The sequence below is a fragment of the Microcoleus sp. Pol17C6 genome (genome assembly GCF_036701145.1).
Classification (GTDB): Bacteria; Cyanobacteriota; Cyanobacteriia; order Cyanobacteriales; family Microcoleaceae; genus Microcoleus.
The window spans coordinates 33,591-88,637 of sequence record NZ_JAUBQH010000014.1; the positions used below are offsets into that span (position 1 = coordinate 33,591).

Annotated in this window: 42 protein-coding genes and 1 pseudogene; 17 read left to right on the forward strand and 26 right to left on the reverse strand. The window is 46.0% G+C overall.

Features of this window, described 5'->3' with window-relative positions:
* A pseudogene (locus tag QUA25_RS09575) lies at window positions 1-352 on the reverse strand (23S rRNA (guanosine(2251)-2'-O)-methyltransferase RlmB); the annotation flags it as partial.
* A gap of 263 nt (window positions 353-615) precedes the next feature.
* A complete protein-coding gene (locus QUA25_RS09580; protein WP_333037228.1) occupies window positions 616-1,062 on the reverse strand; it encodes a ribonuclease III domain-containing protein in 447 nt (148 codons plus the stop codon).
* A gap of 136 nt (window positions 1,063-1,198) precedes the next feature.
* Here QUA25_RS09580 and QUA25_RS09585 point away from each other — a divergent pair, with 136 nt between their 5' ends.
* Window positions 1,199-1,459, forward strand: a complete 261-nt coding sequence (locus tag QUA25_RS09585; protein WP_333037229.1) for a hypothetical protein — start codon at window positions 1,199-1,201, stop codon at window positions 1,457-1,459.
* Here the strand turns inward: QUA25_RS09585 and QUA25_RS09590 are convergent.
* Both QUA25_RS09590 and carA read right to left on the reverse strand, forming a co-directional pair.
* Window positions 1,446-1,802: an STAS domain-containing protein gene (locus QUA25_RS09590; protein ID WP_333037230.1), complete on the reverse strand. Its 357-nt coding sequence runs from the start codon at window positions 1,800-1,802 to the stop codon at window positions 1,446-1,448. The two genes, QUA25_RS09585 and QUA25_RS09590, sit on opposite strands and share 14 nt — an antisense overlap.
* Before the next feature lie 181 nt (window positions 1,803-1,983).
* Complete coding sequence (carA, locus tag QUA25_RS09595) at window positions 1,984-3,141, reverse strand: glutamine-hydrolyzing carbamoyl-phosphate synthase small subunit (protein ID WP_333037231.1); 1,158 nt, start codon at window positions 3,139-3,141, stop codon at window positions 1,984-1,986.
* 387 nt (window positions 3,142-3,528) lie between these two features.
* Between carA and QUA25_RS09600 the strand changes: the two genes are divergently transcribed.
* The gene (locus QUA25_RS09600) at window positions 3,529-4,089 is read left to right on the forward strand and encodes a retropepsin-like aspartic protease (RefSeq protein WP_333037232.1); all 561 of its coding nucleotides are present in this window, start codon (window positions 3,529-3,531) and stop codon (window positions 4,087-4,089) included.
* 214 nt (window positions 4,090-4,303) lie between these two features.
* Here the strand turns inward: QUA25_RS09600 and trpD are convergent, their stop codons facing one another.
* The gene (trpD, locus tag QUA25_RS09605) at window positions 4,304-5,422 is read right to left on the reverse strand and encodes an anthranilate phosphoribosyltransferase (protein WP_333037233.1); all 1,119 of its coding nucleotides are present in this window, start codon (window positions 5,420-5,422) and stop codon (window positions 4,304-4,306) included.
* Between the two features lie 10 nt (window positions 5,423-5,432).
* Complete coding sequence (locus QUA25_RS09610; RefSeq protein WP_333037234.1) at window positions 5,433-5,603, reverse strand: hypothetical protein; 171 nt, start codon at window positions 5,601-5,603, stop codon at window positions 5,433-5,435.
* Window positions 5,604-6,286: 683 nt separating this feature from the next.
* On the opposite strand from QUA25_RS09610, the gene QUA25_RS09615 reads away from it, so the two are divergent.
* On the forward strand, window positions 6,287-9,280 hold the full coding sequence (locus tag QUA25_RS09615; protein ID WP_333037235.1) for a PAS domain S-box protein: 2,994 nt from the start codon (window positions 6,287-6,289) through the stop codon (window positions 9,278-9,280).
* Window positions 9,281-9,538: 258 nt separating this feature from the next.
* Here the strand turns inward: QUA25_RS09615 and QUA25_RS09620 are convergent, their stop codons facing one another.
* From QUA25_RS09620 to QUA25_RS09655, 8 genes are all read right to left on the reverse strand, one after another.
* A complete protein-coding gene (locus QUA25_RS09620; RefSeq protein ID WP_333037236.1) occupies window positions 9,539-11,308 on the reverse strand; it encodes an adenylate/guanylate cyclase domain-containing protein in 1,770 nt (589 codons plus the stop codon).
* Window positions 11,305-11,700 (reverse strand): response regulator, encoded by a 396-nt coding sequence (locus QUA25_RS09625; protein WP_333037237.1) that lies wholly within the window; start codon window positions 11,698-11,700, stop codon window positions 11,305-11,307. Before QUA25_RS09625 ends, QUA25_RS09620 begins: the two co-directional genes overlap by 4 nt.
* Window positions 11,701-12,063: 363 nt before the next feature.
* Entirely contained in the window at window positions 12,064-17,541 is a 5,478-nt protein-coding gene (locus QUA25_RS09630) for an AAA family ATPase (RefSeq protein ID WP_333037238.1), read from the reverse strand.
* A gap of 256 nt (window positions 17,542-17,797) precedes the next feature.
* On the reverse strand, window positions 17,798-18,481 hold the full coding sequence (locus QUA25_RS09635; protein WP_333037239.1) for a ribonuclease HII: 684 nt from the start codon (window positions 18,479-18,481) through the stop codon (window positions 17,798-17,800).
* A gap of 1 nt (window position 18,482) precedes the next feature.
* A complete protein-coding gene (locus tag QUA25_RS09640) occupies window positions 18,483-20,837 on the reverse strand; it encodes an Rne/Rng family ribonuclease (RefSeq protein ID WP_333037240.1) in 2,355 nt (784 codons plus the stop codon).
* A 400-nt stretch (window positions 20,838-21,237) separates the two neighbouring features.
* The gene (locus tag QUA25_RS09645) at window positions 21,238-21,366 is read right to left on the reverse strand and encodes a hypothetical protein (RefSeq protein WP_333037241.1); all 129 of its coding nucleotides are present in this window, start codon (window positions 21,364-21,366) and stop codon (window positions 21,238-21,240) included.
* 814 nt (window positions 21,367-22,180) lie between these two features.
* A complete protein-coding gene (locus QUA25_RS09650; protein ID WP_333037242.1) occupies window positions 22,181-25,129 on the reverse strand; it encodes a TIGR03960 family B12-binding radical SAM protein in 2,949 nt (982 codons plus the stop codon).
* 159 nt (window positions 25,130-25,288) lie between these two features.
* Window positions 25,289-25,639, reverse strand: a complete 351-nt coding sequence (locus tag QUA25_RS09655; protein ID WP_333037243.1) for an STAS domain-containing protein — start codon at window positions 25,637-25,639, stop codon at window positions 25,289-25,291.
* Window positions 25,640-26,022: 383 nt separating this feature from the next.
* Between QUA25_RS09655 and QUA25_RS09660 the strand changes: the two genes are divergently transcribed.
* Entirely contained in the window at window positions 26,023-26,220 is a 198-nt protein-coding gene (locus tag QUA25_RS09660) for a hypothetical protein (RefSeq protein ID WP_015176637.1), read from the forward strand.
* 773 nt (window positions 26,221-26,993) lie between these two features.
* On the opposite strand, the gene QUA25_RS09665 is transcribed toward QUA25_RS09660, so the two are convergent.
* Window positions 26,994-29,828, reverse strand: coding sequence for a PAS domain S-box protein (locus QUA25_RS09665; protein ID WP_333037244.1), 2,835 nt, complete (start codon window positions 29,826-29,828; stop codon window positions 26,994-26,996).
* A gap of 1,135 nt (window positions 29,829-30,963) precedes the next feature.
* On the opposite strand from QUA25_RS09665, the gene QUA25_RS09670 reads away from it, so the two are divergent.
* The 6 genes from QUA25_RS09670 to argH all read left to right on the forward strand — a co-directional run bounded on the left by QUA25_RS09670 (window position 30,964) and on the right by argH (window position 38,474).
* Window positions 30,964-31,689 (forward strand): DUF502 domain-containing protein, encoded by a 726-nt coding sequence (locus QUA25_RS09670; protein ID WP_333037245.1) that lies wholly within the window; start codon window positions 30,964-30,966, stop codon window positions 31,687-31,689.
* Between the two features lie 272 nt (window positions 31,690-31,961).
* Window positions 31,962-32,594, forward strand: a complete 633-nt coding sequence (gene nusB / locus QUA25_RS09675) for a transcription antitermination factor NusB (RefSeq protein WP_333037246.1) — start codon at window positions 31,962-31,964, stop codon at window positions 32,592-32,594.
* A 159-nt stretch (window positions 32,595-32,753) separates the two neighbouring features.
* A complete protein-coding gene (ftsY, locus tag QUA25_RS09680) occupies window positions 32,754-34,502 on the forward strand; it encodes a signal recognition particle-docking protein FtsY (RefSeq protein WP_333037247.1) in 1,749 nt (582 codons plus the stop codon).
* 574 nt (window positions 34,503-35,076) lie between these two features.
* Window positions 35,077-36,564 (forward strand): PP2C family protein-serine/threonine phosphatase, encoded by a 1,488-nt coding sequence (locus QUA25_RS09685; RefSeq protein WP_333037248.1) that lies wholly within the window; start codon window positions 35,077-35,079, stop codon window positions 36,562-36,564.
* Window positions 36,554-36,793: a hypothetical protein gene (locus QUA25_RS09690; protein ID WP_333037249.1), complete on the forward strand. Its 240-nt coding sequence runs from the start codon at window positions 36,554-36,556 to the stop codon at window positions 36,791-36,793. Before QUA25_RS09685 ends, QUA25_RS09690 begins: the two co-directional genes overlap by 11 nt.
* A gap of 295 nt (window positions 36,794-37,088) precedes the next feature.
* Window positions 37,089-38,474, forward strand: a complete 1,386-nt coding sequence (gene argH, locus QUA25_RS09695; RefSeq protein WP_333037250.1) for an argininosuccinate lyase — start codon at window positions 37,089-37,091, stop codon at window positions 38,472-38,474.
* 99 nt (window positions 38,475-38,573) lie between these two features.
* On the opposite strand, the gene QUA25_RS09700 is transcribed toward argH, so the two are convergent.
* Window positions 38,574-38,762 (reverse strand): hypothetical protein, encoded by a 189-nt coding sequence (locus QUA25_RS09700; protein WP_006632360.1) that lies wholly within the window; start codon window positions 38,760-38,762, stop codon window positions 38,574-38,576.
* A gap of 466 nt (window positions 38,763-39,228) precedes the next feature.
* Between QUA25_RS09700 and bcp the strand changes: the two genes are divergently transcribed.
* From bcp to QUA25_RS09715, 3 genes are all read left to right on the forward strand, one after another.
* Entirely contained in the window at window positions 39,229-39,693 is a 465-nt protein-coding gene (bcp, locus tag QUA25_RS09705; RefSeq protein WP_333037251.1) for a thioredoxin-dependent thiol peroxidase, read from the forward strand.
* Between the two features lie 86 nt (window positions 39,694-39,779).
* The gene (locus QUA25_RS09710; RefSeq protein ID WP_333037252.1) at window positions 39,780-40,235 is read left to right on the forward strand and encodes an NUDIX hydrolase; all 456 of its coding nucleotides are present in this window, start codon (window positions 39,780-39,782) and stop codon (window positions 40,233-40,235) included.
* 158 nt (window positions 40,236-40,393) lie between these two features.
* Window positions 40,394-41,200: an alpha/beta hydrolase gene (locus QUA25_RS09715; RefSeq protein ID WP_333037253.1), complete on the forward strand. Its 807-nt coding sequence runs from the start codon at window positions 40,394-40,396 to the stop codon at window positions 41,198-41,200.
* Between the two features lie 25 nt (window positions 41,201-41,225).
* On the opposite strand, the gene QUA25_RS09720 is transcribed toward QUA25_RS09715, so the two are convergent.
* Together QUA25_RS09720 and QUA25_RS09725 are read right to left on the reverse strand one after the other, a co-directional pair.
* Entirely contained in the window at window positions 41,226-42,137 is a 912-nt protein-coding gene (locus tag QUA25_RS09720; RefSeq protein WP_333037254.1) for a pantothenate kinase, read from the reverse strand.
* Window positions 42,138-42,188: 51 nt separating this feature from the next.
* Entirely contained in the window at window positions 42,189-42,332 is a 144-nt protein-coding gene (locus QUA25_RS09725; protein ID WP_333037255.1) for a hypothetical protein, read from the reverse strand.
* Window positions 42,333-42,451: 119 nt separating this feature from the next.
* Between QUA25_RS09725 and QUA25_RS09730 the strand changes: the two genes are divergently transcribed.
* The gene (locus tag QUA25_RS09730; RefSeq protein WP_333037256.1) at window positions 42,452-44,560 is read left to right on the forward strand and encodes a GAF domain-containing protein; all 2,109 of its coding nucleotides are present in this window, start codon (window positions 42,452-42,454) and stop codon (window positions 44,558-44,560) included.
* 72 nt (window positions 44,561-44,632) lie between these two features.
* Here the strand turns inward: QUA25_RS09730 and QUA25_RS09735 are convergent, their stop codons facing one another.
* Window positions 44,633-45,421 carry an RDD family protein gene (locus QUA25_RS09735; RefSeq protein ID WP_333037257.1) on the reverse strand — a complete coding sequence of 263 codons (789 nt, stop codon included), beginning with the start codon at window positions 45,419-45,421 and terminating at the stop codon, window positions 44,633-44,635.
* Between the two features lie 37 nt (window positions 45,422-45,458).
* The gene (locus tag QUA25_RS09740; RefSeq protein ID WP_333037258.1) at window positions 45,459-46,286 is read right to left on the reverse strand and encodes a DUF975 domain-containing protein; all 828 of its coding nucleotides are present in this window, start codon (window positions 46,284-46,286) and stop codon (window positions 45,459-45,461) included.
* Between the two features lie 80 nt (window positions 46,287-46,366).
* On the opposite strand from QUA25_RS09740, the gene QUA25_RS09745 reads away from it, so the two are divergent.
* Both QUA25_RS09745 and QUA25_RS09750 read left to right on the forward strand, forming a co-directional pair.
* Window positions 46,367-47,338 (forward strand): stage II sporulation protein M, encoded by a 972-nt coding sequence (locus tag QUA25_RS09745; RefSeq protein ID WP_333037259.1) that lies wholly within the window; start codon window positions 46,367-46,369, stop codon window positions 47,336-47,338.
* A 222-nt stretch (window positions 47,339-47,560) separates the two neighbouring features.
* Entirely contained in the window at window positions 47,561-48,511 is a 951-nt protein-coding gene (locus QUA25_RS09750) for a hypothetical protein (RefSeq protein WP_333037260.1), read from the forward strand.
* Here the strand turns inward: QUA25_RS09750 and QUA25_RS09755 are convergent.
* The 6 genes from QUA25_RS09755 to QUA25_RS09780 all read right to left on the reverse strand — a co-directional run bounded on the left by QUA25_RS09755 (window position 48,489) and on the right by QUA25_RS09780 (window position 53,198).
* Window positions 48,489-49,817 carry a DUF58 domain-containing protein gene (locus QUA25_RS09755; RefSeq protein WP_333037261.1) on the reverse strand — a complete coding sequence of 443 codons (1,329 nt, stop codon included), beginning with the start codon at window positions 49,815-49,817 and terminating at the stop codon, window positions 48,489-48,491. The genes QUA25_RS09750 and QUA25_RS09755 overlap by 23 nt on opposite strands.
* Window positions 49,817-50,218 (reverse strand): VOC family protein, encoded by a 402-nt coding sequence (locus tag QUA25_RS09760; RefSeq protein WP_333037262.1) that lies wholly within the window; start codon window positions 50,216-50,218, stop codon window positions 49,817-49,819. The genes QUA25_RS09755 and QUA25_RS09760 overlap by 1 nt, the downstream gene beginning before the upstream one ends.
* Entirely contained in the window at window positions 50,215-50,514 is a 300-nt protein-coding gene (locus QUA25_RS09765) for a helix-hairpin-helix domain-containing protein (protein ID WP_333037263.1), read from the reverse strand. Before QUA25_RS09765 ends, QUA25_RS09760 begins: the two co-directional genes overlap by 4 nt.
* 61 nt (window positions 50,515-50,575) lie before the next feature.
* Window positions 50,576-51,019: a GNAT family N-acetyltransferase gene (locus QUA25_RS09770; RefSeq protein ID WP_333037264.1), complete on the reverse strand. Its 444-nt coding sequence runs from the start codon at window positions 51,017-51,019 to the stop codon at window positions 50,576-50,578.
* 14 nt (window positions 51,020-51,033) lie between these two features.
* Complete coding sequence (locus tag QUA25_RS09775) at window positions 51,034-51,984, reverse strand: MoxR family ATPase (protein WP_333037265.1); 951 nt, start codon at window positions 51,982-51,984, stop codon at window positions 51,034-51,036.
* Window positions 51,981-53,198, reverse strand: coding sequence for a DUF4350 domain-containing protein (locus QUA25_RS09780; protein WP_333037266.1), 1,218 nt, complete (start codon window positions 53,196-53,198; stop codon window positions 51,981-51,983). Before QUA25_RS09780 ends, QUA25_RS09775 begins: the two co-directional genes overlap by 4 nt.
* Window positions 53,199-53,845: 647 nt before the next feature.
* Here QUA25_RS09780 and QUA25_RS09785 point away from each other — a divergent pair.
* A partial coding sequence (locus tag QUA25_RS09785) for a Calx-beta domain-containing protein (protein ID WP_333037267.1) occupies window positions 53,846-55,047 on the forward strand: 1,202 nt, incomplete at its 3' end.

The window sequence follows — 55,047 nt, forward strand, 5'->3', positions numbered from 1 at the left end:
GGAAATTGTTGCGGGCCGGCTGGGGGCTGCTGTCTCTGTCTCTGTCTTGGTAATAATTCCCGCGGGATTCCTGCGGGCTGCTGTCTCTGTCTTTAAAATAATTATTTCTGCGAATGTCCGGTTGGCCGTCGGAATCGACTCTCCGTTTGAAAATTGCTCTCACGGGCATTTCTCGCGATTGCGGGGCGAAGGTCGATCGCTTTTGAGGCGCATCTACTCCGCGAGTGTCGGGACGGGGCTTGCGTTCAAAGCGGGGAGAGGATGGTTGTGAGTCCTGACGGCGGCCTTCGCTTTTAAATGGCTTGCTGTCGGAATTCGATCGCGAAAAGTTGGGTTTGGTAAATTTTCTCATTGGTTTCTTGTGCTCAAAACGTTTTGGCTGAAGGCTAATCGGTTGTAGATTGTAGATGTGAGATTCTTGATTGAGGGAGCAATCTTGGGGCTTTGAGATTTTAGATAGTCTAGCGAGGGAGCAAGGATTTTGCTGTGTTCAAATTGCTAGTTAATAACTGATAAATCCTGTTTTGCCGATCGACCTTTTTGCGGTTTTATGTTAGCCGTGCAAGGATGGTTAATTAATCCCTCCCCATGCCCAACTCTTAACTGCTAAATCCTTTAAGTCTCAATATCTAAAAGTGCCAGAAGTTCGGTCAATCTTTCGGGATCGGTGAGATATAAATATCCGACCAAGGTTTCTAAGCTGCTGGCTTGTTGGTATATCTCTGGATCTGCTCGTTTAGAACGGCCCGCTGCAGCATTGCGGCCGCGCTTGACAATTGCTAATTCTGTACTGTTCAAGTAAGGAGAGAGCGATCGCAAATGACGCGCTTGAGTTTCGGCTCGTACTTGCCCCACCACTAATTCGTGATAAGCTTGCAATCTTTTGGGTGGGACTAAGTACGAACTCCGAACGTAGAGTTCGTACACTGCATCTCCCAAATATGCCCAGGCTGCGGGCGAAATTCTTTCTATTTCTGCTGGTGTAGCCCTCGCAGGATGCACTCGATTTAAACTGATATCCGTCAGACTCAGTTTGAGTCCGTCATCTGCGATCGGCGACATACTTTTTTAAATAAAACTTCCGCACAGCTTGGTTTTTCTAGTCACTTAATTCTTGCGTCTTTCGTTACTTCAGCAATTATAGCTTTCCCAGGAGTGTTCGCTGTCAGATCGCGAAACGAGATATATAGGCAAAGCTTTGCGTGACGATCGCACTCCTAAAAAAGGCTTTTTACCAAATCGGGATGCTCTAATTTTTATACCATTTTTCCGCGTGTTTGCCACACATATTTTACTGCCCTTCCACCGAAACTCTAAGCATCGGGGAAATATCGGCTGGCGCGTGTCGCAGCTTCTGGAAAAATCGGTATTGTTTTACCAGCAAAAAAATAAAAATTTGCTATCCAGCGTTGAGAACCGGATAGCTAATTTAACTCACTTTGGCGTCAAGCATCCTTGACGTTTTTTACCGCCTCATCAACCGAAGGCTGCAAAGACAAAAATTTCTCTAAGCGAACCAGTTTAACAGTCTGAGTTACGCGGGGATTTGAGACAATTTGCAATGTCCCCTCCAAGGTTTGGGCTTTTTTGACAAGTTGCACAAGTGCGCCCAAGCCTGAACTATCCACAAAGTCTATCTGAGACAAGTCCAAAATTACGTGTTTTGGGCCCTCGTCAATACATTTGCTTATTACCTTCCGAAAAGTTGCCTCAGAAAAAGCGTCCAGCAGGCCAGTCAGGCGAAATAACTGATAGTTATTCTTGACTTCGCGAGTGCCTCTGAGGCTAACGGTCAGGGTCAATGACTCAGGAATGACACCCTCCTAGCTAGATATGGCTTAAAGTCGAGGCTTCATTATAGGAGTTTTTTGGTCTTTTGTCTACAGGTTTTTAGTCATGAGTCATTAGTCATTAGTCATTAGTCAGAAGCGATCGACACAAACAGCCTCTGATGACTACTGACTAATTACTGCTGACTGCGGACTACTTTCTGCTGGCTACTTTCTGATTGTCTCGCATTGACTGCACGAATCGATCGAATAAATAGTCGGCGTCGTGCGGGCCCGGACTGGCTTCTGGGTGGTACTGCACTGAGAAAAGTGGCAGAGTTTTGTGCTTCAATCCGGCTACGGTACGATCGTTCAAATTGAGATGAGTAATTTCTACTTCGGGGGCTAGGGAATCGGGGTCGATCGCAAAACCGTGATTTTGGCTAGTAATTTCTACTTGCTCAGTTAAACCCGCTGGATGATTCAATCCCCGATGGCCGAACTTAAGTTTAAAAGTTTCTGCACCCAAGGAAAGTCCCAAAATTTGGTGTCCCATGCAGATGCCGAATACGGGTTTCTCCGACTTTAACAAAGCTTTCGCAGTCGCGATCCCTTCCGTTACCGCCGCCGGATCTCCGGGGCCGTTGGACAGAAAAATGCCGTCCGGGTTGTATTTGAGGATTTCCTCCGGCGACGTGTCAGCGGGGACAACGATGACCCGACATCCGTAACTCGCCAGACGCCGCAGGATGTTGCGCTTGATCCCAAAGTCTAGCGCTACCACCGTCCACATTTTGCCATTAGCAGGTTTGACTGTAGGACTGAACTCCCAAACCGAGTCCGTGGCTTCAGACCACTCGTAAACCTCGCGAGTGGTGACCTCCTGGACTAGATTTAGCCCGTCCATGCTGGGGGCGTCTTGTACTAGCTCCAAAAGCTCTGCCTGGTCGAGAATCGTGGTCGAAATGCCACCGTTGATCGCTCCCACCGTGCGAATTTTGCGAGTGAGGGCGCGGGTGTCGATCCCGTAAATGCCGGGGATATCGTACTGTTTTAGGTAGTCTTGCAGAGATTGCGAACAGCGCCAGTTGCTGGGGCGGCTGCATACGTTCCGGGCGATCGCACCTCGAATTTGCGGGCGCGAGGATTCTTCGTCTTCGAGATTTACCCCGGTATTGCCCAATTCTGGATAAGTAAAAGTTACAATTTGACCGCAATAGCTGGGATCGGTCAATACTTCTTGGTAGCCCGTCATTCCCGTATTAAATACTACCTCGCCAACGACGGTGGCGTCAGCGCCAAACGACCAGCCGCGGTAAGCAGTACCGTCAGCCAGGACTAGGAGAGCGGGTTGTGCAGTTGAAAGTGACATGGCATCCTTAATTACTTTCGTTTGGTTTAATTCTTACCACTGCCAGGGATTTGATGCTAGTCGGCAATGTACAGATATTATTTTAATTTGTGCAAGGGTTCGGAAAACCAAGGCACTTATGCCGGAGGCAGAAGCAAGAGGTAATCAAAAAGCTGCAACAAGTGCAAATTTTCCATCTCCCCCCGCGCCAGCAATTTATCTGCCAGCAGCTTAGGTGGCGGGCGGAAATTCTCTATCTATACCAAATCTATACCAAAAGGCAGTTGTCGCTGTTACGATCGAGCTACAGCGTTTAACGAAACTATGGCTAGTAAATCTCCCTTGCCTTTACTCTCAAACTTATACAAGCATCTACTGAACTCTCAAAAACGGTGCAAACCATTACTGGTGGTAACAACAGTTATTTCTCTGAGCAGTTCAATTTTAGTAGGGACTGTTGCCAACTCCTCGCGAGCAGTGGCTCAAGAAAGTGAGGGATGCTTCATGCGGAGCTCGTCAGGTCGAACCGTCAATCTCAGCCAATCAGTCTGCGGTTTTCTCCCCAAAGAATTGACTCCCAGCACTTCGGCGGCGGCAAAGTCGGGAGTGTTTCAGGCAAAAATCAAACGCCGAGAGGCTAATATCCCGGTCATAGAAGTCACGTTTAACGGCAAACAAAAGTTCGAGATGATGGTAGATTCTGGAGCTAGTGGCACAGTAATTACACCAGCAATGGCTAAAGCCTTGGGCGTTGTTCTCCAGGGAACAGTGCAAGCACAAACTCCCAACGGAGTTGCTACTTTTCCCCTCGGTCGCTTGACTTCTATGGAAGCAGGTGGTCTGGCAGTTAACAATGTAGTTGTCGCAGTCTCGCCATCCCTAGATATCGGACTGTTGGGTCACGACTTTTTTGGTAATAAAGATGTGACTATTAAGCAAGATGTCATTGAATTTCGATCGCGCTCTTAAAAAAAACGAAGAAGTCCGAGGGAAGAAGTAAAGAAAACTTGAAAATTCAATAATTTTTCTTGTTAGTTAGTTAAAACAAAAAATACCTTTTTCCTTCTTCCTTCTTCCTGACATCCGTGACATCCGTGACATCCGTTACAGAATCCGTTGCCGAACTTCCTTCATCCTTCTTCCATCCGTTACATCCGTTACAAAATCCGTTGCCGAACTTCCTTCATTTCAAAAACTCAATCAACTGCTGCAACTTCAACCAAGATTCGCCGCTCAATAAAATGTCCTTAGCCATAGAAACTCCTGCTGCGTGAGAACCCATAGGAATTGCACCTCCCACCTGAAAAGCCAAAGAGGCATTCAAAGCTACAACATCCATTTGTGCGGCCGTACCTTTGCCTTGCAAAACGTTCCGCAAAATCTCGGCGTTTTCCTCAACATTTCCGCCTTTTAACGAGCCGATCGCACTTGGTGTCAATCCTACCTTTTGGGGGTCTAAAGTAGTGAGTTCCACTTTGCCATCTGACAAAACCGCCAAATCAGTCACATCACCCAACCCCGCCTCGTCCAATTTTTCTCTGCCGTGAACGACTACAGCTAACTCAGTCCCCAACTCGCCCAAAGCTTGAGCAATAGTTGATACCAGACTAGGATCGAACACCCCGATTACCTGCCCTGTAGGGCGCATAGGATTGACAAGGGGCCCTAATAGGTTAAAAATAGTCCGCACCTTCAAAGTGCGCCGGAGCGACGCTACAGCCTTAAGTGCGGGATGCCACCCAGGCGCAAATAAAAAGGTGATGCCCACAGAGTCTACCGCAGATCTTACCTTCGCGGGATCGGCGTTGAGGTTGACTCCCAGTGCTTCCAACACGTCAGCAGAACCCACTTTGCTCGATGCGGAGCGATTTCCGTGTTTCGCGACTCGAACGTTGCCGGCGGCGGCCACAAAAGCTACAGCAGTGGAAATGTTAAACGTGGAAGCGCCGTCGCCGCCTGTGCCGCAAGTATCAATTAATTTGAGATTGGAGATTGAGGATTTTTTGGGATTGAAAACGCTCTCCGACTCACCTGCAAGCGACTGAGAATCCAATACCTGAGCCATTCCTACCAATTCTTGGGCAGAGATGCCTTTGGCTTGGATGGCCGCTAAAATGGCTCCTGAGAGGACGGGGGGAATAGCTTCGGCTAGCCATCCCTGCATCAAGTCGGCTGCTTGGCCGCGTGAGAGAGATTGTCTGTCTAATAGTTGTTGCAGGATGGCTTGCCACACAGGAGAATCCGGCGTCTGGGTTGAAGCAGGGGATAACTCTGGCGTTGCTAGTAGAGGAGAATCTGTCATTTATTAGTTTTTAGTCAAATTTAGCCCGATCGAGCTTTGCGGCCAAACCGAGAATCGATCGGGATTTTACCAGACTTGCCGACCACATTTTGCGCGATCGGGCCCATATTTTTGCCCAAATGCCAGCACCGCTACAGAATTTTTCCACCCGCAGTAGCAGAATATGAATTTTTTGATACAACAATTACCCTATTGTTGTGCCAACTTTACATAGAAACCCCAGATCGTACAACTGCCAGCAGTCTGCTGTATTATCTATCAGCAATAATACTTAACAGTCACTCAGGGCACCCAAAGACCGATAAAAGTTTCCGACAGGAGTTGTGGAGAGCAAAAAATTTTAGACATTAGGAGAACCCCAGATTCATCTGTGGAGTCAACTTTAATCTAAAATCTCAAATCGACTGACAGCAAGGACAGCGAGCATTTAGCTCTTGCAGGCGGGTTAGTTGCTTCGGGTAAGAGTCGATCGCACTCTCACCCACATCCTAAAAATAGGCTCTTGCGGTTGTAGAAGTCGCTGCCTTTTATTGTAACAACATCCTTGCTACTAACTTATTTCAGGGTATTCAACTGCTAATCTATTCAGGGAGATTTCAAGGAGCGGGTTTTGCTCGAATACCTGCACCGCAGGCAGATCGATGTGCCAATGCGATCGAGACAGCCAGCCAAGCATCAAATAAATACCGGATTAGCTAAACTTTCCGCAACAATCACTAATAACTAACAGTCCAGTAGGACAGATGAATAAACACACTCGTCTCCGGCTGCGACACACCATCTTTTAGCCTAAATAACGGCTCAAATTTAACAGGCGGTCGATCAAAAATATTAAACTGACACACAAGAGCAGGGTATTCACAAGTGGGAAATCAAAAACTAGGAAATAAAGCGATAGAATGCCTGAATGTCGCGGAGGCACTGCACCAAATGGAAGCAAAATATTATAGTATGTTTGAAAATGCTGTGTCGGGTATTTTTCAAACAACCCAATCCGGTCGCTACATCAGCGCTAACCCAGCTTTGGCTCGCATCTACGGATATAATTCCGCCGAAGAATTGATGGGTTCTCTGACTGATATCAGCGATCAGCTTTACGTCAACCCCGATCGCCGCGATCAGTTTGTTTCTGCTTTGCAAGCACAGGGCATCGTATCGGATTTTGAGTCGCAGATTTATCGGCGGGACGGAACAATAATTTGGATCGCTGAGAATGCGCGGGCTGTCTGCGATGAAGCAGGTAAATTGCTGTACTACGAAGGTTTTGTAGAAGATATCACCCAGCGCAAGCAAGCAGAATCTGCACTTCGAGAAAGCGAAGAACGCCTGCGCTTAATAATTGAAGGCGTTAAGGATTACGCTATATTCATGTTAGATACTGATGGGTATGTAGCTAGCTGGAATTCTGGTGCAGAACGCATTTTTGGATACAGAGCTCATGAAATAGTCGGCAATAATTCGGAGTGTTTTTTCACGAAAGAAGATCTTGAAATTGGCAAGCCCCAACAAAAATTAATCCAGGCGGTGGCAGAAGGTCGATACGAAAATCAAGGCTGGCGGCTTCGCAAAGACGGCTCGCGATTTTGGGCGAATATTATTGTTACTCCTTTGCGGGATGAAAGGGGAAAGTTGCAGGGCTTTTCTCAAGTAATGCAGGATATTACTGAGCAAAAGCGGGCTGCTGAGGAAAAGATGCAGTTGATTGCTTCTTTGCAGGCGTCGGAAAAAAAGTTTCGCACTTTGTACGAATCGACGACTGATGCGGTAATGCTGCTAGACGAAGAGGGTTTTTTGGATTGCAATTCGGCTACTTTAAAGTTATTTGGATGCAGCACTGAGTCGGAGTTTTGCGGCAAGCATCCTTCGGAGTTCAGCTCGCCGTTGCAACCGGACGGACAAGATTCTATGAGTCTTTATCAAGAGCGAATTAATACGGCTATGCGATCGGGAAATTGCCGTTTTGACTGGAGGCACTGCCGTTTGGATGGTTCTGAATTTCCAGCGGAAGTGCTGCTAACTTCTATGGATATCGGCGGCAAAATAGGGCTGCAAGGCGTGGTGCGCGATATCACTTATCGGGTGCAGGCTGAGGAAGCCCTGAAGCAGGCTAATGAGGTATTGGAATGCCGGGTTAAAGAGCGGACAAGTCAGTTGGAAGAGGCTATTAAAAAGTTGAGGTTATCGGAAGAAAAGTTTTCTAAGGCTTTTCGGTCGAGTCCAGATCCGATGATTATTACTACTTTTGCTGAGGGTCGTTTTATTGAAGTTAATGATAGTTTTCTGTCGATGACTGGTTACGATTTAGAAGAAACGCTCTGGAATACAGTACCGGGGTTAAATATTTGGGTAAGACCTGAAGACCGACTTAATTTTAGGCGAAGTTTGCACGAACAAGGTGTTGTTCGCAATCAGGAGTGCGAGTTTCGGATGAAGTCGGGATCGGTGGTGGTGTGTTTGCTGTCAGCGGAATTGATTAATTTGGACGGCGAACTCTGTATGCTGGCGGTGATGACGGATATTACCGATCGCAAACACGCCGAAGAAGCCCTACGGGAAAGTCAGCGGGCCTTGGCGACGCTGATGAGCAATTTGCCGGGAATGGCCTACCGTTTTCGCAACGATGCCGATCGCAGTATGGAGTTTGTCAGCGAAGGTTGCTATCAGTTAGCCGGCTATTCTCCTGAAGAATTTATCGGCACTAGGGAAATTTCTATATCGGAATTGACTCACCCGGACGATCGCGATAATTTGTGGAATGCCGTGCAAGTTGCTTTGCAAGAAAATCGACCCTATCAGCTAAATTACCGAATTACTGCTAAAAATGGCGAATTAAAATGGGTTTGGGAGCAAGGTTTGGGAGTGTTTTCCGACTCTGGAGAATTGATAGCTTTGGAAGGGTTAATTACTGATATTTCCGAGCAGAAACGCAGTGAAGAAGCTTTACTGCGATCGCAAACCGAGTTAACCCAACAAAAACTTCAACTCGAAAATACTTTGCACGAATTGCAGCAAACTCAAGCTCAATTGATTCACACTGAGAAAATGTCTACTCTCGGTCAAATGGTAGCTGGGGTCGCTCACGAAATTAACAATCCTGTTAGTAGCGTCTGCGGCAATCTCGTTCACGTCGGCCACTACACGGAAGATTTGCTGAATTTGCTCGATATGTACCAGCAGCACTGCCCGCAGCCACCGGCAGCAATTCAAAATAAAATTAAGGATATCGAATTAGAGTTTCTGCTAGAAGATTTGCCGAAAGCGATGTCTTCGATGCAGGTTGGGGCCGATCGCATTCGGGAAATCGTGCGATCGCTCAGAAATTTCTCCCGCAAAGATGATTCTCAAATGAGCAAAGTTAACCTGCACGAAGGGATTGAAGGAACGCTGCTGATCCTGCAAAGTCGCCTGAAAGCGAGAGGTAACTATCCCGAAATTGCGGTAATTAAGGACTATGGAAATTTGCCTTTGGTGGAGTGTTATGCTGGAAAAATCAATCAGGTATTTATGAATTTGATCGGAAATGCGATCGACGCGATCGAGGAATACAACGAAGGGCGTTCAGTTGCCGAAGTCAAAGCTAACCGCAGCAAAATTAAAATTAGGACAGAAGTCCAAAACTCCAATGCTGTAATTAGGATTTCTGACAACGGCCCCGGTATGCCAGAAGAAGTTTCCCAGCAGTTATTCGAGGCTTTTTTTACCACCAAACCCGCCGACAAAGGCACCGGTTTAGGTTTGTCAATTTCCTACAAAGTTGTCCAAGAACACGGTGGAAAACTTAGCTGCGTGTCTGCACTCGGCCACGGGGCCGAGTTTATCATAGAATTGCCGATCGAACAACCGATCGAACAATCCTAAAGTGCGATCGGGGCGATCGCATCGGGATAACGAGTCGCGGTTTCTAGTGAGGACTAAAGTCCTCATAAAACTCGCTCGCACTAAAGTGGGTAAGATGCAGTGTGCATTGAATTCTATAGAATTATACATATAGAAATTTTGCATAAGTTCTGTATTGCTAAAACCCTGGCTTTTCTTATTTCTTCCTTCTTTCGGCTTCCATCCGTTACATCCGTTACATCCGAAGAAAGCGAATCCATTGCCGAACTTCCTTCTTCCTTAATTACACCTTTCCCAATAAATTCGAGCCACATTATCTCCCGGATTTTGCCCCAAACAATCCGCAAAAAGTCCCCCAGCTTCCCTAAAATTCTTCATATTGTACAAAGACAAAGCCTGAGTAAATAGTTGCAGAGTCGCTAACTTCCCCGCTTTAACTTCCGGCAAATCAGCATCAAAAACTTCATAAACAGTCACCCATTCAGACTTACCCTTAACCTGAACTTTATCAATTACCCGAATTGCATAATCACCCGGATTCCTCAAGCGATCGAAAGTCTGCTGAGTAATTAACAGCGACACCCCATAATTTTTCGTCAAACTTTCAATCCGAGAAGCCAAATTAACCGCATCGCTAATCACAGTACCGTCCATGCGGCTTTTTCCGCCTACTATACCCAGAATCAAAGAACCAGTATTGATTCCCACCCCAATCTCAACTGGCACATCGCCCACACAAGCGCGATCTCGATTGTATTCCGCAAGAGTATGCAGCATTGCAATTCCCGCTTTCAAAGCATCATCCGCCCCCTCGCTAAACAAAGCCATAATTGCATCACCAATATATTTATCAATAAACCCTTTATTTTCCACAATCAGCGGTTCCATTCGACTCAGATAAGAATTGATAAATTTAAAATTTTCTTCAGGTGTCATCTGTTCCGAAAGAGTAGTGAAATCGCGGATGTCAGAAAACAAAACTGACATTTCCAACTCCACCGCTTCTCCCAATTTAATATCAACAATACTGTCACATCCCAAAAAAGCTAACAACTCCTTGGGTACAAAGCGACTTGTCGCCTCCGCAATTTCTAATTCTGCATCCAGTGAAAGTTCCAAATTGCAATTGACCTCAAAGAGATCCTCAATAAACTTTTTGCGTTCTGCCTCAGCTTCTTTGCGTTCCGTGATATCTTGAAGAGTGTTGATAGCATAAACAATATTTCCTTGTTGATCGTAGATGGGAGTAGCGAAGATTTCTAGGGGAATAATCTTGTCACCTTGATGAACTTCTGCATCGTCAGCCGTAGCACTTTCCCCATTCAACGCGCGCACGCTGGGCAAATTCTCCGTAGGATACTTTTGATTCGTCCCTGCTTGATAGAGTTGATAAACCTCTGACAATTGCTGGGAACTGGTATCCGGCACAACTCCTTTACCAAATATCTCTTTTGCTTTCCGATTGATGTAGTAAGGTTGGCCGTCCGCGTTCAGCACACCCACACCAATCGGCATTGCTTCCAAAAACTGTGTCAACCGATTTTCATTTTCGTGTAGTTTAGCAATGAGTACGGTTTGCTGGCTGTTTAACTCGGCCAACTCCTGATTTATTTGCTGGAGTTGGGCATTTTGTTGTGCCAGTTGTTTATCTTGAAGATAACTATTTAGCGCTTCTCTAACGGTCAATTTTAAGTCTTCCGGTTGCCAAGGTTTGGTAATATAACGATATAAGTTTGCAGAGTTGATAGCATTGGCGATCGCCCCAATATCTGCTTGTCCTGTTAGCATAATTTTTATAGTTTTAGGCGAAATTATATGAGCCTGTTTTAACAGCTCATCTCCCTTCATATCAGGCATAATATGGTCGGAAATAATTAAAGGAATTTCATCTCCCTCCTCTAGCAATTCTTCAATTAGCTCTAATGCCTCTTGCCCACCTTCAGAAATTTCGATTATATAATCATTGCCCACAGCCTCTTGCAGTTCTGCTTTGAGGCTCCTGAGTACAGTTTTTTCATCATCAACACAGATAATTACCTGTTGGCTCATAGTTTAGATAAACCAGATTTAATAGTTTCTAGCAAATCGGACTCCAACCAAGGTTTAGATAAGCAACCATGAAGGTTAGCCTGTTTTTGTACTCTGTCAATGGCTACTTCATCCGCTTGACCAGTCAGCATAATTTTAATAACATTGGGGTAGTTTTGGTGAATGCGAATCAGCAACTCATCTCCCCTAATACCGGGCATTAACCAATCACAAATAATCAGAACAAGGCTAATTTTGTCATCATAAAGTTCGCTGATCACCTCTAACGCCTCCTCAGCATCTTCGGCTCCTTCGTAGGTGTACGCATTCCCAAATTCTGCTGCTAGCTGCGTCCTGAGACTGTCTAATATTATTTTCTCATCGTCAACGCACAAAATAACTGGTTTAGACATCTATTTTTTCTCCTTTTTAATTGTTATTAGTAGCCAAAGTAGCACAAGTAGCCAAAGTAGTAAAAGTAGTAAAGTGTATTAGTAGACTCCATCTTATCTTAAGATGTCACAAGCCAACGGCTCGCCAAATCCTCTCCCCCTCCCCAGTCGCCGAAACCAAGAAACTTATATGCGTAGCACCTTAGCTGAGCATAACGCATCGTACTGCTGTTTTACATCCGTTTCCTGTTGAATCGGAGTTAGGGGCCTCAAAACGCTTTAACTTTTGAAATACTCCCAATGGGGTAGATTGCAGCTTAGGCGGAACCAAGCAAAATCCGACCTACTTACTACCTTATATCGTTTGCGAGATCCTTGAGTTGCTTATAAAGTGATCCTTGGCAGGAAAACATTAAATGTAGTTTTGCCCGGAATTGATTCCACTTCTATTTTTCCCTGATGCTTGTCAACAATCTTCTTCACAATATCTAGTCCCAATCCGCTACCTTCTCCTGCGGGCTTAGTAGTAAAAAACGGGTCAAATATTTTCCCTTTTATCTCTTCAGGTATCCCTTTGCCGCTGTCGCTAATGCTAATCTTAGCCTGGTCATCTTGAGCCGTTAACTCAATTGTTAACGTGCCTCGATAATCCATTGCTTGCAAAGCATTGTGAATTAAATTAGTCCAAACTTGATTTAGTTCGTCGGGATAGCACAGTATCGGCGGGATATCGGCATAGTTTTTGATGACCTCAACTCCCTGTTTGAGTAGATTTTGATACAGGGTTAAGATTGTTTCAATACCTTCTTTAAGACTGGCTGCTGTTTTTTCGCCAGACTGTTCGTAGCGGGCATAAGTTTTTAAGGCAAAAACTACTTTTGATGCTTTATCTGTGGCTGTGGTGATAGTAGCAATGCCTCTTTTTAATTCGGAAAGTTTGTAGGCGATTTCTAGGAGATGTAAACTATCGGATCTTTGCAACAAAGACACAAATGTATCAATTTCATTATAAACGCCCATGATCACTAGGCGATCGGCTATGGTATCGGCACTTTCAATTCCTAATTCTTCCAGTTGGCTTCTCAAAGCTCTCTTCAACTTGCGTTCTTCTTTGGTTGATAAGCTGGCTTCTTGTTGCAGGGAACGCTGCAGTAAACTCAACAAATTCTGTGCTTCTTCTGGGGAGAGAGATTGAAAAAGTGTGGGCAATTGTTCTAAAGTTTGATTTAAGAACTTAGAAACATTTCCTGCCGACGAGCGAATCGCGCCCAGGGGAGTGTTAACTTCGTGAGCAACTCCGGCCACAAGTTGTCCTAAAGCTGCCATTTTTTCTGATTGAATCAATCCTTCTTGGGTGGCTTCGAGATTGCTTAAAGCTTGTGATAATTCTTGAGTGCGTTCTTCTACTTTTGCTTCTAGGTTGGCATAGAGTTGGGCATTTTCGATTGAGATGGCAGCTTGCGAACACAAGACTTTTAACAGAGATACTCTGTCGGGAGTAAATGCACCTGTTACTAGGTTATTTTCTAAGTAAATTATTGAAATAAGCTGATTCTGTTTGAGCAGAGGAACGCAGAGAAGAGATTTAGTTTTATGAGCTTTTATATAAGTGTCATTCGTAAATCTGCCTTCCCGACTAGAATCATTTAAAACAACATCTTTGTGAGTGCGGCTTACATAATTAATCACTGATAAGGACAGTAACTGACTGCTTTCAGATGGGATGGACTGCAACAAATTGATGGTATCGGAATCAACTGCACCGGATGCTTCAATCAGTAGTTTACCCTGAGATTCCAACAACAAGTATCCCACCTGTGCGCCAGCATTCTCCATCATAATTGTCATCAATTTTCGGAGTAATTGCTCTAGCACAATTTCACCAGCAATGGCTTGGGAAGCTTTGATAACTGTCGCTAAATCTAAAGCTGTACTCGCTCCTGTGGTAGTGTGAGCATTGGGGACGATAGGGCCTGTATTTTTACCAAAAATCGCCCCTGATTTTGCCTGTAGTTGTGGATATCTTGCTTCTAAATCCTCAACTTTTGCCTTAGCTTGCCAGCGAGTATAGCCGTAGTGTGCTCCTTTGAGATAGGTTTGGGCAATCTCCTCCATACCGCTTACTAGATAAAATTCCGCTGCTAACTCATAGGCTAAAGCTTCATCTTGAATATATCCGTTGTCTCTTGCTCCTTGAATCGATCGCTCGTAAAGTTTTGCTGCTTGCCAATTATCTCCTAATACTCGCGCTTTTTCTGCTTGTACTAGGTCGTATTTATGCTGGAAATTGAACGGGGCAAGCTCGGCCCATTGCTTCATTTGCTTTTGGTTTGATTCGACTCCCTCCAAATTTTCCATGAGCTCGGGAGAATACTGAGCGAGCAGGGCAAGAGAATAGTAGAAGTTATGGATAGCAACATACATAAATCCCATGAGAGAATCTATGTATTCTGCAGCTGCGATCGCATTCTTCACGGCATCGGCATAGTTTTTGAATAAATAAGCGAGATTTAGTTTGGCTACGTAAACAAGACTAAGCAGCGTGCGGTTCTTCGTGGCTAGCAAACGGGGAAGTATTTCCTCCTCGTTAAAGCTTTCGCCCAGCAAGCGAGATGGGGTGGCTGTTGTTTCCAAAAGATTTAAAATAACTTGCCGCCAGATATTAGTCTGGTAAAGAGTATATTCCTGTTTGAGCTTCCATAATTGTTCGCAGGATTGGTGCATTTTTGATGCAACAGATTCTAGTCCTTCTCCAGTCAAAAACAGGGTAACACAATAAGCTTTAATACAATAACCTGCGTACTCATTATCTCCTGTTTCAAGTCCGCTTTTATTTCCCTCTAGTAGCAGAGAAAGACTGCTTTTTGCGGGAGCTTTCCAGTGTTTCACTAAAGAACAAAATAAGTTATAGATTTTGGCTTTTAGCTCTATAGCATGATATATATTTACTAACTTTAGTGCCAATTCTCCGGCGTGATATCCAGTTTGTATGTTGCCTTTTCCCGAACAGATAACAGCATACGCAGCATAAGCATAAGCAGCCAAAGCTGAATAACCTTTTTGAATTGTCAGGTTAACCATTGTCAAAATAATTAACACTAAAACTCCGGGTTTCGCAAATAAAGCGGACGGACAAATAGACATCAAAATTCGCATGGCTGCGAGTTGAGCAGCGTCAGTCATTTCCGGGAAGCTTTCTAAGTCCATAAGTGCTGGCATATCTACGTTACTATCTTCTCCTGTAGAGAGAGAAATTTCTAGTAATTTTAATGCTTCTAAACCAGTTTCTATTGCTTTAAGTGGCTGATTCTTAGCGGTATAAATTAGCACTTTTAGTTCGTAAGCTTTTACCCTGTCTAGGTGATTTATTGCTCGTTCCAAGATAACTTCAGCTAATTTTTCTGCACCCTCAAAGTTGGTGTTTAAATATTTAGCCTCTACCATTTCTTGATAGAGATTTAGGGTTAATTTATACTGCGTTTGCCAACTTTCTTCGGTTAAGAGGCTTAATCCTGTCTTCAAATATTCAACCGCAGCACTGTAAGCCGTCGCTGCTTTGGCTTTCTGGCCCGCTATCAAATTAAGTTTGGCAATTTCGTTTCGCTCTTGTTGATGGGTTAGTAGGGGCTGTACGGCCCTGCTTAACCCTACCCCGATATTCAGATGATCGACAATTTCAAATATTTTTTTTGATCGTGTTTCGGGCGAACTGTTCTTTAGCAACAGGCGACCAATTTGTAAATGAATGGCTTGTTTTTCAGAGTCGTCAATCAAAGAATAAGTTGCTTGTTGGATGCGATCGTGTCCAAACTTATAGTGTTGAATTAAAAGTTGACTATCTAATTCTGAGATAGTAAAAATTAACTCAGAATGAATGGCTTTTTTCAGCGCATAGAAAATTTCAGCGGGGGAGCGATCGCAAATAATTGATAGAGTGTTTAAGTCAAACTCTGCACCTATACAAGCTGCAAAACGCAATACCTGTTGAGTATTGGACGGCAATTTATTGAGTTTGCCTACCATTAATTCTACCACATTGTCAGTAATGGCTCTCGCCTCAATCTGAACAATATTCCACTGCCAAGTGCGCTCCTTAAAATCGAAATTTAGCAAATTTTCAGTATATAAGTTTTTCAATAATTCCGTAATAAAGAAAGGATTGCCGCTGGTTTTTTTTAGAATTAATCCTGCTAAATCTCTGACAGCATAACGCTCACACTGCAACGTATCTGCAATCAATTCATTGATATGTGGTTGGGCTAAAGGTACTAAGGTAATCTGGTTAACAGTGGCTCCCTCAGAGCGGATATCTTCCAAAGTCACCATCAAGGGATGAGTAGAATTGACTTCGTTGTCTCGATAAGCTCCAATCAAAAATAGATATTGGGTATCTGCATCCACCATCATCAGTTGGATTAATTTGAGGGTGGCAGAATCTGCCCATTGCAAATCATCCAGAAAAATGACTAAAGGATGCTTTTCTGAACAAAATACCCGAATGAAATTGCCGAAGATAAGATTAAAGCGATTTTGCGATTCATTTGCACCTAATGCAGACAAGGCCGGCTGTTTGCCTACAATCAATTCAACTTCGGGAATTACATCAATAATAATTTGACCGTTAACACCAAAAGCATTTAATAATTTTTCTCGCCATTGATTAAGCTGTTCTTCGCTTTCGGTTAACAGTTGTCGCACTAATCCCTTAAAAGCGCTGACAATAGCAGAGTAAGGAATATTGCGCTGAAATTGGTCGAATTTTCCAGCTATAAAATAGCCTCTCGCCTTAGTTATTGGTTTATAAACTTCGGATACCAGTGCTGACTTGCCGATTCCAGAATAACCAGCAACCAGCATTAATTCTTTACGGGATTGCTGGTTGTTTTCTGTTTTGCTAATCCGAGAGAAGGCTGCTAGTAAATCTGCAACTTCTGCCTCGCGTCCGTAAAGTTTTTGGGGAATTTGGAACTTGTCGCAAATATCTTGACGACAGAGGGCGAATGATTCAATTTTGCCATTTGTCTGTAACTGGTTCAAGCATTCTTCTAAATCTGATTTAATTCCGCAGGCACTTTGATATCGTTCTTCTGCTGTTTTGGCCATCAGTTTGAGTGTGATATCAGAAATAATTGGGGGAATTTCTGGATTAACCTGATGCGGCGGTACTGGTTGTTTGGCGATGTGGCAATGTAACAACTCCAAAGCATCGTCAGCGGCAAATGGAAGTTGTCCGGTGAGGAGTTCGTAGAATGTAACGCCCAAAGAGTAAAAGTCGGTTCGATAATCAAGAGAACGGTTCATCCTTCCAGTTTGTTCTGGAGAAATATAGGCTAATGTACCTTCTAAAACATTGGGGTTTTTTAGGGTAGGATTTTCGCGGGTGAAGACAGTAGCAATGCCAAAATCGATAATTTTAACTTGCCCGGTTTCTGGGTTGAGCAGGATATTGGCGGGGTTAATGTCTTTGTGGATAATTTGGGCAGCATGAATTCGAGCCAAAATCTCTGCTGTTTGAATAGCGATGCGGAGGAAGTGCTGTAAAGATGAAATATTTTGCGTTTCTGTAGGGTTATCATTCAAAATTTTTAAAGAAGTGCCGCCAAAATCTTCAAAGATAATGACTAGAGTTCTTTGATACTCTTGTAGGCTATAAACTTTGACAAATCCTTCGATATTGTTGAGATTGCAAGTAATTTCGTATTCCTGCTTGTAGCGGGTAAGTTCAGCAGGATCGGGATAATCTTGAGCGAGCATTTTGAAGATAACAGGTTGATTGTCCTGTTCGCGAATGGCTCGATAAACCGTCGAATTTGGGCTTTCGTAAATTCGATCGAGAATCTCGTATCCTTCAATTTTTAACATTTTGGGTAATTTTTAGAATGTTAATTTTTATGTAAAATATGGTAATCTGCACCTTTTTGAACAGTCGCTTTTTTTGAGTGGAATTATTTCTACTTAACCTGAGATGTTGCACCATTCTCACTAAGCCTTTTATGGGCGGGCTAGAAGCCCACCCCACAACAAAATTCACTCTTTGTGGAACAGGGCGAAAAGCCTGTTAAGCGAGAATGGTGCAACATCTCAGTTTAACCGGACTTGTATTATTGACTAGAACTAGCTATCTTTGACAAGGACTAAATGACACTCGGTGAAAAGCCGATCGCCCGCAGCGTTCCAAAGCCAATTTATGTTTGGCTGTTCCATATCCCTTGTTATTTGTCAAGTCATATTCAGGATACTTAACAGCCAAACGTACTATTAATTCATCGCGCCAAACTTTCGCCACAATACTAGCAGCAGCAATCTGAATCGATCGCGCATCACCCTTAATCATCGTCTCTTGCTCGATCGCCAAATTGGGGATTCTTTGATTCCCATCAACCAAACACAAATCCGGCGTCACCTTCAACTTCAAAATCGCCCGTTTCATCGCCAACAAAGAAGCCTGCAAAATATTGAGGCGATCAATCTCCCGCACCGAAGACGCACCAACTTGACAGTCAACCGCCACAGCCCGGATTTTTACGGCTAACCGACTCCGGGCTGCGGCACTCAACTGCTTGCTGTCGCGCACCCCGCAACTTGCTAATTCATCGAGAACTTCGTCGGGCAAAATGCAGGCAGCAGCCACCACCGGCCCGAACAAAGCGCCTCGTCCGACTTCATCCACACCCGCAATTACTAGAGCGTTCGAGGGAGAGGGGGAAAGGGGAAGATGGAAAGATGGGAAGAGAGTAAAAATTTCTACTTCTTCCTTCTTCCCTCTTCCCTCTGACTTCTTCCTTCTTCCCTCTGACTTCATATCACTCATCCACAACGGCTGACGAGCGGCGGCGGCGGCGACGGTTGATAGCAGGCTCCTCGGGTTCGCTGGGTTCGCTGGGTTGGCTGGGTTCGATCGGCTCCTGGGATTCGATCGGCTCATTGAGTTTGATCGACTCATTGAGTTTGATCGGCTCATTGAGTTCGATTGGCTCATAGGATTCGATCGGCTCATAGGATTTGATCGGCTCATAGGATTCGATCGGCTCATAGGATTCGCCCATCACATCGCTGGGTTCCTCCATCCGATCAAAATCATCAGTTGCGTCGATCGAACTCTCGCCGTAAATTTGGGCTTCATCATCCTCAGAAAAAACAGGCTCAACTACCGACCTTTCTGGATAATAATCCCGTTCCTCAGCATTCTGTGCAGGCGCGGTCGGTTCAAATTCAAATTCGAGCTGCTCAAAAGGCGGCTTGTTCGGGGCCGCTCCGGGGAGAGTCACCGAAACGATCGCATTCTTAGGATTTTTCACGCTGCGATCAGTAAGCACCAAAGGAGAAACCCCCATCAGCGCATAAACATCCTGCTCCTCCGCCGTCATTTCCACCGAAATCACCTCTGGAGGCTCCACCATCGGCTTCATCAACTCAGACTTAGCCGGACGCACGCGATCGAAATCCTCGCGCCTGCCAACAGTCGCCATATTCACCAGCCCGAAGCCCTCCGAAGCCGCGCGGATGCCGGGGGGTGCTAGATACTCAGAGCGCGTATCCGCGACGGGCGCGCTCGGAGTATTCGGCAGCCGCAACTTGCTGCGTACCGGTTCCTCCTCCGCCGGCAGAGCAAAAGGCTCTTCGCCAATCCGGCGGCGGCGGCGGCGTCTAGTTCCGTTCCCCAAATCCTGATAGCTGGGATGGTTGAGCAAGTCCAAAGGCGAGGCATTGCTGCCCGTCTCAAAATCCAAACTTTCGCTCTGAGGTTCCCAAGCAGCCCGAGCAGGTTCCGGGGGGCGTTCTTCCCGCACCGGTGCAGGAGTTGCAGCCGCCACAGGCGTCAAGCTGCGGCGTTCCAATCCTTCGGGCAAATTCAACAAAACGCGGTTCGACGTAGCAACGGTGCGATCGCCCGATTCCCGCACGGCTGCGGCGAAGTCTTCTTCCCCGGGCAAGTGCACCAGATGACCCAACCCGCTGCAAGTAGGACAACTGTGGCCGAACAACTCGTAAATATTTTGACCTTGGCGCTTGCGGGTCAGTTCTACCAGCCCCAATTCCGACAGTTGAGCGATTTGCGGCCGAGCTTTGTCAGCTTTGAGAGCTTTATTGAAATGTTCCAGCACCTGCAACTGATCGCGGCGGGATTCCATGTCAATAAAGTCAACAATAATCACCCCAGCAATATTGCGTAACCGCAGTTGTCTAGCAATTTCCGTTGCTGCTTCGCAATTTGTCCAGAGTACAGTTTCGCGAGCCGTCGCCGATCGAGTAAACGAGCCAGAGTTGACATCTATCACCGTCAGCGCCTCAGTCGGCTCGATAATCACATAACCACCCGAAGGCAAATCAACCCTTGGTCTGAGGGCTTCTCGAATCGCAGCGTTAACGCGGAAAAATTCTAAAATCGAGGCGCGCTCTCGGTGGTGGTCGATCAAAACTCCCGCAGGAAGTTTACCGCCGTTCCAGCTCATCAACTGCTGCTTCACCCGCTTAATTCCATTTTGCGAGTCCACCACAATCCGATTCACGTCACCGCTGAACATATCTCGCAGCACCCGCTGGATAAAATCGTCATCCCGGTTGAGCAGTGCCGGCGCCCGCGAAGTACCGCCTTCGAGTTGAACGGCTTCCCATTGTTTTTGGAGGACTTCCAAATCTTCCATGATCGCTTCTTCGGTCATCCCTTCAGCCTCGGTGCGTACCAGCAGCCCCATCCCGGCCGGTTTCACCAAAATAGCCAGGGCTCTGAGGCGGTTGCGCTCGGCTTCCGACTTGATCCGCCGCGAGAGATTGACTCCCCTGCCGTAGGGCATCAGTACCAAATAGCGGCCCGGCAGGGTAATGTTGCCTGTTAGCCGAGGGCCTTTGCTGCCCGTCGGTTCTTTCATTACCTGTACCACCACTTTCTGCTGGGGGGTCAGGAGTTCTGTAATTGCTCCTGCCGAGCGTTTAAGGCGCAGCGGGCCGAGGTCTGTGACGTGCATAAACCCGTTACGCTCTGGATCGCCAATATTGACGAACGCCGCATCTATCCCAGGGAGTACATTTTCAACAATTCCCAAGTAAATGTCACTGACTTGATGGCTGCCTGTGGCTACCACAAGTTCTTGGATTTGATCTTCTGAAAAGACGGCAGCAATACGATGCTGCTCTGCTATAACTATCTGCTTGGTCATTCAATTTCCTCAAAAAACTGGCAGCAAGTTAGAGACACTTACGCACAAAAGTGTTTCTGACTTTGACTGTAATTAGTAGTAGCTTGAAGAGTTATGAGCTGTGAGTTGGTGCAGGGAGGAAGGAAATTTAACTGTTCACTGTTAACTGTTGACTGTTGACTGTTCACTGTTAACTGTTACAGATAAAGTAGTTAAACCCGCCCTTACAGAGTTATGAGTTATGCTCAGCAGATAAATCTGAGAGATTGAAATAAGGAGGCTTTTATCGAGTTAGCAATATTGAGATTTGAGTTGAGAATTGCGAAATCAATACTCAAAATTCAACACTTACAACTCTTCATTTGAACTCAGCGAATAAATTCATTGACACCGTACCAATTTCTTAACACACAACTTAACACTACGAACTGATAACTCCGCTTGCGTGGTGGTAGAGGGCTGGTTTTGAGCGAAAGTAGGTAGGAGTGAAAGCACCTAGACTTTTGTTGAATTCTTGTGCGATCGCACTCAACATACCCCAGCTTGGCATTCGACTGCAACCTCCGCCCCTGCCAACCCTAAAACCTCGTCTGTCGATTTTAGATTTTAGATTTTAGATTTTAGATTTTAGATTTACTCCACAGATGAATCTGGGAGATTGAAATTTAGTCTAAAATCTAAAATTTTGGTTCTCCACGAATTAAGTCGGGGGCTTATTTCCGTTTTTTGACGAGTCAGTCGATTTTAGATTTTAAATTTTAGATTTTAGATTTTAGATTTACTCCACAGATGAATCTGGGAGATTGAAATTTAGTCTAAAATCTAAAATTTTTGGTTCTTCACGACTTAAGTCGGGGGCTTATCTCCGTTTTTTGACGGGTCAGTCGATTTTAGATTTTAGGTTTTAGATTTTAGATTTACTCCACAGATGAATCTGGGAGCTGGAACTTTAATCTAAAATCTAAAATTTTTAGTTCTCCACGACTTAAGTCGGGGGCTTATCTCCGTTTTTTGACCCGCCAAAAACATCTATTGTTGAATACCCGCTCTGCGGTTTGAACCGTGAGATTTTTGAATAAGCCGACCACCGACAACCAGTCGATCGATCGAAATTAATCGCTAAATTTGGTTCAGACCCCGCTCCGGCGGGTTTGGCGCTAGATTGAGCCCGTGAATGTACAACAAAAAGGCTTGAAGTCTTGAACAGAAGCAAATTGCACCCAGCCCGCGTTGCTGGTTGACGAGGGCGGCGAGCGACTAAAGCGCTCGAGCCACCGCGGCTTCCATAACAAGCGATTATAGCGTGAAACGACACATCCCGATCGAGAGCCGAAGGTGAAATATTCCACCACGGCTTCCCTATTTTAACCATAACCCAGGATTAGCTGACTACGCTCAACCTGTAGAAGCTGAATTTCCTGCTGGCTGACTTGTTCGAGCATGAACACAATATGTTCTGGCTTGAGCAAGTTGCCATCGCTGCGACAACTGCCAGTAAAGCGCAAGACGGCTCTACCTTGGGATGTACCACCAGAGGCAGAGGTGCTGCTTTCTGGTTTCTGCTCTACAAGCTCTAGTTTGTGCAGTCGATCGCGCAAATTGACATCCTGCGTCTTTCCCGACTTAGTAGTATGCACCCGCCAAAAAGCTTCGGTTTCGACGATCGTCTTAACCCAAGCTTCCCAATTGGCATCAGGAGCCACGGAGACAGAAGCAGCATTGTCCCCGTCTAATTCGCCATTTTCTGTCAGCGAACCCCCTACAGCGACAGTAATCACGTACTCCGCTGCTTCTAACAACTGGTTAGCAGAAGGAGCCTTGAGATCGATCAACTCAACCTTGTAAATCGGAATATTTTCCGGCAGCTTAGCGGCCAACTTTTCCCGAAAACTCTCAATATCGATCGACTCAGTGAGCTCAAAGTCGGCAATTTCCCCAGTGCTGGTAACACCTAGAGGCAGAGCATTTGCCAGAGAAATCCGAGGGTTCGGGTGAAACCCGCCGGTAAACGAAATCGGCAAATCGGCTCTGCGGACTACTCGATCGAACAATCGGATCAAATCCAAATGACCAACCAAAGCCATATCGCCCACCTTCCCGAACCAAACCCGCAAACGCTGTTTCCGCTCCGTATTCGGAACAAACTCCCCAGCAAACTCTGGAATTGGCAGCGCATCCACAACCACATTGTGTCCGAAATCGGTGCCGCAAACCCCGCAGCGCGAACACCCTTCAAAGGAACAGTCGGGAACAGTCGCTGCTTCTAAAGCCTTTTGCAAGTCAATTTTCAGCCAGTTTTTGTCGATTCCCGTATCTAAATGATCCCAAGGCAGGGCCTGATCGAGAGAGAGGGGGAGAGAGGGGGAGGGGGAGAGGGGGAGAGAGGGGGAAGGGGAGAGGGGGAGATCCGGAGAATTGGAAAAATCTTCGTTGATTTCTCTTCCGACGGACATTGGACTGACATCCGTTACATCCGTTACATCCGTTACAGAATCCGTTGCCGAACTTCCGACGGACATCGGACTGACATCCGTTACATCCGTTACAGAATCCGTTGCCGAACTTCCGACGGACATCGGACTGACATCCGTTACATCCGTTACAGAATCCGTTGCCGAACTTCCTTCTTCCTTCTCAAACAGATTCCACTCGCCGCTTTCGACTTGGCGGTATTTCCAGGTAAGGCCAGACTCATCGATCGCCTGAGTCCAAGCTTTATAAGCCTGATCCAAGCTTTCCCACCACGCATCCATACCCGCGCCAAGTTCCCAAGCGCGGCGGACTACAGCAGCCAAACGTCGATCGCCCCGTCCGACAAAATCCTCCATTGCCGAAATCCGCACATCAGTGTAATTCACCTTGACGCCCCGCATCCCCCGAAATTCTCCCTTCAGGAGTTTTTGCTTGCGGGAAAACTCAGCAGTAGAAACCGAGTGCCACTGAAAAGGAGTGTGAGGCTTAGGCGTAAAATTAGAAATTGTCAAGTTAAAATTCAGTCCCCGCCTGCCATCTATCCTGCATTCCCGGTGCAGCCAGCGGACTGTTTCGGCGATGCCCAGAACATCAAAATCTGTTTCTCCGGGCAAACCGATCATAAAATACAGCTTGATTTTATCCCAGCCGCGATCGACCGCAGTTTTGACACCCCGAAGCAATTCTTCGTTGGTCAAACCTTTGTTAACGATGTCGCGCATCCGCTGAGTACCAGCTTCCGGCGCAAAAGTCAAACCGCCTTGTCGCGTACCGCCGAGAATGTCGGCAATATTATCGTCAAATCTATCAACGCGCTGGCTGGGTAGAGACAGAGAGATATTTTTATCTTTCAGGCGATTTTTGATTTCCATCCCGACTGCAGGGAGTGCCAGATAGTCGGAACAACTGAGGGAAAGCAGGGAAAACTCGCTGTGCCCGGTGGCTTGCATCCCCTGTTCGATCGCCTCTACGACTTGCTGCGGTTCGACATCGCGCGCGGGGCGAGTCAGCATTCCCGGCTGACAGAAGCGACAGCCGCGAGTGCATCCCCGGCGGATTTCTACTGTCAGTCTGTCGTGTACTGTCTGGACGTAGGGAACCAGGCCGATCGAATAAGCTGGTATAGGAGTTGCCACGCGGCGCAGAATTCGTTCTGGAACTTGCGGGCGGTTGGGATGAACAGAACCGTCGGCCGCCATATCGTAGAATTGCGGGACGTAGACGCCTGGAATTTGCGCTAAATCCAGCAGCAATGCTTCTCGGCTCAAATTATTTGTTTTGCCTTCTGCCAAAATCAAGCCAATTTCTGGCAGCAACTCTTCTCCATCTCCTAAAGCGATGAAGTCAAAAAAGTCCGCGTAGGGTTCGGGGTTAGAAGTTGCCGTTTGCCCGCCAGCAAAAATCAGCGGCATTTGACCGTTTTGGCGGTTTGTCGCTCTTTCTTGCCAAGTTAGGGGAATGCCGGCTAAATCCAGCATTTCCAGAATGTTTGTGGCTCCGAGTTCGTAGCTGAGGCTGAAGCCCAGAATATCAAATTCTGTGAGCGATCGCCTCGATTCTACGGCAAACAGCGGAGTTTTGGTCGATCGCAGTTTTGCTGCCAAGTCAGGGGCGGGCAAATAAGCCCGATCGCACAACTGTCTCGGCCCTGCGTTCAAAATGTTGTAAAGGATGATGTGTCCCAGATTGGAAGCACCAACTTCATAAACTTCTGGGTAAGTGAGAACCCAGCGCACCAATGCCCCGTCCCAAGGCTTGTGCGTAGATCCCAATTCGTTTCCCAGATAACGAGCAGGCTGATTAATGTCTGCTGTAAGTAATTCTTCGACTTTTACTGCCACGGCTCGACTCGCTAAATATTTGCGACTCTTAAGCAGCCTACCTTAAAATCTGCCAACACGCCAACGACAGTCGTCTGTCTTTTCGGGCATTTAACCGAATTTGCTGTGTTTTGTTGCCTGTTCTTGTCGCCCAGCAGCCTCTATCAGTGTTGTTTTACATCAGTGTTGTTTTACGCAGGAGTTTTGGGCATCAAAGCTATCGACATTTTCAAATATTTCAAAAACTCGATCGAGTTGGCTAAGTTCCAGAATCATCTTAATCCCAGGGGATACCGAGCAAAGACTAAACCTGCGCCCCATTTTTTTCGCCTGCTTGAGGCCAGAGACCAATGCCATCAAACCGGCACTGTCAATAAATTTTACTTCGCCCAAATCTACGAGTACCGCTACAACCCCGGGGGCTGCAATTGCTGTCATTAGTTGCCGTCCGAATTCTCCGCAGGTGGCTGCATTCAGGTAGTCTAGGGGTCGAATCACCGTAATTGGTTTATGGGCAAGAAGTGTCTGCATATGTCAAACCTATGATTGCTACGTATTTTCAACTACTGCGCTGGACGGATGTAAGCCTAAACCTACTTGATTACTCTGAGCCTAACTTAATCTGAGGCAAACTGACCAGTTGTTATCAGTAATTTTACTGAATCTTTATTTATTGACTCTTTTTTATGAAGTTTTGCGTAAGATTTGGGGAGGAAACGTAAGCTACTATACTATTTTTTATTTAGGCCTGAAGGTTTAGTCTTGGTAACTCTAAAAATTGCGATCGAGTTTGTCCTAGCTGTTAGATAAAACTGATCCATGTAATTTAAATCACTTATTAGTTCTGATCTAGATCACCTGTTAGCTCGACACTTCAGAGGAAAATTAAACTGTACGGAGTTCTCCGACTTACTATGCAAGCAACTCATGCTATTCGTCAACTTGTAGAAAAAGCCCTCTACATTAAGCAGTTGACGCCTGACATTGAAAACGAAATCAACTACGAGCTCACCCGTTTGGGGTACATCTCGGATATTGATTATGAGGCTTTAGAGTTATTAATGGATGAAATGGATGCCGGCAGGGTGCAATTGGTATCTAGCCGTCGATAGTGGGAACCGGGCGACCTGTCCACATCCAAAAACCAAAAAATCATTGCACGGCGGGCAATAGAGGAGTGTTAGAAGCATTTACGTCGGCCCAATATTTTTCTAATGAAGCATCTCCTTGCTGAACTTGATATTTGAGGAAATAGTGTTAGGGGCGATCGTCCCTGCACCTCTGATCAAAAGCTAAAAACTTTGACTTAAATTAAATCTATAACTTTTGGGGTATGACAAATTAGGTTAATTGTAGCTAAAAGTCATGCTTAATGAAGCAGCTAATTGCTGAACTTGATATTTGAGGAGAGACTGTTAAGGGCGATCGTCCTTGCACCTCCTACAATTTGAGATTTGAGATTTGAGATCTGAAATTTGAGATTTGAGAAGTCGGACTACAGATGATGATCAGGGTTTGGAACTTGTCTACAGTTGCATTCCTTTTAGAAACTGCTATCAGTATCAAAAACTACACACTATGACCTAAATTAAATTTATAACTTTTGGGTCTTGACAAATTAGCTTTAAGTCTAATTAATACCGAACATTTTTTCGGCAGAATTAGGACTCAGGCAAACTGTCACAAATAAAGCTTAAATTTTAAGTATGTAGTTGCGCTTGTGCGCTCTTAGCTTAGGAAATAGCGTACAACAAGCGCAACTACATATTTTTGTTTAATCTGGCAGTTGCTCTTAGTCCTAAGAATTATCCGATCGCTCCAATGCAAGAAAATTGGTTTGTAGTCACGACCTCGGTCCTCAAAGTTTGCAAAAAACCCACTCAATCTAAAATCTAACCTCTAAAATCTTTGATCGCGCCGCCAAACTTGCCACCACCGCGACCAACTCAGCAGGCTCGATCGGCTTGGGTACATAAATTTGAAAACCTTGCTGCAGTGCCCGTATCCGTTCCTCTACCCTACCAACCGCCGTGAACGCCAACGCCGGAATTTCCCTGTCCACCATCCGCGATCGCACTTGTTGCAGCAAAGCCTCTCCGTCAAGGGCCTGTATCCCGATATCGATCGCCAACACATCCGGATTCAGCCTTTCAATCGCCTCCAACGCACCCTTTCCAGAGCTAGCAGTCTCCACCTGAGCCCCGCAATCTTCGAGTACGGTACAGGCAAAATCCAGGGAATCCGCGTCGATATCGACCACCAAGACTCGCACTCCAGAAAGATTGCTGTTGACAAAAGACTCCTTTACAGGGGCTCGCGCCTTGCTTGGAGGAATCGCCAACTCCCCAAGTCCAGCAACAGACAATCCAGCGTCGCAATGAAGCTGTTGAATTGGCAATTTCACTAAAAACCTCGACCCTTTTCCCTTCCCGGCTGATTCGGCTTGCACCGTTCCCCCGTGCATTTCCACAAGATGCCGCACTAGGGCCAAACCCAAACCCAATCCGTTGTACGATCGCCTTGTAGAGCTGTCAGCTTGGCTGAACCGCTCGAAAACGTGCGGCAAAAACTCTTCTGAAATCCCTTGTCCCGTATCGCTGACTTCAATTTCGACACTAGCGGGCGACAATTTTTTACAGCAAGCGGATTCCTCACGGGCCAAAGTCCTCTCCATCTTTCGCACCTCTACCTTCACCTGTCCGCCATCGGGAGTAAACTTAATCGCATTCGACAGCAAATTCCACGCTACCTGCTGCAAACGACCGGAATCGGCAAAAATCCGCCCGGTAGTGGGGTCGAAATCCGTCACAATTTCAATATTTTTGGCGGCAATCGCGGGCGCGAGAGTATCGATCGCAGCCTCAACAGTCGAAATCACATCCACCCACCGCAAATTCAGCGACAGTTTGCCAGTAATAATCTGCGACACGTCCAACAAATCCTCGATCAGAGTTGCCAGCGATCGTGTATTGCGGTCGATCGTTTCCAGAGCCCGAACAGTCGTTTTTTCGTCAAACTTGCGGTTTCGCAGCAGTTGTGCCCATCCCAGCATCGCATTCAGTGGCGTCCGCAATTCGTGGGACAAAGTTCCTAGAAACTCGTCTTTAATCCGGTTCGCCCGCGCCAATTCCTGGGCTCGATCGTGCAGTTCTCTTTCCAATTGCTTGCCAACTGTCAAGTCAAGAATAAAAGCCACAGATTCTTGCCGCTTTTGGGCCAGCAAAACATATCCGATCAACACCGGAATCCGGCTGCCGTCTCTCCTCCAGAATTCCTTTTCGTAGGGAGTGCAAGCCCCCGTTGCTTGTGCCTCTGCCATACCCTTCTTGTCGAGAGACTGGTACTCCGGCGGTGTGATGTCAATCGAATTTAATTCCCCGCGCTGCAACTGTTCCCGCGTGTAACCAACTATCCGCAAAAATTCATCATTGGCCTCGATGATGCCGCCGTTGACATCCCCGAAGATAATTCCTATCAAGTTAGCTTCGGCTAACATTCTCAGCTTTTCTTCGCTAGCTTGGAGTGCAGCTTCTGTTTGCTTGCGATCTGTAACATCTTGGATGTAACCCGACAAACCCGAATCGGAAGGATAAAAACGCATCTTCAACCACTTCTTCCATAACGGTACGAATTCTTCATACTCGATTGTTACCTTTTCTGCTAATGCTTTGGTAGCCATTTTGTAAAACTGTAAATCAACTGCCCCGGGAAATATATCCCAAATTTTTTGACCGATCAGTTCTGCTTTTGGTCTGCCTAACAGCTCAATAGCTTGGTGGTTAACATAGGTATAGTTCCAATTTAAATCAACAGCGATAAAAGCATCGGTAATGCTTTCGAGAATGTTCGTAATTTTATCGTTTGCCAATTGCAGCGCTTTAGCAGTCTCTTCTGCTTGCAACCTCGCTGCTTGTTCGCGGGACAACGCCGCAGCGCGTTCTTGTTCGGCCAGTTTTCGATCGCTAATATCGATGTAAGAACCGATGTAACCTGCAAAAGTGCGATCGGGCCTGTACCGGGGTACGCCTGTACCCAAAACCCAGCGGTATTCCCCGTCATAACGCCTCAAACGGCATTCTATCCGGTACTCGCTGCCAGCGTCGAAGGCTTTTTGGTAAATATCCAGACATTCTGGCAAGTCATCTGGGTGCAAGTTTTCCATCCAACCCGTGCCCATTTCTTGTTCCAAAGTTCTACCGGTAAACTCCAGCCAAACTTTGTTAAAGTAATCGCCAAGTTGGTCAGTACCCGACATCCAAATCATCACCGGCGCGGTATCTGCCATAATCCGAAATCGAGCCTCGCTTTCCTGCTGCTGTGCTTCGGCTTGCTTGCGATCGTTCCGTTCTTGAACTTCCCGCAGGGCCCGCTCAATCGACGGCACCAGCCGTATCAAACGGCGTTTGAGAACATAATCAGTAGCGCCGCTTTTCAAAGTTTCGATCGCCACTTCCTCGCCCAAAGTAGCCGAAACAAAAATAAACGGCACTCCCGGACAAGTAGTGTGGGCGATTTCCAGCGCAGCTATCCCGTTAAAACAAGGCAGCATATAATCTGCCAAAATAATGTCAAAACGTTGTTTTTCCAGCGCCGTGGCAAAGTCTTCTCTAGTTTCCACACACACCAGAGAAAATTGGAGCCCGCCATCCATTAGATATGCCTCAATCAGTTCGGCATCTAGGGGACTGTCTTCTACTAAGAGGATACTGAGCGTTTTCACAAAAATTCCTTTTACTTAAATATTAATTAGCGGACACAAAATTTGATCGGGCTGCGGCTGGTTCCGTGAAGCCCAAAAAATTTTTGCGTTTTTAATGGCATAAAAAAATGTAAAAATCAATTGGTTTCATGAGTTGAGCATTCATATCTCAATCCTAGCTTCTAATCAAGTCTTTTGCTGTTTGCAGCGAGGTAAATCCCCGCTCTGACTTGAGCGGCTAGTACGGTTGTTTTTCCTTAACTTTCGTCGGCTTCCAAGAAATCGGCATCGCTGGAGTCTTGCTTCTATGCAGCAGTTTAGCTATACCCTGTTAAACAAATAGTTTCGCGCTTCTGGCTATAAACAACTAGCTATGTAGTAATTTATCTCGCTTGCTACTAACTACTGCTACCTCGTTTGGCAGATTATTTTTTTTTGTAGTGATGCCCAAGTTAATTCTATATTGCTTTGCCGCTCCTCTCAAGCTCGAATTCGGTTGAATTCTGCCCTTATTTCCTAAATATCAATCAATCCTGTCAAAAAAGTCAAAGTTGCTGGTCTGTCTGCTTTACTTTTTGCCGGATTTGCCTACCATGCAACTGTTGCATGGTAGCGAACTGTTGCTTTGTTTATCCCTGTCGCCCATCAAAAATCACCTCTACACACCAAGAAATAGTCGTACTGCATCTATCCAAAGATAGGTTTTGGCAGAGACACGGCACTCAACCTGCAGAGGTTCCCCTGAGTTCGGTACAACGAAGTGCCACCCAGCCGAAAATCTGAGAAAGCTCGATCGACCAATTAAATTCCTATACAGATCGCAGAAAATTTTCTCTGGACTCCCTACACTTGGACTCCCTGGCTGCCTCTGACCGATCGGCTTATTGATTGAACCAACCCAAAGTGTCTTAAAATATACAATACGGTGAGCTGCTGCACAGCCCGCATATATTAAAACCAAGCGCCAACTTGCAATAATTCTTTAAAATAGAGGTACAGCACCGGCGATCCCTAACTCTTCCCCCTCAGAAAGGGTAGGGTTTAGCAGAATTGAAAACCATCGTCTATGGTGACTTCCAGTAAAGCCCGTGCAGTTGCTTTAGTCTCAGCTTTATTCAGGTTATTGGCAACCAGTTACGAGGAGATTTGACCCGCCGTGCTCCAACGCATCAAACAAGACTTAAAAAACGACCTGATCGCAGGACTATTGGTAGTGATCCCCTTAGCTACCACCATCTGGCTGACAATTACCGTCGCCAGTTGGGTGATCAATTTTCTCACCAAAATTCCCAAGCAGATCAACCCTTTTGACGGGCTCCACCCGATTTTGGTGAATCTGCTGAATTTTTTAGTAGGGCTGGCTGTACCCCTGCTGAGCATCTTAGTCATCGGTTTAATGGCCCGCAACATTTTCGGCAAGTGGCTGCTAGACTTTGGCGAACGGGTGTTGCAGGCAATTCCCCTAGCGGGTTCGGTTTACAAAACCCTCAAACAACTGCTGGGAACCCTCCTCAACTCAAACGACAAATTTCGCCGCGTGGTGTTAGTGGAATATCCCCGGCGGGGAATCTGGACTTTAGCATTTGTGACCGGTACGATCGAGAGTAACGACATCCCACCTCACCTTTCCGGTGAAACCCCGATCGGCATTTTCATCCCCACCACTCCGAACCCCACTACCGGATGGTACGCTATCGTCCCCGAAGCAGATTTAGTCAATTTGTCAATGTCGATCGAAGATGCCTTTAAAGTCATCATCTCTGGCGGCATCGTCAACCCCAGCAACTCAGTTCCAGTAAGCCCCGAAAAAATCAAGGGCAAAACACTCGAACCCTTGGTATCCGAATCAAGATACCAGGCTGTCCCAGTCGAAGAAGAGTGAACCAAGACATCTTTAGTGGCCCGTAAGACAGTGTAAACTTTCCCCATCGCAGATAATATTTCGACAAAACCAGCCCAAACCGAGAAAGCCTATACTCAGACACCCGGTTTCGAGCATAAATCTTAGGTTTGACAGTGAACTATCTGTAAACTACCCGCCGCTGGCGAGTCAGACGGCTGGTCTTGTACCGCTTTTAGTCGAGTTTTCTGCTAAAGTTCAAGTCCGCGCGCGATCGAAAAACTTCCTAAATTCTCAATTCCTATCTAAAAACTATGAAAAAAGCCCGCGAAACAGCACGCGAACTCGCACTCCTCGGCATCAGCCAACTGCCGACGAATCCAGAACTCTTAGAAGCCAAGAAACTGCAAGATGTTCTCCTCGCCGCCATCCGTACCCTGACAACAGAAGTTCAAGAATCCTTAGAAGCAGCAGCATCCGAAGTGCAGCGGAGTAGCGACAAACTGCTTGCTAGCGAAATCCGCGCCGCCGATATACAAAGTGCTAGAACAATGGTGCGGGAAGCAGTCGAACTCACCCAAACAGCAATCAACCGTCTCGGTTCAGCAATGGAGTTTCCAGAACTGATCCAGCTAGCCAACCAGCAAGATGTCCGCACCTATGCTTTGCAAATCCTGACGAAAGTCAGCGCCAACCGTGTTCAAATTGATGAATTGCTCTCGGAAGCCCTTGTAGACTGGCAAATAGAACGGTTGCCCCGGATCGATCGAGATATCATGAGAATCGCGATCGCCGAAATGCTATATCTCGGCTTACCCGAACAAGTCAGCGTCAACGAAGCCGTCCAACTAGCAAAACGCTACAGCGGCGACGAAGGACATCGCTTTATTAACGGAGTCCTCCGCCGAGTAGTCGATAAAATCAATGCAGAAGTTGTTAGTCCCTAGTCCTTAGTCCTTAGTCCTTAGTCCTCCGGGTGCTTGGTGAATACCTTACCCGGAGGGTGCACGCCGGCGCGAACCTTACCCAGAGTCATTAGCAATCCACAATCCGCAATTCGCAATCCGCTCTAAACTAAGGACTAATAACTATATTCCCAATTTCCTATGGTATTTAATTGGTTTCGTCGCCAGTACAGCGAAAGCAAATCTTCTGAAACAGAGGCAACCCCCGAACAGCCGCAAGATGAGTCGGCAAAATCCGCACCGGTTGAGCCTCAAACAAATGCAACAGAGCAAGGCTCTCCTGCTGTAGCCGAAGATTATCTCAATTGGGCAAAAGCTGCTTACAAAAATATTCAAAAACAGCAAAAACCTGAAACAGAAGTTTCTGAGACAGCAGCGCCCGATGTTCCAGCAGCCGAAGCAGAAAGCGCGGCAGTTGCAGAAGTTGCGACTATTGAAGCAACCGAGCCGATCGAACTTGAACCAGCACCCACAGCACCAACTGTTGCAGAAGTTCCAGAAGTTGCAGCACCAGCAACAGTTGAAGCAACCGAGGTTTCGGAACTCGATGCAGCCCAGCCAGCAGAAATTGCAGAAACTCTGCAACCCACAGCCGGGGCGATCGACATTGCACCTGTTGCTCAACAATTAGAAGTTACAGCAGAAAATATAGAAATTGCCGAACCTGCAACAGAGGTTGTAGAAACCGCATCACTCGCATCCGACGGCGAAGCAGCCGAAGCCCTGCCGTTTTGGGCCAGAGCTCAGGCCGATCGCATGGAGCGCATCGAACGTCTCAAAGAAACAGCCCTTGAAGAACCAGAAGTAATTGCAGCCGCCGCCGAGAGAGCGGCAATTATCGAAGAAATTCCCGGTTTCGCCTTTGACGAAGGCTTCCTGTGGTCCTCAGAAATTTTAGCAAGTCAAGGCCGCCGACCAGACCAAGTATCCGTCGAAGAAATCACTTGGCTGCAAAAACTGCGGAAAGGCTTAGAAAGAACTCGTCGCAGCTTAATTAATCGACTAAAGGCGATCGTCGGTCAAGGCCCGCTCAATCAAGACGCAGTAGCCGAAATTGAGACTTTGCTGCTGCAAGCTGATGTCGGAGTCGCAGCCACCGACATCATTATCAGTCGCCTCCAAGAAAGACTCACACAAGAAGTGCTGCCGCCAGAACAGGCTCTAGCCTACCTGAAAACGATTCTGCGCGATATTCTGGACGCTCCCTGTGCCGAAACCGCCGCCGGTAATCCCGCCTACAGCCTGACATTTGCCCCGGAAAAAGACACTTTTAACATCTGGTTGATCGTAGGAGTTAACGGTGCGGGCAAAACTACGACGATCGGCAAACTTGCCCATATTGCCCAAAAATCCGGCTACAAAACCCTGATTGCTGCCGCCGACACTTTCCGCGCCGCCGCCGTCGAACAGGTGAAAGTTTGGGGTTCCCGCAGCGGCGTTGAAATTATTGCCAACCCAGGGAAAAATACCGATCCGGCTGCTGTCGTGTTTGATGCGATCGCCGCTGCCAGCGCCCGAGGCACAGAACTGCTGATCGTAGACACCGCAGGCCGCCTGCAAAACAAAAAAAATCTGATGGACGAATTAAGTAAAATCCGTCGCATTGTAGATAAGAAAGCCCCAGGCGCTACCGTAGAATCTCTACTGGTCTTGGATGCCACACTGGGTCAAAATGGTTTGCGACAGGCAGAAGTGTTCGCAGAATCGGCAAAATTAAGCGGAGTAGTATTGACAAAACTCGACGGTTCTGCTAAAGGTGGTGTTGCCCTAGCTGTAGTGCAGCAGCTTGGTCTGCCAATCCGCTTTATTGGAGTCGGGGAAAGCATCGAAGACTTGCGTCCGTTTTCTAGTTACGAATTTGTGGAAGCCCTACTCGATTTTAGATTTTAGATTTTAGATTGATGAGGCATTTGCCAGCCGCCCCCATCTTTGGGAGGCGGACACAGATCTTCAAAATCTCAAATTATTAACCTCAAACTAGCATCGCAGGACTTGCGCCGATCGCCACGAGCGATCAAGTGAAAAATAAATATCTAGAAACAATACCTTCGTTCTGTTATTACTTGGTTGGGCTCAAACCGCGAGCCAAAGCAAGCGTGTCAAATTAAGCTCAAATGTAGTATCAGTCGGCTGTCTGATTGCACATTCTTCCCTATCCCCTGGCGCCCCCTGATAGTCTGGTGGGACAGGAAATGGTCAAAGTCCCCCTTCTTCTTAAGGGGAGCCGCTGCGGTCTTGGGCCCCCCAAGTCGAGCAAGCAGCGTGGATTTATGGGGTATCTAGACTCAGCTATAAACGCAATTTCTTAAGAATTTTAGACTTAAGTTGATACCAATGTCCTACTGCACAACTTACTCGCTCAAACCAAACTACTTGCTCGAAAAAAAAACGGGTTTCTGTTCAAGTGGCCCGTAAGTCCTCAATCATTCCTCCTGCGTCTAAGATCGAAAATCACAAATTTAAAATGACTGCTGTGCCTTTGCCTCGCTCCTCACCTCAACCTGCGGACCGCCCTTCGGGTCGCAATTCCACCGACGCGACGCCAGTATTTGCCCTCAAAGAACTGGTGGCGCGTTTGCACCGATATCAGCACAACGTTCAAGATATGTTGGGTTCGCTGGGATTTGCCCTGCGAAGTTTTAACAATCTCAACCAATTTTTGGAGTTGGTGCCTTTGGTGGCGACTCGCGTTACGGACGCCGACGGGGGAGCTTTAGTGCTGTTCAAACCCAACGGTCAAGTCAGGTTCCAGCAGTTGCACTGTCAGGAAGGACGGCAGTGCCAAGATATGCGAAAAGCGCTGGAAATAGCCACCAGGCAAGCTACAGCAGGTGCGGGCGCTACTGCTGGATCGTTTTCGGAAACCTCTGGGCAAACTTCTAGTCTAGACCTGCAAGTCGGTCGTTATTTGGGCCCGGATGTTCATTTGTTTGGGGCGCCAATTTTAGTCAACAATTTGGAACGCGGGCGGCTTTATGTTTTTAGCAGTGACCCACAATATCTCTGGACTCCCAGCAGACAAAAATTAGTTCGGTTGGTGGCGGATCAAACCGCCGTGGCTATTTGCAAAGACGAACTTACTGTTAAGTTGGCGGAAAAAGACCGCTTAGACAGAGAGTTAGAAATCGGGGCGGAAATTCAATTGCGGCTGCAACCCCGCAGTTGTCCAAAAATTCCCGGTGTTGACGTGGCCGCCCGCTGCCAAACTGCTAGCAGAGTCGGGGGAGATTATTATGATTTTATTCCCGCTGACTATGACCCGATCGGCAAGGAGAATGAGGGGGAAAACCCCCCATCCCTAATTAAAAATCTCAAGTCCAAAATCGACAAAGGCCGCTGGAGCATTGTGATCGGCGATGTGATGGGCAAAGGAGTACCTGCTGGCCTGTTGATGACTATGACACGGGGTATGCTGCGGGCGGAGGTTTTGAACCGCCACTCGCCGTCGAGAATTTTGCAACATTTAAACCGGGTTATGCACGCGGATTTGGAAAATTCCCACCGTTTTGTGACTCTGTTTTATTCGGAGTACGACCCGAAAACTCGCGTTTTGTCTTACAGCAATGCTGCTCACCACCCGCCTTTGCTGTGGCAAGCTGCAACTAATACGATTCTTCAGCTCGATACTTTGGAGGGAATGTTAATTGGCCTGGATGCTGATTCGCATTACCAAGAAGCTCAAGTGCAATTGCAGCCAGGAGATACTATTATTTATTACACAGACGGATTTACCGATGCTGCTAATCAAAGGGGCGATCGCTTTGATGAGGATAACTTGACCTCGGCTTTTCAGTGGGCCTGTCAAAATTACCAGCAGTCTGAAGAGATTCTGGATTATTTGTTCGATCGCGTACACCAGTTTATAGGCATCGGCAATCGTAACGAAGATGACATGACACTGGTTGTACTGAGGGTCACACCTTTAGCAGGAGAAAATCACCATGATAGTTAATTTAATGCCGGAAATTACTGCTGGATTAACCAGTTCGATTAATTGGAACGATGTCGCTCACGTGTTAGTTTTGAAATCTCATTTGAGTTCGACGGTGGTTTTGGCTCAAAGTTACGAAATTTTTACAAATTTCCAGAAAGCTTGGAACAATTTTGTTTCGACTGGTCAAATAGGAGCTTTTTTTATAGGTATTTTTGTGGGCTGGTTCTTTAAAGGGATTTTTCGTTAGAGTTATTGTCGAAGAAACTATCGGGAAGGGATGTAAGATTTAAAAAGTTTGTAGCCCAAGCTTCACTTCTTTCTGATGGAGCAAAAGTTTCCCTGTTTTGTAGTCCATAATTCAGTTTTTTCGGTTCAAAAGATGTATAAAAAGTTTGTAGTCATGACTGGAGTTTTTTCTTGCCGAATTGGAAAGGGAGGACTAAAGTGCTGACTACAAACCGGAAGAAAGACTAAAGTCTTTGCTGAAAATCGGTTTTTATAGACTTCTGCAAGAGAGATACAATCTAGTTTTAGCTTGAGCAATGACAACACAACAAAAAACTTGGAGTCAAAGATTTGAATCGGCGCTCCACCCGGCGATCGCCCGATTCAATGCTAGTATTGGCTTCGATATTGAATTGATTGAGTATGACTTGACTGGTTCTGTCGCTCACGCTAAAATGCTGGCCAAAACGGGGATTATTTCCGCAGCAGAAGGCGAACAGTTAGTCAATGGTTTGGAACAGATCCGCCGCGAATACCGCCAAGGGCTTTTTGTTCCGGGAGTTGATGCAGAAGACGTTCACTTCGCTGTAGAGAAGCGGCTGACGGAGATTGTGGGGGATGCGGGGAAAAAGTTGCACACTGCCCGATCGCGCAACGATCAAGCCGGAACTGATACTCGCTTGTATTTGCGCGATCGCATCGCAGAAATTCGCGAGCAATTACGGGAATTTCAAGGGGTTTTGCTCGATCTTGCCGATCGTAACGTGGAAACTTTAATCCCCGGTTACACTCATTTGCAGCGCGCTCAGCCGATCAGTTTGGCTCATTACCTGTTAGCTTATTTTGAAATGACAGATCGCGATTGGGAACGTCTCGGCGATATCTGCAAGCGGGTGAATGTTTCGCCTTTGGGTTGCGGGGCCCTGGCGGGGACGACTTTCCCGATCGACCGACATTATACGGCAGAACTATTGCAGTTTGACAAGGTTTATGCTAATAGCTTAGATGGAGTGAGCGATCGAGATTTTGCGATCGAATTTCTCGCCGCAGCCAGCTTGATTATGGTACACCTGAGCCGCTTGTCAGAAGAAATGATTTTGTGGTCTTCTCACGAATTTGGATTTATTACGCTCAAAGATAGCTGCGCTACGGGTTCTAGCATCATGCCCCAGAAAAAAAATCCCGACGTGCCGGAGTTGGTGCGGGGCAAAGCGGGGCGGGTGTTCGGTAACTTGCAAGCCTTGTTGGTAGTAGTGAAGGGACTTCCTTTGGCCTACAACAAAGATTTACAAGAAGATAAAGAGGCTTTGTTTGATACCGTAAGAACGGTACAGGGTTGCTTGGAAGCAATGACCATTTTGCTGCGGGAAGGAATCGCGTTTAACGGCGATCGCCTTGCTGCTGCAGTTACGGAAGACTTTTCTAACGCTACAGACGTAGCCGACTACTTGGCCGCCAAAGGCGTTCCCTTCCGGGAAGCTTACAACCTTGTCGGCAAAGTCGTCAAAACTTGCCTTTCGGGGGGCAAACTCCTCAAAGATTTGACACTTGAGGAGTGGAAAGACTTGCACCCAGCCTTTGAGACAGACATTTACAGCGCGATCGCACCTCAGCAAGTGGTGGCGGCTCGCAATAGTTACGGGGGTACCGGGTTTGAACAAGTGAGAAAATCACTTATCGCTGCGCGCGATCGACTCGCCTAAACATCGTTGAATTATTGGACAAATTCCGGCTGGCTATCTCTACGAAAGAACGATCGTGTTTTCCACTCTGGTTCTAAGTTCGGCAGATAGCCTCAGCAATTAATCTTCAGCAGCAGCCATATCTTTGTCTCTGCCGCCGCTCATGGCGCCCATGCCACCGCCGTTGCCACCGTCAAATCGTCTTCTCTTGTTGGAGAACATATCTTGATTTCTCCGCTTGCGAAACTTGCGAGCGTATGCTTGATTTCGTTGTGCCTTCTCTTTCTTGAGATTGCGGCGCTTAGCCATTCTGACCTCACTAATAAACATTGACAGTCCCCGGGCTTTCACGCCCGGGGATTCTTAAGGTTGACACTCCGTGCACTCTTGGTGACTGAGATTCTTGGTTCAGCGAAGTCACTTACTGGCGACAGGATTGCTCCCGCCAAAATATAGGTGTCTTCTCCCCAAGCGTAAATTCCGGTATGCCGTACCGTACTCGATCAGTTCTCTTTATGTAGTTAGGTTTTCTTCAAATTTAGCTTTCCTAAACCGCAACACCGTTAGGTGTGACTACGCACTCAACTAATCCAGTTAAGTTTTTACGTTGGCTAGTTATACTCAATTTTAGACCGATGACGATCATAGCACACACGGTACAAGACCCAGAAAAAAGAACACCGGGATTCAAGTCGCTGGGAATGCGGGCCCGATGGGAGGCAAGGTTTTCGCTCTTGCCGAATATTTCTATAAACTACTGACAAAAATACGACAAATGACTATCAATCCCGGTGACGTAGCTCCTGTCTTCAGCCTGCCCGACGCGCAAGGCAATGTCGTCAGCCTTGCAGATTTTCGAGGGCGGCGAGTTGTACTTTACTTTTACCCTCGGGACAATACCCCAGGCTGTACCAAAGAAGCTTGTGGCTTTCGCGACATTTACTTAGACTACCAGTCGCGCAATATTTCAGTGCTCGGCGTCAGTACAGACGGGGCCGGGGCCCACGCCAAGTTTGCAGCTAAATATCAATTGCCTTTTCCCTTGCTGTGCGACTTAAACGCCGAAGTTGCTACCGCCTACGGCTGTTACGGACTCAAAAAGTTTATGGGAAAAGAATTTATGGGAATTACTCGATCGACCTTCGCGATCGACCCAGATGGTAGGATTGAAAAGGTTTATCGGAAAATCAAACCAGAAACTCACGCGGCGGAGATCCTAGCAGACTTGCCAGAGCTCTAGCGTGAATGAAAAATTAAAAATTAAGACTCCGGAGCTGCAAGCTAGGAGGCCTGAAGTTATTATCTCCTAAACAAGCTTTTGAGTTTATGCGTCGATTGTGGCAAATTGTACAAACTGTGCTGGGACTGATTTTTCGACATCCCGTCACTGGTACTGCGGTGATTCCCGTATTGCCTGACGGGCGAATTGTGTTAATTCGCCGCCGCGACAACGGTCGCTGGGGACTGCCGGGAGGTATGGTGGATTGGGGAGAGGATATTCCGACGACAGTGCGCCGGGAATTAGCGGAGGAAACAGGACTTGATTTAGTCAAAATCCGTCGCTTGGTGGGTGTTTATTCGGCTGCCGATCGAGACCCTCGCCTGCACTCGATTTGTATCGTGGTGGCAGCAGAGGTAGAGGGAAAGATGCAAGTTCAGGATACGCTTGAAGTCAGCGAGGTTGAGGCTTTTTTTCCCGCATCGCTGCCGGAGGGCGCGCTCAGCCACGATAACGACCAACACTTACAGGACTATTTTCAAGGCCTGACAACTTTGGCGTAAATCGGCGGGGCATCGAAATTTGAGAAAAGTCGGAAATTACCTCGCCGTCAAAAATTGTCTGTGATGAGTGTGGAATTAATTTTTAATGTTTTCCTACTTTTATTCACAATCTCTGAACATTAAATTAATCATCTTTTTATTACTAAATATTTAACCGAATGTACTCACTGCGACGCAATTCTCGGGTCAAACTCTCTGTAGGGCAAATCTTTTGGCACGAAGTCGGTCAAGGCCCTAATTTAGTATTTTTGCACGGTTCTTGGCACGACAGCAGTCAGTGGCTGAGGACGATCGAACATTTGAGCCCCTACTACCACTGCTTCGCACCGGATTTGCTCGGGTTTGGCGACTCGGAACGCCCGAATCTTCATTATTCGATCGACTTGGAAGTAGAATGTCTGGCTCAATACCTCGATACTTTGAAGCTGCGAGAGGTTTATTTAATCGCTCACTCTCTGGGTGGTTGGGTGGCAACCAGCTACGCTATCAAATATCCCGATCGAGTTCAGGGTTTGGTTTTGTTGGCCCCAGAAGGCGTCAAGGTTGGCAACCGGCGGGGGCGGTGGCAGACGGCTAGCTGGCTGATCGGCCAACCACCCCTCGGTTTTTGGTTGCTGCGATCGATCTATCCAATTGCTAAGTTGCTGGGCAGTCAAAACAAGATTGACAGACTGCTAAAGTTCAGACAGCAGTTGATTCAGTCCCCAGTTGCCGTGCAGTTGCTGTTGCGGCGGCGGCGGGCTGAAATTACAGCGGAATTAGTTGATGAGAATTTGCCTTTGCTGAAAGCGCCTGTTTTGCTGTTACACGGTTCTGAAGATACTCCCGCAGCTTCGTCTCTGTGTCAATCCTATGCTGCTCTGGCTCCTAATGCCGAACTGCAATTGGTCAGTCCGGGGGAAAGCAATTTGCCGCAGGAAGTCCCAGATGTTGTTGCTAAGTATATTCGGGAATTTGCTAAGTGAATTGGTAATTGGTAATTGGTAAAAGTCAACAGTCAACATTCAACAGGCTAATTCCCCAAAAAATGGCTTCGGGTGCGTCAATTACTGCGGAAGCTGTATTGGGAAAGGCTGCGGTAAGGTATTTTAAAAGCATAGTGCGATCGCCCCCCGTGACCGCTATTTTGCTATCAGGAAACAAACACCGCCAATCTTCAATAAAATCCCTAACTCCTGCCACCGTCGTATACACAACTCCGCTTTGAATTGCCCCAGCAGTGTCTTTCGCCCAGCGGTGCGGCAGATGTTGTGGTAAACTGATTAAAGGTAATGCAGCAGTTTTTTTACCTAGCGACAATAACTGCAAACCCAAACCTGGTAAGATTGCGCCCCCAACTAAATACCTATTGACATCAGCCCCAGTAAATGTTAAAGCTGTACCAGCATCTATAAGTAAAACTGGCCAACCCAATTGGTTGCCAGCGCCCAGTACAGCCAAAGCTCTGTCAATTCCCAGGGTAGGATAGAGTCCCCCGATCGGCAACTGGTCTAAAGTAATAATTCGGACATCAGGATAACTCTGCCAAATTGCTGTTTGCTGGGTAACTACTGAAGCCAATATTAGAGGCAGCGGCACTAAAGAAAGTGTGTGAGGATTAGAAAAAGCGGTAGTAGCAGGAAGACAAAGGAGATTTTGAGAAGATATTTCCTCGATCGACCTCATTACTGTTTGCACCAAATATTCTGCCTTTTCCTGCTCCGAGAGCGGGGAAACAGTATCAGCATTGAGATGCTCTGTATCCCATGTTTTCTCCAGGGTTTTGCCCACAAATAATCCCCAGTGCAGCCGGGAATTGCCGATCGTCAAAGCTATTTTAATCTGGTCTTTACCTATTAATCCAGATATAAGGTTGTCGGTTCTTGGTGGCGAAGGAAAATTGTCGGGAATTGAGTATTCCATGTCGATCGAGCGCGCGCAAACATTGAACTAAAGATAGATTTTATATTAATTTTATTCGGTTAAGCGGGCGGTTAACTCTATTTGACATCTGACCAAGTTCCATGCCACGCGCCAATTAGTATTGTGGGCGACAGAGGGCATACTTGCTAAATATAAATATTTGTAAAGCAAATAATTGCTTTGCTCAGGCTGCATCCTTTATAATGTCTTAAGATATTCCAAAAGTCCTGGTAGCTGCGATGGGGCTGTTGGCGGGGTAAGCATAGGTTTAAAAAACCGACTCAATCAAAATACTGTACAACTCCTGAGTAAATATGTCTTTAAAAATACAAGAACACGAAAACCCCTGGCAGAGAGTAACTTCGCGGTTGTCTGAATCTGAAAACTGGAGGCAGGAAGAAAGTCTTTCGCTGCCGGAAGTAGACCAACAAAAAGCCCTAATCGTGCAGATGCAGCAGCAAGTTCAGTTATCAAACTTGCTGAACCAAATTAATAACGAAATTCGCAGTACACTTGACATAGAAGAAATTTTGACATCGGCCTGCCGATTGCTGGGGCAAGCGTTAGAGTGCAGTCGCGTGAGCATTTTAGTCAAAGAATCAAATACAGAAAAAACTTTAGTTACGCGCGGAGAGTACAACGGGGGGGACTATCCGATCCAACTGGGAATGAAAGTACCGATGACTGACAATCCGCATTTGGCTGCAGTCGTGTCTCAGCAAGAGTCCCTAGCATTGACGAAGTTTCTCGATTTTCCGGGATTGAATGCACAAACCAGAAAAATTGCCGAAGCTTTGGAGATTAAGTCAATGCTGGCAGTAGCTACTCGCTATCAAGGTGAAGTGAATGGCATAATTGGCTTGCATCAGTGCGATCGCGAACGGGAATGGACTGATTGGGAAAGGCAGCTTTTAGAAGGGGTAGGATCGCAATTGGCGATCGCGATCAATCAAGCCAAACTCTATAGCAAAACCAGGCGCCAAGCCGAACGAGAATCGCTGCTGCGGCTGATCGGCAACCAAATTCGCAGTACCCTCGATCTGGAAACTATTCTACAAACAGCGGTGAGGGAAGTCCGCCAAATGTTGCAGTGCGATCGAGTAATCATCTATCAGTTTCAAGACAACTGGCAAGGAAAAGTTGTTGTTGAAGATATGGTGATCCCTTGGCCTTCAATTTTAGGAGATATGGGGGCGGATAAGTGTTTTCGGGGAGATTACGCGGATCTTTACCAGCAAGGGCGAGTCAAAGCCATTAATGATATTTTTAATGCGGGTTTAGAGCCTTGTCACGTTGATTTCTTAGACCGTTTGCAGGTTAAAGCTAATCTGATCGTGCCGATTGTTACATCGAGAACTGAAGAAAGTTCCCCCGAAACAGCGGCAAGCTATAATCCTAAATTTCCCGGTAGGCTGTGGGGTTTGCTGATTGCTCATGAGTGCCGGGATACCCGCAATTGGCAGCGGCAAGAAATGGAGTTGCTATCCCAGATAGCCAACCAAATGGCGATCGCCATTCAGCAAGCAGAACTTTATAGCCAAGTCCAAGATGCTGCGGTAAAATCTCAAGCTCAAACCCAGCAATTGCAGGCTGCGTTAGAAGAATTGCGATCGGCACAGCAGCAATTGATTCAAAGCGAAAAAATGTCAGGTTTGGGGCAAATGGTAGCGGGAATTGCTCATGAAATTAACAACGCCAACAATTTCATCCACGCTAACTTGTTTCACGCTAAAGAATATTTTAAAGCCTTGAACGAAGCTCTAGAACAGGCCGGAAATGCCTGCCCGGAAGCAGCGGAAGCAATTGTCAGAATCAATGAAGAACTAGAACTCGATTACATTCGAGAAGACTTTGGTAAACTGATCAATTCAATGCGGGAAGGCAGCGGGAGGATTCGCTCGATCGTGATGACGCTGCGAAATTTTTCTCGTTTAGACCACGCTGAATTAAAACCAGTAGATTTGAATGAAGGTTTAGAAAGCAGTTTCTTGATGCTGCAAAATAAGCTAAAAACCCATATCAAAATAGACAAGCAATACGGCAGTTTGCCGCCCGTTCAATGTCATGCCAGTCAAATTAACCAAGTATTTTATAATTTGATTGACAATGCTTTAGATGCGCTCCAGTCAACGAACAAACCGGGGGAATTAACCATTCGTAGTTGGCAAAGCGAGCCGGACTGGGTAACAATCTCTGTCAGCGACACGGGAACTGGCATTCCTGCAGAAATTCAAGACAAGATTTTTGACCCATTTTTTACTACTAAACCTGTGGGTAAAGGTACGGGTTTAGGACTTTCAGTGTGCTATCAGGTAATTGTTCAAGCTCACGGCGGCAAGCTGAGTTGCGTCAGTCAGGTTGGCGAAGGAAGTGAGTTTATTGTAGAGTTGCCCTTAACAAATCAGAGGAGGGTAAGTGCATAACTTCTGCTTTAGTCAGATTAATGAACAATTCCCTATGCCCGTGGATTTATAAGTAATTAACCGGACTTGATATTAATTGTCAGCTTGCTGCTGATAAGCCTGGTATACAGCCTCTAAAAAAACATTAGCATCAACTTTCATCGGCAGTTTGTCCAAAGCAATGATTTGTTTCACCTGACTAGCCAGTTGTTTGCTCACTTCATTTCGGGCATTTGGTATCATAGCTTCGCGCCGGTGCAAATACTCTCGAATTACAGCAAAATCTTCTGGCAGCAAGCTGGAAATATCGGCTTCTATCAGCAGTTTATTTGCTAGGGATTGAGCCGATGTTGATACTTTCAATGCAGTAGTTGTCAGAGGTTTTTCTTCTTGAATTACCATGGTGCCTCCTACCAAATCTCCTAAACGTTTTTCCCGCTGGTTTAAAACTATGAAAAATACACCTATAAAAAATAAGTCGTCAAAAGGTCGCAGCAAAGCCCGTAGTGTTGATTGTGGAAGCCTGACGGGACGACCATCATCCCGAATTACTCGGATTTTGACATAACGCTTGCCTGGTGTTTGACCCGACCACACGGTTTCATAAAATACAAAGTAACCTACATAAATGAAAAAACCAATTAATGCCTGAAGTGCTATCAACCAGAGTTCTAAGCGATTGGTACTTCCTAGCAACTTTGCGATCGTCTCAAGCAACACTGAATTAAATATCAGTGCACCTAATAGAAACACTACTATGATTAAACCCAAAATGATATAGTCTATCAGCAATGCGTATGCTCGGTTGCCAATTCCGGCTAAGGTAAATTCGAGTTCAACACTTTCGGGAGTGTGGAGAGTGAAGCGATTAAAAAGTCGCATAAATTTGAGCAAATTTTATGTTTTGACTGAGGCTGAATTAGCGATCGCGCATTTGCAAACCCAAACCTTCTTTGCGGCTGCAAACGTCGTAGTAGATAATGGCTTTCATAGCCTGCCAAAAAGGAGTCACAAGCGCACCGCTGCCAATGCTCACTCCCACAATCATAATATAATAAACTAAGTAAAATAGACCAGACTCTGCGCCCAACACTTTACTTAAAACAACTTGAACGATCACAGTAAGTATCTGCACAACAATCGTGATCGGGAGTGAGACCAAAATGCCCACAAAAACTATCCACTGAATGCGTCCCACCGACCCCTTAGTTAATTTCCAACTGCGACCGATTGCTGAACTAGCACCTATATTATTTTCGATCGCCAGCGGCACTTCAATAATCAGCAAGCGAGAGAAAAGTCGGATATATATAATTAAGAAAGCAATGACTGCAACTAGCAGGAAAGCTGCAACCAGTGTGAAATTTTGCCCAAAGAGCGCACCAGCACCCATTCCCACAAAGAACATCGCGATCCCGCCTACCAAGGATACCCCAAGGAAAATCAGAAATGTCAATATACCCGCCCATAAAAAACTCCACATCCGAGGATTCACCTCACGGCGAGCATCACTGACAGCCTCTGGCTTTTCCCTAACTTCACCGAAAGCCAGACGAGAAATGAGCCCTGCGATCGCAGAATATTTAGCCCAACCGTAAATCGGAACTAACAACCACAGATAAGCTACCAATGCCAAACTAAAATATGACTTAAAATGGTCGCGGTAAATACGCAAACTAGCACTAACAACATTACCGACGCTCAAGGGGCCTGTTGGTCCAGAAGAACTAAGATTTTTTTTAGGCATGACTGGATGGGTGTAATTGTCTGAGGCGGAAAATTTACAACTATCTTAAGCTATATCTAATAGAACTTAGTGAAAACTTTATGAATATTAAACGTTGGATCGCGCGGCGGGAACCCAACTGGAAACGGTTGGACACTCTTTTACAGCAAGTAGAAAAAAAGGGGCTAAAGTCCCTACCTGCGTCTGAAATCACGGAATTAGCGAGTTTGTACCGTTCTGTTTCGGCGGATTTGGCTAGGGCGAAGACAAATGAAGTCGGTAATATTTTGTTACAAGATTTACAAAGGTTAACTTCTCGCGGCTACACCCAAATTTACCAAGGTTCGCGCCGCCAAGATTGGGAAGCTGTAGTGGAGTTTTGCCGCTGGGGTTTTCCGGCTACGGTACAGGAGACGTTTGGTTATACGGCGACTGCGACGGGTATTTTTTTAGTAATGGCGTTGATTGCTTGGTGGTTTGCTTGGCAAGATCCAGCGTTTTTGTCCCTAGTAGTTCCTGGACATTTGATTAAAACGGTACGCGATGACGGGAAATTGTGGATGGGTTCAATTGTGGGAATCGAACCTTTAGCTTCTAGCGGTATTATGACTAACAATCTATCCGTATGTTTTGCGGCTGTTGGGGGAGGGATTGTTTTCGGTCTTTACACTGTTTATATTATGGCATTTAATGGAGTGAGCATCGGCGCGATCGCCAGTTTAGTCGCTCAGCACAATTTAGCTTACCCTTTTTGGGCCTTTGTATTTCCTCACGGTTCTCTGGAATTGCCGGCGATTTTTTTAGCTGGCGGCGCTGGTTTAATCATCGCCCGCGCTATTTTTTTTCCTGGCAAATATCGTCGTGCTGATGCCATGAAGTTTTACGGTACTCAAGCTGCACAATTGGTATTTGGGATTGTGCCGATGTTGGTAATTGCTGGTACGATCGAGGGTTTTTTCTCGCCAAATCCGGCAATTCCCGATCCGTTGAAGTATTTGGCTGGGATCGGGTTGTTTGCGCTGTTGGTGATGTATTGCAGTAAAAGGCGATCGGCTACATCGGTGTCAACTTAAGCCTGACAACCTTTGTATTTCTCATTTATCGACAAGTCTCGATCCCCCTAAATCCCCCTTAAGAAGGGGGACTTTGAGGACTTCCGGTTCCCCCCTTCTTAAGGGGGGCTAGGGGGGATCTAAATCTAACGGTCAAACAGCAGTCTGTGAATACATTTGACGTTAAATTGCCCAAACTAGCACCTTACCTACCCATATCGAGTCCAGTAATTAATTAAAATCATGACTATTACTAACATCACCTCTCCCGAAGACAACCCTTTTCATCGAATCAAGCTTCGGCAGATATTTGGAGGGTGGTTTTTATTAGCTATGGGTATTTATTTTCAAATAGTAATGATTGGCTATACACGAGGGATAAAATTTGATAGTAAACTAACATTAGATCCATTCGTTGAAGAAATATTTGGAATTTATTTATCGATTCTGTTACTGGCTTTCGTGTGGCGACAATGCAAGCTAGCGGGAATTGAAATTAAATATTTGGTTGGTAAAGTTCCCGATCACTACCAATGGTTGCCATTATTAGGTCTGGCGATCGCTAGCGTGGTTTTTTCAATAAGTGTCTTCCGAGTATTTTATTATCCATTGTCTTTTTTCGTACCTTCTTTTGTCGAAAAAATTCTGACAGAACGTAGAAATTTTAGTATTTTAATGACAGCTTCAAAAACATTTAATCCGGCACTTTACTATTTAATTAGTGCGATTAATAGTTGTGTAATATCTCCCATATTTAATCCCTTTATTTTCACAGCTATTATGCTACACAGATGCGCTGCAAAATGGGGTAATATTCCAGCTATCTTAGCTCATTGTCTGTTCTTTATAATTTTTGGTTATAAATATTTTATATCTGTACTTATTGGGATATTAATGTACTTAATTTTGTATTTAAAAACCCGTAGCTTACTTATACTAATAGTTTTTAGTGCCTTGGAAAATATTATTTTTAAAATTTGGAATTTGTCGTATACAACATTTTTTGACAATCAAACAGCAAACATTCTAGATGTATTTCGATCGCAAATACAGTTAGGTGTCTTGTTTTTTGCTTTGTCAGCCCCTTGGGTAATCGGTTTCATCTATAAAAACTGGTCTGTTCTCAAAGGGCCTTTACCTTACTTTGCTAATGCTGCGGAAGCTGAGAAGATTAAAGCTGATTCCGAGACTTAAGTTGCAAATATCGGTTAACCAATTGCTCGCTAATTTGATTTGCTGGTGCATCCAAAACCAAAACTCCTTTTTGTTTCAACTGTGCAAAAGCTACCTGACGCTGTGCTAGTAAATCTAAAGCGACAGCACGATTATAAGCAGGTGTAATTTCTACGGTGGAAGTGTGAGCGATTTGGTCAACTTGAGGATCGCGCAAAGTTACGCAAAAAGGCAAATAACGAGGTGTTAAACGCGCTAAGGCGGAAAGCATTTCTGTAGAAGCTGTGACATCTACTAAATCAGTAATTAGCACTACTAATGCACGGCGAGTTTGTTGACTTACTAATTTAGTTACAGCACCAACATAGTCTGGTTCTAACAAAACTGGCTGAATTGGCGCAAGGCGTTCAATTAATTTAGAGTGTTGATGTTGACCGCGTTCCGGCGGTATCCAAGTCGTGATTTCCCGATCGAACACACCGACTCCCACGCGATCGCCCCGATTTAGTCCAGCCAAGGCTAAAGACAGCGCTGCATTCACTCCCCAGTCAAAACGCTTCAAACCCTGCACTCGCGCCGTCATCAGCCGTCCCCTGTCGAGTAAAATAATTAAAGTTTGCTCTTTTTCGGGTTCTAAAACTCTGACTAAAGGGCGCGATCGCCTCGCAGTAGCTTTCCAATCAATCAAGCGAGGATCGTCACCAATACCATATTCCCGCAGTTCGGCAAATTCAGTTCCCATGCCAAGTTTTCGTAACCCACGCATTGTGCCGCTATTTTCCAATGTTAGCCGAATAGAGAGTTCTTTCAACATCACTAAATCGGGATAAACTGCCACTTTTTCACTAGCAGGTATTTTCCAGTCGTGCCATGCTAAACCCCAATTTCCCAACTGCCGCACTTGAATGTCTCCCCACTTATATTCTCCGCGATTTGACGGGCGGATTGTATAAGTTAATTCCAGATCGCTGTTAGGGTTGAGGTCTGCTTCCAGCATCGGTTGAGAGACATCAAACTCTAGCGGATAGGCGTCGCGCAGGCGAATTTTAGCCGTTTGATTTGCCGTTAGCGCAGCCCTCGGAGAGGATCGCACTGACAGTAAAACCGGATTGTCTCGCCCAATCGAAAGTCTGTGCAACGGATGGCGTGTCACTTGCACCCGATGAGATTTTACGCGCAGTGCGTCGGTAATAGCTAGACCTACAATTAAACAGTCAAATAGCAAAGTGCCGATAATACTTGTCTGCTGATTTACAAGCATAGCGAGCAAAAGGGCGATCGGAATGGCGATCGCTAACAGGAAATAAAGGCGAATAGCAGGAATCATTAAAATTTCTGATTAAGATACTGGTGTACACCATTCAACGAGAGTTCCGTCTGGACATCTAACATAGAAAACAATCTGACCCAAGGTTTTTTGAGAAGTGCTTTTAACTCTAATGCACCTGCTGCGATCGCTTGTTGATGTGCCATTTCTACTGAATCAGTGGTAAGTGCTATTTCAACACCCAAAGGTTTATCCGATGAATCAGCCGAAATATAACCATTTGGGAAATTTGACGCGCCTAGAGAATGTGTAGCAAAAGATAAAGTTGTTTCCCCAGTGTCAAGTTCACCATAATCTCCTGATTCATCAATGAACTTCTTTTTGAACCCAAAAGCCCTTTCAAAAAAAGTCAATGAACTTAGTACGTCAGCAACGTAAATAATTGTATATCCCAATTTCATTTGCTTTCTCCCTTTACATGATTTGCAAGTAGCTTGCGTCGTTCACCTGTATAACGCCACCAAGGCTTAGCTGGTTCGCCATTGAGGAATCTTTTGACAGAAATGAGAGCGTCAAGTACACATGGATCGTGGCGATGTCCCATGACATTAGCAAGTTCGTGAAAGACTTCTAATGGCGATCGCGTTTTAAGTTGATCTGGTTGCTCAATACCAATGCTTCGCAAATCCGCACTCATTGATTTCCCAATGTTTGGAAGGTCTTCAAGCTTCTTGACTTCGTTTAGAGACTTCTTCATAGTTCTGGTGTGGTATTTTTGCGCTCAATTCCTACAATACTTGCGTAATAAAGATTTTTTGTCAGGAATTCGATTCCTCCAAACGAAACGTAAACATAACATGATCGCTCGGTGTTTCTGGATTACCAACAGCCGAATACAGATTCATCGCTGCTGTATTTTCGCGATCGGTAAGCACCCAAGCTTCTGTACAACCCAACTCACGAGCGACCTCAAATACTGCATTCATCAAACGCTTCCCCAAACCTTGCCGACGATAAGTTTCTGCTACACTAACCTCGTTAATCCACAGTTCGGGACGTGATTTGTCGGGATGAACATAATGAACTGCTGAGACAAAGCCGACAACTTTATCGTCATCGATTGCAACAGCCAGATGGTGCCGCGAGTCTGTCAAAAATTCTTCAGTACGTGGGATATCGATCGAGTTGTCAAAGACATCTGGATCGACATTCTTGAGAATATTTACATCATTCTGATCCAGAATTTTGATTGCGATCGTCATAGTTATATTTCAGTTTACCTCGGTACAGCGACTTGTTTTAATACCGAAGCAATTACCGAATTAATTTGCAAGCCATCTAGCAGCGATTCTGGTTTGAGAATCAGACGGTGACGCAAAAGCGGCAGTGCGATCGCCTTGACATCATCAGGAGTAGTATAATCCCTGCCGGCCAGCCAAGCGTGAGCTTTACTACTTTGCAACCAAGCTACTGCCGATCGCCCAGAAGCACCCAATGCCAAATCGGGATGTTTTCGCGTATTGTGTACCAAAGCTAGCACGTAATCGAGCACTTTCTCTTCTACTTTGACAGTTTGTACTGCTTGACGCGCGCTAATTATTTGCTCTACCGTTGCTACAGATTTTATTCTAGCTAAATCGATGCGTTTAGCGCGAAATCCTGCCTCTGCGTTCAGCAACATTTGCTTTTCTGCCGCTGCATCGGGATAGTCAACCACAAGTTTAAATAAAAATCGGTCTAACTGAGCTTCTGGTAGCGGATAAGTGCCTTCAAATTCTAGGGAATTTTGAGTGGCGATCGTCCAAAATAATTCTGGCAGAGCTAAAGTCTCACCGTCTAACGTTACCTGCTGTTCTTCCATTGCTTCTAGCAGTGCTGACTGGGTTTTCGGAGGCGTGCGATTAATTTCATCCGCCAGCAAAATTTCAGTAAACACTGGCCCTTTTTTCAGGGTAAAACTGTGGCTTTCAAAATCAAAAATATTCGTTCCCAAGATATCCGACGGCAAAATATCCGGCGTTAGTTGAATGCGGCGAAAATCTGCTTGAATCAATTGGGCGATCGCTTTTACAAGTAGAGTTTTCCCGGTTCCAGGGACTCCCTCAACAATCACGTGGCCGCCGCTCAAAAGTGCTACTAGCAAGTGCTGTACTGTGGAAGATTGACCCACAACTATTTTGTCGAGGGCTTGGCTGAGGCGTTTAAAAATCGAGTTTGTTTCGCTCATTTTAGATTTTTCCTGTCAGAGGGGAGATGTTGACGGATCTGCTGCCATTTACCCAACCAGGCTAGCAAATTTGAATCGCTGATTCGGCGTTTGTGAGATGGCGAGGGCAAAACTTCTGACAATTCTGCCGCTTTTCGCCCTGTTTGCTCAACCCAAGCATTTGTTAGGGTTTCACTTTCCAGCGATGTCTGTCCCAATAATAATGCTTTTTGCAGTTGTAACTGTTCTTCTTTGCCGATAATTTCTACGGCGAAATCTGTGCTGTTTGCTTTTTGTAAAACACCCGCTAATGCTTGAATGTAAGCTTCGCTGTTGTCAACCTGCGGCGCTGATAAAGTTACAGGCTGTCCAAACCTGTTCCACCCGGCAAAAATAGCAACGAGTAAAATAATTGTACCCTGTATCAAAACTGGAAATAGAGGAGTTTTGGCTAAATAAGTGAATAAGTTTCCCTGGTATTCGCGTTCAATAACTTCGGGATCTTTGTAACCGTGAATGTATTCGTCTACCCAGACTTTATTGAGGATTTTACTCGTTCCCTGGCTTTGCGGGTCGCTCGAATTTTGGATTAATTTCACTGCTAGAGCCTGCTGGGCCCCTTCTATTTCTGGTTCTCCACCTTCTAATTGAGTAACCAGCCCTGCTAAAAATTCATAATTACCGGGAAAATCCTGATAAGCATTAGCAGCTAAATGGGAGGTGCTGGCAAAATAAACTGTACCCTTTCCCACGTTTTTTTTCCAAACAATTGCCCCAAATTGATCGTCTAAAATTTGTTTTTCGCTGCTGGGGTATCTCCGCCCCGTATCAATCTTGATTTCCCCGGCTGAAGCTAGGTGCAAGCTACTAAAAGGTGCTGGTGTCACTGGTGCGCGAACTCCCAAATTTACCAAAGTATTGCCCTGTTCCACCCACTTTTTCTCTGTATCAGAAACAACTTCTGGTATCAATTTACTATAGATACGTAAAAGGGTAGTGGGCGGTTTTGCATCTTGGTTTTTAGCAAAGTCTTCAAAAGGTTTTTGCCAGCGCTGAACCTCGGTTCCCCGTTTTGACATAAAAGCATACCATGCTCCGTAGCCGTCCGGCGCTCTATTATAAGTAGAACCGCTGTTGACTTTGTTGTTAGCAGGAGCAAATAGCAGAGTAACGATCGCTATTGCAGTAATGGCGATCGCTCCCAACAACCACAACCTACGCTTTGACAAGTTCATCGCTCGTTAAGTAAGTAAATACAAATAAATATAACATGAGGGGTTTTTGAATGAATCAACTCACTCCTTATATAGAACCCATTTGACATATTTTAGCGATCGTCAATCACATTACGGATCACCAATAAACTTGGTTTTTGACCATCGCATTTTTAATGGAATCAGATTTAACTTACACCCGAACCTCAATTTTCAGAAATTCCCAACTGGGTGATGCTTAGACATATAAAATTTTAAGTATTTTTACTCATAATTGTCTCTCCTGATTCACTTTTGCGCGCTGAATCAGTGAAAGCTGCCTCTTGGGCGGTCGAAATCAGGGATTTAAGCTCTCCTTCCTCTACAGATGTGGAAAACCCCCTTTTTATAGGGCTGAAAAAAAGAGCGCAATTTTTCCGGATCAAACTTATTGATGATGAAAGTTAAATATCTCTATGTAAATAGGCGTAAGTAGGTGTAATTATTTACACTCTACACTCGATCGGGGGCAACAATACCTTCAGATGCTGATTGGGCAAGCATTTTTACTTGATTTACCGCCACGTATGAGGAAATTTTTCTTGCAGCGATTGATCGCTACAAGAAAGCCCAACCTCTGGTTTTCAGTCACTTCTAATCCTTAATTACTCATCATCAAAGGAGAAGCTATGGCTACTTCATTCACTGGTTCTTTGGGTACAACCACTAATTACAGCAGCATCGCTGACCTAATTACACAATGGCCTACTGCCGCCAAGAATCAAGGCATCCAACTGTCTGGGATAGCTTTTGATGGCTTTGAAACGAACTACACTAGCCCTGAAGCCATCGCCAACCTCACGTTAGCACCGAACGAAACCCCTAAAAGCGGGTTGAGCTACGGCGCTCCGGCTGGTATTGGTGTCTACGGCTCTTATAGTGGTTGGTTCACCGACGCCACTAAATATCGGGCGGAAATCAACTATGACCCCAACGCCAATCTATCTCAGACGCTGAAGGTGAAATGGGCAGATAACAAAGACATCACTAGCGCCACGATCGGCGTGAGTGGATTACTTCCCAAATCAAGTTCTACAGTGAACGATCAAGGCAATGAAGTTGGTTTGCTGAAACTCTTTAATAATGGGACGGAGGTATCGGCCAGCAATTTTACGATCGCTCGCCTCACCCCTCCTAACCCTCAAAAACCGATCGGTGTCTCTTCAGATGGAGTGACTTTCATTGGCGATAGTCCCGATGGCAATTTCACATTCCAGATACAAGCAAATTCCACTAGCGTTGCTTTTGACGAATTACGGTTCTCCGCCAAACCCTACGATAGCCCCACCGCTGCCTACGCCACTAGCACCTCCATCAAAAGCGATAGTTCCGACTACCTAGTGCGGAGTATTCAATATCAAGGCATTGATGTGACGCCGACGCCGACGCCGACGCCGACGCCAACTCCGACGCCGACATCTCCAAGTCTCTTCCAGTTCGCCCAACCAAATTACACGGTGGCTGAAGGCGGCGTGGCGACGATTAACGTTACTCGCACCGGTGGCACGGAGGCTGCAACCATTAGCTACCAGACTCTTGACGGTTCGGCAAGTTCAGGCACTGCTGCAGATTACACTTCGGTGACGGGGGTGTTGAATTTTCTTGCGGGGCAAACAACTGCTAGTTTCACCGTGCCGACTTTGACTGATGCGATTTCGGAATCGGCGGAAACGGTGAATTTGGTGCTCTTCGGTGGCAATGTCAGTAATCCGTCAATTTTGACGATTAATGATGTGGCGTCAACAACTGTGGCGCCGACGCCGACATCTCCAAGTCTTTTCCAGTTCGCCCAACCAAATTACACCGTGGCTGAAGGTAGCCCGGCTACGAT

Bases quoted from the DNA above. Each gene is read 5' to 3' on its own strand.
- QUA25_RS09580 (WP_333037228.1), bottom strand. From the start codon at position 1,062: ATGTCGCCGATCGCAGATGACGGACTCAAACTGAGTCTGACGGATATC.
- carA (WP_333037231.1), bottom strand. From the start codon at position 3,141: ATGTCACTTTCAACTGCACAACCCGCTCTCCTAGTCCTGGCTGACGGT.
- trpD (WP_333037233.1), bottom strand. From the start codon at position 5,422: ATGACAGATTCTCCTCTACTAGCAACGCCAGAGTTATCCCCTGCTTCA.
- QUA25_RS09620 (WP_333037236.1), bottom strand. From the start codon at position 11,308: ATGAGCCAACAGGTAATTATCTGTGTTGATGATGAAAAAACTGTACTC.
- QUA25_RS09625 (WP_333037237.1), bottom strand. From the start codon at position 11,700: ATGTCTAAACCAGTTATTTTGTGCGTTGACGATGAGAAAATAATATTA.
- QUA25_RS09630 (WP_333037238.1), bottom strand. From the start codon at position 17,541: ATGTTAAAAATTGAAGGATACGAGATTCTCGATCGAATTTACGAAAGC.
- QUA25_RS09635 (WP_333037239.1), bottom strand. From the start codon at position 18,481: ATGAAGTCAGAGGGAAGAAGGAAGAAGTCAGAGGGAAGAGGGAAGAAG.
- QUA25_RS09640 (WP_333037240.1), bottom strand. From the start codon at position 20,837: ATGACCAAGCAGATAGTTATAGCAGAGCAGCATCGTATTGCTGCCGTC.
- QUA25_RS09645 (WP_333037241.1), bottom strand. From the start codon at position 21,366: ATGCCAAGCTGGGGTATGTTGAGTGCGATCGCACAAGAATTCAACAAA.
- QUA25_RS09655 (WP_333037243.1), bottom strand. From the start codon at position 25,639: ATGCAGACACTTCTTGCCCATAAACCAATTACGGTGATTCGACCCCTA.
- QUA25_RS09660 (WP_015176637.1), top strand. From the start codon at position 26,023: ATGCAAGCAACTCATGCTATTCGTCAACTTGTAGAAAAAGCCCTCTAC.
- nusB (WP_333037246.1), top strand. From the start codon at position 31,962: ATGAAAAAAGCCCGCGAAACAGCACGCGAACTCGCACTCCTCGGCATC.
- ftsY (WP_333037247.1), top strand. From the start codon at position 32,754: ATGGTATTTAATTGGTTTCGTCGCCAGTACAGCGAAAGCAAATCTTCT.
- QUA25_RS09685 (WP_333037248.1), top strand. From the start codon at position 35,077: ATGACTGCTGTGCCTTTGCCTCGCTCCTCACCTCAACCTGCGGACCGC.
- QUA25_RS09690 (WP_333037249.1), top strand. From the start codon at position 36,554: ATGATAGTTAATTTAATGCCGGAAATTACTGCTGGATTAACCAGTTCG.
- argH (WP_333037250.1), top strand. From the start codon at position 37,089: ATGACAACACAACAAAAAACTTGGAGTCAAAGATTTGAATCGGCGCTC.
- QUA25_RS09700 (WP_006632360.1), bottom strand. From the start codon at position 38,762: ATGGCTAAGCGCCGCAATCTCAAGAAAGAGAAGGCACAACGAAATCAA.
- bcp (WP_333037251.1), top strand. From the start codon at position 39,229: ATGACTATCAATCCCGGTGACGTAGCTCCTGTCTTCAGCCTGCCCGAC.
- QUA25_RS09710 (WP_333037252.1), top strand. From the start codon at position 39,780: ATGCGTCGATTGTGGCAAATTGTACAAACTGTGCTGGGACTGATTTTT.
- QUA25_RS09715 (WP_333037253.1), top strand. From the start codon at position 40,394: ATGTACTCACTGCGACGCAATTCTCGGGTCAAACTCTCTGTAGGGCAA.
- QUA25_RS09720 (WP_333037254.1), bottom strand. From the start codon at position 42,137: ATGGAATACTCAATTCCCGACAATTTTCCTTCGCCACCAAGAACCGAC.
- QUA25_RS09725 (WP_333037255.1), bottom strand. From the start codon at position 42,332: ATGCAGCCTGAGCAAAGCAATTATTTGCTTTACAAATATTTATATTTA.
- QUA25_RS09730 (WP_333037256.1), top strand. From the start codon at position 42,452: ATGTCTTTAAAAATACAAGAACACGAAAACCCCTGGCAGAGAGTAACT.
- QUA25_RS09735 (WP_333037257.1), bottom strand. From the start codon at position 45,421: ATGCGACTTTTTAATCGCTTCACTCTCCACACTCCCGAAAGTGTTGAA.
- QUA25_RS09740 (WP_333037258.1), bottom strand. From the start codon at position 46,286: ATGCCTAAAAAAAATCTTAGTTCTTCTGGACCAACAGGCCCCTTGAGC.
- QUA25_RS09745 (WP_333037259.1), top strand. From the start codon at position 46,367: ATGAATATTAAACGTTGGATCGCGCGGCGGGAACCCAACTGGAAACGG.
- QUA25_RS09750 (WP_333037260.1), top strand. From the start codon at position 47,561: ATGACTATTACTAACATCACCTCTCCCGAAGACAACCCTTTTCATCGA.
- QUA25_RS09755 (WP_333037261.1), bottom strand. From the start codon at position 49,817: ATGATTCCTGCTATTCGCCTTTATTTCCTGTTAGCGATCGCCATTCCG.
- QUA25_RS09760 (WP_333037262.1), bottom strand. From the start codon at position 50,218: ATGAAATTGGGATATACAATTATTTACGTTGCTGACGTACTAAGTTCA.
- QUA25_RS09765 (WP_333037263.1), bottom strand. From the start codon at position 50,514: ATGAAGAAGTCTCTAAACGAAGTCAAGAAGCTTGAAGACCTTCCAAAC.
- QUA25_RS09770 (WP_333037264.1), bottom strand. From the start codon at position 51,019: ATGACGATCGCAATCAAAATTCTGGATCAGAATGATGTAAATATTCTC.
- QUA25_RS09775 (WP_333037265.1), bottom strand. From the start codon at position 51,984: ATGAGCGAAACAAACTCGATTTTTAAACGCCTCAGCCAAGCCCTCGAC.
- QUA25_RS09780 (WP_333037266.1), bottom strand. From the start codon at position 53,198: ATGAACTTGTCAAAGCGTAGGTTGTGGTTGTTGGGAGCGATCGCCATT.